The 56,449-nt window shown below is 45.6% G+C and carries 52 protein-coding genes, 21 tRNA genes, 1 rRNA gene and 1 riboswitch (1 of these 75 cut by a window edge); of the genes, 59 read left to right on the top strand and 15 right to left on the bottom strand.

The window, feature by feature from the left end:
* Window positions 1-214: 214 nt before the first annotated feature.
* Window positions 215-1,387 (bottom strand): MalY/PatB family protein, encoded by a 1,173-nt coding sequence (locus VP98_RS17190; protein ID WP_046176615.1) that lies wholly within the window; start codon window positions 1,385-1,387, stop codon window positions 215-217.
* 53 nt (window positions 1,388-1,440) lie between these two features.
* Between VP98_RS17190 and VP98_RS17195 the strand changes: the two genes are divergently transcribed.
* From VP98_RS17195 to VP98_RS17205, 3 genes are all read left to right on the top strand, one after another.
* Entirely contained in the window at window positions 1,441-1,704 is a 264-nt protein-coding gene (locus tag VP98_RS17195) for a DUF1871 family protein (RefSeq protein WP_046176616.1), read from the top strand.
* A gap of 103 nt (window positions 1,705-1,807) precedes the next feature.
* The gene (locus VP98_RS17200) at window positions 1,808-2,308 is read left to right on the top strand and encodes an Lrp/AsnC family transcriptional regulator (RefSeq protein WP_046176617.1); all 501 of its coding nucleotides are present in this window, start codon (window positions 1,808-1,810) and stop codon (window positions 2,306-2,308) included.
* Entirely contained in the window at window positions 2,308-3,489 is a 1,182-nt protein-coding gene (locus tag VP98_RS17205) for an aminotransferase (RefSeq protein WP_046176618.1), read from the top strand. The genes VP98_RS17200 and VP98_RS17205 overlap by 1 nt, the downstream gene beginning before the upstream one ends.
* 16 nt (window positions 3,490-3,505) lie before the next feature.
* Here VP98_RS17205 and VP98_RS17210 read toward each other — a convergent pair whose 3' ends face one another.
* Complete coding sequence (locus VP98_RS17210; protein WP_046176619.1) at window positions 3,506-4,843, bottom strand: sodium-dependent transporter; 1,338 nt, start codon at window positions 4,841-4,843, stop codon at window positions 3,506-3,508.
* Window positions 4,844-4,997: 154 nt separating this feature from the next.
* Between VP98_RS17210 and yugI the strand changes: the two genes are divergently transcribed.
* The 5 genes from yugI (at window position 4,998) to VP98_RS17235 (ending at window position 9,592) form a co-directional block, all read left to right on the top strand.
* Complete coding sequence (gene yugI / locus VP98_RS17215) at window positions 4,998-5,363, top strand: S1 domain-containing post-transcriptional regulator GSP13 (protein ID WP_046176620.1); 366 nt, start codon at window positions 4,998-5,000, stop codon at window positions 5,361-5,363.
* Window positions 5,364-5,458: 95 nt separating this feature from the next.
* A complete protein-coding gene (locus VP98_RS17220) occupies window positions 5,459-6,703 on the top strand; it encodes a Glu/Leu/Phe/Val family dehydrogenase (RefSeq protein WP_046176621.1) in 1,245 nt (414 codons plus the stop codon).
* Window positions 6,704-6,804: 101 nt separating this feature from the next.
* Window positions 6,805-7,962: an iron-containing alcohol dehydrogenase gene (locus VP98_RS17225; protein ID WP_156151420.1), complete on the top strand. Its 1,158-nt coding sequence runs from the start codon at window positions 6,805-6,807 to the stop codon at window positions 7,960-7,962.
* A gap of 107 nt (window positions 7,963-8,069) precedes the next feature.
* Window positions 8,070-9,425 (top strand): glucose-6-phosphate isomerase, encoded by a 1,356-nt coding sequence (locus VP98_RS17230; RefSeq protein WP_046176622.1) that lies wholly within the window; start codon window positions 8,070-8,072, stop codon window positions 9,423-9,425.
* A 94-nt stretch (window positions 9,426-9,519) separates the two neighbouring features.
* A tRNA-Ala gene (locus VP98_RS17235) sits at window positions 9,520-9,592 on the top strand.
* Window positions 9,593-9,669: 77 nt separating this feature from the next.
* Here the strand turns inward: VP98_RS17235 and VP98_RS17240 are convergent.
* Window positions 9,670-10,368, bottom strand: a complete 699-nt coding sequence (locus tag VP98_RS17240; RefSeq protein ID WP_046176623.1) for an MgtC/SapB family protein — start codon at window positions 10,366-10,368, stop codon at window positions 9,670-9,672.
* Window positions 10,369-10,616: 248 nt separating this feature from the next.
* Here VP98_RS17240 and rrf point away from each other — a divergent pair.
* From rrf to VP98_RS17370, 26 genes are all read left to right on the top strand, one after another.
* Window positions 10,617-10,732: ribosomal RNA gene (gene rrf, locus VP98_RS17245) — 5S ribosomal RNA — on the top strand.
* Window positions 10,733-10,750: 18 nt separating this feature from the next.
* Window positions 10,751-10,826 (top strand) — tRNA-Val (locus tag VP98_RS17250).
* Window positions 10,827-10,831: 5 nt separating this feature from the next.
* A tRNA-Thr gene (locus VP98_RS17255) sits at window positions 10,832-10,907 on the top strand.
* Window positions 10,908-10,913: 6 nt separating this feature from the next.
* Window positions 10,914-10,989, top strand: a tRNA-Lys gene (locus VP98_RS17260).
* Window positions 10,990-10,996: 7 nt separating this feature from the next.
* Window positions 10,997-11,078 (top strand) — tRNA-Leu (locus VP98_RS17265).
* Window positions 11,079-11,081: 3 nt separating this feature from the next.
* A tRNA-Gly gene (locus VP98_RS17270) sits at window positions 11,082-11,156 on the top strand.
* Between the two features lie 16 nt (window positions 11,157-11,172).
* A tRNA-Leu gene (locus tag VP98_RS17275) sits at window positions 11,173-11,261 on the top strand.
* Between the two features lie 18 nt (window positions 11,262-11,279).
* A tRNA-Arg gene (locus VP98_RS17280) sits at window positions 11,280-11,356 on the top strand.
* Window positions 11,357-11,389: 33 nt separating this feature from the next.
* Window positions 11,390-11,466, top strand: a tRNA-Pro gene (locus VP98_RS17285).
* A 10-nt stretch (window positions 11,467-11,476) separates the two neighbouring features.
* Window positions 11,477-11,552 (top strand) — tRNA-Ala (locus tag VP98_RS17290).
* Window positions 11,553-11,567: 15 nt separating this feature from the next.
* A tRNA-Met gene (locus VP98_RS17295) sits at window positions 11,568-11,644 on the top strand.
* A gap of 47 nt (window positions 11,645-11,691) precedes the next feature.
* Window positions 11,692-11,768, top strand: a tRNA-Ile gene (locus VP98_RS17300).
* Between the two features lie 18 nt (window positions 11,769-11,786).
* Window positions 11,787-11,879, top strand: a tRNA-Ser gene (locus VP98_RS17305).
* A gap of 14 nt (window positions 11,880-11,893) precedes the next feature.
* Window positions 11,894-11,967: transfer RNA gene (locus VP98_RS17310), tRNA-Met, on the top strand.
* Between the two features lie 5 nt (window positions 11,968-11,972).
* A tRNA-Asp gene (locus VP98_RS17315) sits at window positions 11,973-12,049 on the top strand.
* 22 nt (window positions 12,050-12,071) lie between these two features.
* A tRNA-Phe gene (locus VP98_RS17320) sits at window positions 12,072-12,147 on the top strand.
* Between the two features lie 12 nt (window positions 12,148-12,159).
* Window positions 12,160-12,233, top strand: a tRNA-Gly gene (locus tag VP98_RS17325).
* A 16-nt stretch (window positions 12,234-12,249) separates the two neighbouring features.
* Window positions 12,250-12,323, top strand: a tRNA-Ile gene (locus VP98_RS17330).
* Window positions 12,324-12,333: 10 nt separating this feature from the next.
* A tRNA-Asn gene (locus VP98_RS17335) sits at window positions 12,334-12,408 on the top strand.
* Between the two features lie 3 nt (window positions 12,409-12,411).
* A tRNA-Ser gene (locus VP98_RS17340) sits at window positions 12,412-12,502 on the top strand.
* Window positions 12,503-12,505: 3 nt separating this feature from the next.
* A tRNA-Glu gene (locus VP98_RS17345) sits at window positions 12,506-12,577 on the top strand.
* Window positions 12,578-12,817: 240 nt separating this feature from the next.
* Window positions 12,818-14,692 (top strand): 1,4-alpha-glucan branching protein GlgB, encoded by a 1,875-nt coding sequence (gene glgB / locus VP98_RS17350; protein ID WP_046176624.1) that lies wholly within the window; start codon window positions 12,818-12,820, stop codon window positions 14,690-14,692.
* 1 nt (window position 14,693) lies between these two features.
* Window positions 14,694-15,857, top strand: a complete 1,164-nt coding sequence (locus tag VP98_RS17355; protein WP_046176625.1) for a glucose-1-phosphate adenylyltransferase — start codon at window positions 14,694-14,696, stop codon at window positions 15,855-15,857.
* Window positions 15,857-16,867, top strand: coding sequence for a GlgC family sugar phosphate nucleotidyltransferase (locus VP98_RS17360; RefSeq protein ID WP_046176626.1), 1,011 nt, complete (start codon window positions 15,857-15,859; stop codon window positions 16,865-16,867). Before VP98_RS17355 ends, VP98_RS17360 begins: the two co-directional genes overlap by 1 nt.
* Window positions 16,864-18,315: a glycogen synthase GlgA gene (gene glgA / locus VP98_RS17365; RefSeq protein WP_046176627.1), complete on the top strand. Its 1,452-nt coding sequence runs from the start codon at window positions 16,864-16,866 to the stop codon at window positions 18,313-18,315. The genes VP98_RS17360 and glgA overlap by 4 nt, the downstream gene beginning before the upstream one ends.
* Complete coding sequence (locus tag VP98_RS17370; protein ID WP_046176628.1) at window positions 18,305-20,686, top strand: glycogen/starch/alpha-glucan phosphorylase; 2,382 nt, start codon at window positions 18,305-18,307, stop codon at window positions 20,684-20,686. The genes glgA and VP98_RS17370 overlap by 11 nt, the downstream gene beginning before the upstream one ends.
* A gap of 88 nt (window positions 20,687-20,774) precedes the next feature.
* Here VP98_RS17370 and VP98_RS17375 read toward each other — a convergent pair whose 3' ends face one another.
* Complete coding sequence (locus VP98_RS17375) at window positions 20,775-21,299, bottom strand: TraR/DksA C4-type zinc finger protein (protein ID WP_052712284.1); 525 nt, start codon at window positions 21,297-21,299, stop codon at window positions 20,775-20,777.
* Between the two features lie 77 nt (window positions 21,300-21,376).
* Entirely contained in the window at window positions 21,377-22,288 is a 912-nt protein-coding gene (locus VP98_RS17380; protein ID WP_082087969.1) for a 1,4-dihydroxy-2-naphthoate polyprenyltransferase, read from the bottom strand.
* Window positions 22,289-22,576: 288 nt separating this feature from the next.
* Between VP98_RS17380 and VP98_RS17385 the strand changes: the two genes are divergently transcribed.
* From VP98_RS17385 to menC, 6 genes are all read left to right on the top strand, one after another.
* Window positions 22,577-23,965: an isochorismate synthase gene (locus VP98_RS17385; RefSeq protein WP_082087973.1), complete on the top strand. Its 1,389-nt coding sequence runs from the start codon at window positions 22,577-22,579 to the stop codon at window positions 23,963-23,965.
* A complete protein-coding gene (gene menD, locus VP98_RS17390) occupies window positions 23,958-25,664 on the top strand; it encodes a 2-succinyl-5-enolpyruvyl-6-hydroxy-3-cyclohexene-1-carboxylic-acid synthase (RefSeq protein WP_046176629.1) in 1,707 nt (568 codons plus the stop codon). Before VP98_RS17385 ends, menD begins: the two co-directional genes overlap by 8 nt.
* A complete protein-coding gene (gene menH / locus VP98_RS17395) occupies window positions 25,661-26,455 on the top strand; it encodes a 2-succinyl-6-hydroxy-2,4-cyclohexadiene-1-carboxylate synthase (protein ID WP_156151421.1) in 795 nt (264 codons plus the stop codon). The genes menD and menH overlap by 4 nt, the downstream gene beginning before the upstream one ends.
* Window positions 26,445-27,263, top strand: a complete 819-nt coding sequence (menB, locus tag VP98_RS17400) for a 1,4-dihydroxy-2-naphthoyl-CoA synthase (RefSeq protein ID WP_046176631.1) — start codon at window positions 26,445-26,447, stop codon at window positions 27,261-27,263. The genes menH and menB overlap by 11 nt, the downstream gene beginning before the upstream one ends.
* A 63-nt stretch (window positions 27,264-27,326) precedes the next feature.
* Window positions 27,327-28,763 carry an o-succinylbenzoate--CoA ligase gene (locus VP98_RS17405; protein WP_046176632.1) on the top strand — a complete coding sequence of 479 codons (1,437 nt, stop codon included), beginning with the start codon at window positions 27,327-27,329 and terminating at the stop codon, window positions 28,761-28,763.
* Window positions 28,753-29,853: an o-succinylbenzoate synthase gene (gene menC / locus VP98_RS17410; protein WP_046176633.1), complete on the top strand. Its 1,101-nt coding sequence runs from the start codon at window positions 28,753-28,755 to the stop codon at window positions 29,851-29,853. Before VP98_RS17405 ends, menC begins: the two co-directional genes overlap by 11 nt.
* Here menC and yidD read toward each other — a convergent pair.
* Window positions 29,850-30,086, bottom strand: a complete 237-nt coding sequence (gene yidD, locus VP98_RS17415) for a membrane protein insertion efficiency factor YidD (RefSeq protein WP_046176634.1) — start codon at window positions 30,084-30,086, stop codon at window positions 29,850-29,852. The two genes, menC and yidD, sit on opposite strands and share 4 nt — an antisense overlap.
* Window positions 30,083-30,238 carry a YtzI protein gene (gene ytzI / locus VP98_RS18670; protein WP_231584212.1) on the bottom strand — a complete coding sequence of 52 codons (156 nt, stop codon included), beginning with the start codon at window positions 30,236-30,238 and terminating at the stop codon, window positions 30,083-30,085. The genes yidD and ytzI overlap by 4 nt, the downstream gene beginning before the upstream one ends.
* Window positions 30,239-30,344: 106 nt before the next feature.
* Here ytzI and VP98_RS17420 point away from each other — a divergent pair, with 106 nt between their 5' ends.
* Entirely contained in the window at window positions 30,345-30,785 is a 441-nt protein-coding gene (locus tag VP98_RS17420) for a Dps family protein (RefSeq protein ID WP_046176635.1), read from the top strand.
* 64 nt (window positions 30,786-30,849) lie between these two features.
* On the opposite strand, the gene VP98_RS17425 is transcribed toward VP98_RS17420, so the two are convergent.
* Window positions 30,850-31,092, bottom strand: a complete 243-nt coding sequence (locus VP98_RS17425; RefSeq protein ID WP_052712285.1) for a DUF6154 family protein — start codon at window positions 31,090-31,092, stop codon at window positions 30,850-30,852.
* A gap of 124 nt (window positions 31,093-31,216) precedes the next feature.
* On the opposite strand from VP98_RS17425, the gene VP98_RS17430 reads away from it, so the two are divergent.
* Genes VP98_RS17430 through VP98_RS17445 form a run of 4 tightly spaced genes read left to right on the top strand, consistent with a single transcriptional unit; the run spans window position 31,217 to window position 33,030 of the window.
* Entirely contained in the window at window positions 31,217-31,525 is a 309-nt protein-coding gene (locus tag VP98_RS17430; protein WP_046176637.1) for a hypothetical protein, read from the top strand.
* Window positions 31,526-31,561: 36 nt separating this feature from the next.
* Window positions 31,562-32,038: an RNA deprotection pyrophosphohydrolase gene (ytkD, locus tag VP98_RS17435; protein ID WP_082087970.1), complete on the top strand. Its 477-nt coding sequence runs from the start codon at window positions 31,562-31,564 to the stop codon at window positions 32,036-32,038.
* Window positions 32,035-32,784 carry an alpha/beta hydrolase family protein gene (locus VP98_RS17440; RefSeq protein ID WP_046176638.1) on the top strand — a complete coding sequence of 250 codons (750 nt, stop codon included), beginning with the start codon at window positions 32,035-32,037 and terminating at the stop codon, window positions 32,782-32,784. The genes ytkD and VP98_RS17440 overlap by 4 nt, the downstream gene beginning before the upstream one ends.
* Before the next feature lie 3 nt (window positions 32,785-32,787).
* Window positions 32,788-33,030: a DUF2584 domain-containing protein gene (locus tag VP98_RS17445; RefSeq protein ID WP_046176639.1), complete on the top strand. Its 243-nt coding sequence runs from the start codon at window positions 32,788-32,790 to the stop codon at window positions 33,028-33,030.
* 67 nt (window positions 33,031-33,097) lie between these two features.
* On the opposite strand, the gene pckA is transcribed toward VP98_RS17445, so the two are convergent.
* Window positions 33,098-34,684, bottom strand: coding sequence for a phosphoenolpyruvate carboxykinase (ATP) (pckA, locus tag VP98_RS17450; RefSeq protein WP_046176695.1), 1,587 nt, complete (start codon window positions 34,682-34,684; stop codon window positions 33,098-33,100).
* Between the two features lie 267 nt (window positions 34,685-34,951).
* Window positions 34,952-35,060: riboswitch (SAM riboswitch) on the top strand.
* Window positions 35,061-35,180: 120 nt separating this feature from the next.
* Here pckA and metK point away from each other — a divergent pair.
* On the top strand, window positions 35,181-36,377 hold the full coding sequence (metK, locus tag VP98_RS17455) for a methionine adenosyltransferase (protein WP_046176640.1): 1,197 nt from the start codon (window positions 35,181-35,183) through the stop codon (window positions 36,375-36,377).
* A 39-nt stretch (window positions 36,378-36,416) separates the two neighbouring features.
* On the opposite strand, the gene VP98_RS17460 is transcribed toward metK, so the two are convergent.
* Entirely contained in the window at window positions 36,417-36,929 is a 513-nt protein-coding gene (locus tag VP98_RS17460; protein ID WP_046176641.1) for a gamma carbonic anhydrase, read from the bottom strand.
* Between the two features lie 107 nt (window positions 36,930-37,036).
* Here VP98_RS17460 and VP98_RS17465 point away from each other — a divergent pair, with 107 nt between their 5' ends.
* The 3 genes from VP98_RS17465 to VP98_RS17475 are packed head-to-tail and all read left to right on the top strand — an operon-like array spanning window position 37,037 to window position 39,945.
* The gene (locus VP98_RS17465) at window positions 37,037-37,846 is read left to right on the top strand and encodes an alpha/beta hydrolase (RefSeq protein ID WP_046176642.1); all 810 of its coding nucleotides are present in this window, start codon (window positions 37,037-37,039) and stop codon (window positions 37,844-37,846) included.
* A 9-nt stretch (window positions 37,847-37,855) separates the two neighbouring features.
* Window positions 37,856-38,932, top strand: a complete 1,077-nt coding sequence (locus VP98_RS17470; RefSeq protein ID WP_046176643.1) for a tetraprenyl-beta-curcumene synthase family protein — start codon at window positions 37,856-37,858, stop codon at window positions 38,930-38,932.
* A 17-nt stretch (window positions 38,933-38,949) separates the two neighbouring features.
* Window positions 38,950-39,945, top strand: a complete 996-nt coding sequence (locus VP98_RS17475) for an LLM class flavin-dependent oxidoreductase (RefSeq protein WP_046176644.1) — start codon at window positions 38,950-38,952, stop codon at window positions 39,943-39,945.
* A gap of 134 nt (window positions 39,946-40,079) precedes the next feature.
* Here VP98_RS17475 and VP98_RS17480 read toward each other — a convergent pair whose 3' ends face one another.
* Both VP98_RS17480 and VP98_RS17485 read right to left on the bottom strand, forming a co-directional pair.
* Window positions 40,080-40,652, bottom strand: coding sequence for a tRNA (mnm(5)s(2)U34)-methyltransferase (locus VP98_RS17480; RefSeq protein WP_046176645.1), 573 nt, complete (start codon window positions 40,650-40,652; stop codon window positions 40,080-40,082).
* Window positions 40,649-41,605, bottom strand: a complete 957-nt coding sequence (locus VP98_RS17485) for a TIGR01212 family radical SAM protein (protein ID WP_046176646.1) — start codon at window positions 41,603-41,605, stop codon at window positions 40,649-40,651. The genes VP98_RS17480 and VP98_RS17485 overlap by 4 nt, the downstream gene beginning before the upstream one ends.
* 278 nt (window positions 41,606-41,883) lie before the next feature.
* Between VP98_RS17485 and leuS the strand changes: the two genes are divergently transcribed.
* Complete coding sequence (leuS, locus tag VP98_RS17490) at window positions 41,884-44,295, top strand: leucine--tRNA ligase (protein ID WP_046176647.1); 2,412 nt, start codon at window positions 41,884-41,886, stop codon at window positions 44,293-44,295.
* Window positions 44,296-44,315: 20 nt separating this feature from the next.
* Window positions 44,316-44,624 carry a rhodanese-like domain-containing protein gene (locus VP98_RS17495; protein ID WP_046176648.1) on the top strand — a complete coding sequence of 103 codons (309 nt, stop codon included), beginning with the start codon at window positions 44,316-44,318 and terminating at the stop codon, window positions 44,622-44,624.
* 204 nt (window positions 44,625-44,828) lie between these two features.
* Here VP98_RS17495 and VP98_RS17500 read toward each other — a convergent pair whose 3' ends face one another.
* The gene (locus VP98_RS17500; protein WP_046176649.1) at window positions 44,829-46,082 is read right to left on the bottom strand and encodes a BaiN/RdsA family NAD(P)/FAD-dependent oxidoreductase; all 1,254 of its coding nucleotides are present in this window, start codon (window positions 46,080-46,082) and stop codon (window positions 44,829-44,831) included.
* A 119-nt stretch (window positions 46,083-46,201) separates the two neighbouring features.
* On the opposite strand from VP98_RS17500, the gene VP98_RS17505 reads away from it, so the two are divergent.
* Both VP98_RS17505 and VP98_RS17510 read left to right on the top strand, forming a co-directional pair.
* Window positions 46,202-47,824, top strand: coding sequence for a putative polysaccharide biosynthesis protein (locus tag VP98_RS17505; RefSeq protein ID WP_046176650.1), 1,623 nt, complete (start codon window positions 46,202-46,204; stop codon window positions 47,822-47,824).
* A 12-nt stretch (window positions 47,825-47,836) separates the two neighbouring features.
* Window positions 47,837-48,547, top strand: coding sequence for a pseudouridine synthase (locus tag VP98_RS17510; protein WP_046176651.1), 711 nt, complete (start codon window positions 47,837-47,839; stop codon window positions 48,545-48,547).
* A 46-nt stretch (window positions 48,548-48,593) separates the two neighbouring features.
* Here the strand turns inward: VP98_RS17510 and VP98_RS17515 are convergent, their stop codons facing one another.
* Window positions 48,594-48,815 carry a DeoR family transcriptional regulator gene (locus VP98_RS17515; RefSeq protein WP_046176652.1) on the bottom strand — a complete coding sequence of 74 codons (222 nt, stop codon included), beginning with the start codon at window positions 48,813-48,815 and terminating at the stop codon, window positions 48,594-48,596.
* Between the two features lie 328 nt (window positions 48,816-49,143).
* Between VP98_RS17515 and pepV the strand changes: the two genes are divergently transcribed.
* Complete coding sequence (pepV, locus tag VP98_RS17520; RefSeq protein WP_046176653.1) at window positions 49,144-50,556, top strand: dipeptidase PepV; 1,413 nt, start codon at window positions 49,144-49,146, stop codon at window positions 50,554-50,556.
* Window positions 50,557-50,623: 67 nt separating this feature from the next.
* Here the strand turns inward: pepV and cysK are convergent, their stop codons facing one another.
* Window positions 50,624-51,550 (bottom strand): cysteine synthase A, encoded by a 927-nt coding sequence (cysK, locus tag VP98_RS17525; protein WP_046176654.1) that lies wholly within the window; start codon window positions 51,548-51,550, stop codon window positions 50,624-50,626.
* A gap of 144 nt (window positions 51,551-51,694) precedes the next feature.
* Between cysK and thpR the strand changes: the two genes are divergently transcribed.
* From thpR to trmB, 5 genes are all read left to right on the top strand, one after another.
* Window positions 51,695-52,264, top strand: coding sequence for an RNA 2',3'-cyclic phosphodiesterase (gene thpR / locus VP98_RS17530; RefSeq protein WP_046176655.1), 570 nt, complete (start codon window positions 51,695-51,697; stop codon window positions 52,262-52,264).
* Entirely contained in the window at window positions 52,248-53,213 is a 966-nt protein-coding gene (locus tag VP98_RS17535) for a nuclease-related domain-containing protein (RefSeq protein ID WP_046176656.1), read from the top strand. Before thpR ends, VP98_RS17535 begins: the two co-directional genes overlap by 17 nt.
* On the top strand, window positions 53,214-55,349 hold the full coding sequence (gene pulA, locus VP98_RS17540; protein WP_046176657.1) for a type I pullulanase: 2,136 nt from the start codon (window positions 53,214-53,216) through the stop codon (window positions 55,347-55,349).
* A 142-nt stretch (window positions 55,350-55,491) separates the two neighbouring features.
* Entirely contained in the window at window positions 55,492-56,319 is an 828-nt protein-coding gene (locus VP98_RS17545) for a phosphotransferase family protein (RefSeq protein WP_046176696.1), read from the top strand.
* Window positions 56,303-56,449: the start of a tRNA (guanosine(46)-N7)-methyltransferase TrmB gene (gene trmB / locus VP98_RS17550; protein ID WP_046176658.1), read on the top strand. Its footprint extends 501 nt past the window's final position; only the first 147 of its 648 coding nucleotides appear in the window; its start codon is at window positions 56,303-56,305; its stop codon lies beyond the right edge, outside the window. Before VP98_RS17545 ends, trmB begins: the two co-directional genes overlap by 17 nt.

The following is a 56,449-nucleotide window of genomic DNA, read 5'->3' on the forward strand; positions in this document are numbered from 1 at the left end:
AAACGCTTGTCTTTCCAGGAACGCCGCCGGCTGGGAAGCGGAGTGACCTTTAGGGGGTCATGAGCATTCACAGCCGGCAAGTGACGCCGAAAGCGAGCGTTTGTCAACAGCCTGGGGCCCGGATTATAAAGGATAATCCGGGCCCCTTTTTACTTGAAAAAAGGTATCACGCCATTTTGGCAGGGAAACGAGCCGCTTTTTCACTAACTCGAATTTATGAAAGGGAGTCTGCTGCTTTTTTCATCCGTTCCATTGTTTCAGCGACAGTAGAACGGGGGCAGGCGACGTTAATCCGCATAAAGCCTTCTCCGCCCGGCCCGTATTTGGCTCCGTTTCCAAGGGCAACACCGTGGTCAAGAAAAAGGTCAAGCAGTTCTTTGTCAGAAAGCCCAAGCGCCCGGCAGTCCACCCAGACAAGATAGCTTCCTTCCGGCTCCATTACCGACAGGGACGGAATGTTTTTGTCCGCGTACTCCTTCACAAGCTGTACATTTCCGTGAATATATTCAAGCGCTTCATCTAGCCATTCATGGCCGGACCGGTAGGCAGCTTCCATGCCGGCGATGCCCATTTGGTTCAAGGTAAACTGACCCTGTTTTGCAAATACCTTTTGGATTTTCGTACGAATGGTTTTATCCGGTACGATTAAAGAAGATGCCTGCAAGCCGGCTAAATTAAACGTTTTACTTGGCGCAATAAGCGTTACTGTAAAAGCGGCATAGCGTTCTGACAGGGAAGCGATGGAAATGTGCTTATGCGGCTCTCGTGTCAGATCCGCGTGAATTTCGTCCGCAACCAGAAAAACATTATGCTTCTCACATACACTGCCAAGCGCCGTTAATTCTTCTTTGGTCCAAACGCGTCCTCCTGGATTGTGAGGGGAACAAAGAACAACCATTTTTGCTCGTTCAGCTTTTATTTTTTCTTCAAGGTCGGCTAAATCCATCTTATAATGGCCATCTTGTAAAACTAATTCGTTGTAAACGAGTTTGCGCCCGTTTTTCTCGATCATATCGAAAAATGGATTGTAAACAGGCGGCTGGACAATAACGGCATCCCCGGGCTCTGTCAGTGCTTCCACGGCTGCGCCAATCGATGGAACAACGCCATGATTAAAAAGCAGCCATTCTTTATGAATCTTCCAGCTGTGGCGGTCTTTCATCCAATCTACAATCGCTTCCCGGGTTGAATCAGGAACGACTGTATAGCCATAAATCCCATGCTCTGCTGATTGCTTAATAGCATCAATTACGACCTCCGGAGCCTTGAAATCCATATCTGCCACCCACATTGGCAAAACATCTTCACGGCCAAAAACAGTTTTTAATCCATCCCATTTCACCGCATTTGTCCCGCGGCGTTCAATGACTTCATCAAATCTTGACATGCCTTTCACTCTCCTTGACAATAAACATACATTAAGTTGAAAGGTGATTACAAATGAATGAAACTGCCCAATTAAATTTTGCGCTCGCTGACGTTTTAATGTCATTCGACCCTTACCAGGCGGGAGCGGGCTTTTATGATACTGAAATGGCTGATGTGATCTATGCCGTTCACCAGCAGAAGAATGCTGAAAAACTGGCAGCGGAAATCCGCCGTATTTATGAACACTCATTTGATGCGCCAATGCCCGGCGGCAGCCCTGTTAAATTAGCAGAAAAGCTGCTGAGTATCAAAAACAATTCCTCCTGCTCTTTGTGAAAAAAAACAAAAATATGTTATCTTTTTAGTGTATAAAACAAATAGCCGTAATTTTTGTTATAATGAACCATGTAGTTTTGACATCATTGAGGAGGATTAAGTCATGAAGCTGAACGAAAAAGAAGTGGAAATTCTGGAAATTCTGCAAAAAGACGCCCGTTTTGAAGCGGCCGATATTGCCAAAATGATCGGCCTTTCCGAAACAGAGGTTACGGAGACCATTCGCCGCCTGGAAGAAGAAAAAGTAATTGTGCATTACGCCACGCTTGTAGACTGGGCGAAGATGGATAATTACACAGGTGTAACGGCGATGATCGATGTCAAGGTAACACCAAAGCGCGGTGTGGGCTTTGATGAAGTGGCAGAACGAATTTACCGCTTTAAAGAAGTCAGCTCGGTTTATTTAATGTCGGGCGTGTATGATTTATCGGTGACTGTTGAAGGAAAGTCGATGAATGAGATTGCCCGGTTCGTATCCGAAAAATTGTCAACGCTTGATTCAGTTGTTTCAACAACAACTCATTTCCAGCTGAAAAAATATAAGCATGACGGCATGATTTATACATCAAAAAATGAAGACAACCGAATTGTGGTGTCACCGTGATGAATGTGACGAAGAGCTATGTAGCAAAGTCAGTGGAGCGAATGCGCCCGTCCGGTATCCGCAAGTTTTTTGATCTGGCAGCAACAATGGAGGGTGTAGTCTCTCTTGGTGTAGGCGAACCGGACTTTGTGACAACCTGGCCGGTGCGGGAAGCGGCTATCAACTCGCTTGAACGGGGATTTACTTCTTATACAGCCAATGCCGGTTTGATTGAACTGCGCAGAGAAATTTCACGCTATATGCAGGAACGGTTTTATGTGGAATATGCACCAAAAGAGGAAATCATTGTCACCGTAGGAGCAAGCCAGGCGCTTGATATTGCCATCCGGGCCATTACAGATCCAAAGGATGAAATTATTGTGGTTGAGCCCTGCTTCGTTTCATACGCCCCGCTTGTCGAACTGGCAGGAGGGCGTGCCGTGACAATCGGCACTACCGGTAAAACAGGATTTAAACTTCAGCCGGAGCAGCTTGAGGCAGCCATTACAGAAAAAACAAAAGCGGTTCTTCTTTGCTATCCAAATAATCCAACGGGCACACAGCTCGACAGGGATGACCTTGAGCTGATTGCTGAAATCGTAAAAAAACATGATTTGCTTGTTATTGCGGACGAAATCTATGCGGAGCTTGCTTATGACCGCCCGCATACGTCAATAGCGGCGCTTGATGGAATGCGCCAGCGAACGATTTTAATTAATGGCTTTTCCAAAGGATTTGCAATGACAGGCTGGCGTCTGGGGTTTGTTTGCGCGCCGCAGGACATATCAAGCGCGATGCTGAAAATCCATCAATATGCAATGATGTGCGCTTCAACTCCTGCCCAGTATGCAGCGGTGGAAGCTCTGCAGCATGGCATGAGCGATGTAGAAAGCATGAAAAAAGATTACCGGCAGCGCCGCAACTACATGGTACAGTCATTTAAAGAAATCGGGCTTGACTGCCATTTGCCAGGCGGGGCGTTTTATGTGTTTCCATCCATTCAGTCCACGGGTCTCACCTCCGAGCAATTTGCCGAGCAGCTTTTGCTCGAAGAAAAAGTAGCTGTTGTGCCGGGATCTGTATTTGGAGAAGGCGGCGAGGGCTACATTCGCTGCTCGTATGCGTCCTCTATGGCTCAGCTGCAGGAAGCCATTAAGCGCATCAGCCGGTTTCTCGAAAAACAAAAAGGAAGAGCCATTTGAGGCTCTTCCTTTTTGTTTAAAATAACCCAAGGGATTGCAGAAGAATGAATAAGATGGCAGCTGGCGCTGCAAATTTAACGAGCATATACCAGACGTTGAATAATCCGCTGCTCATTGAAGAGCCCCGCAGCACTTCCTCCTGCACCTCCGTTTTCTTCATCCAAAAACCAGTGAAAAAAGCAATAAAAAGCGCCCCGAGCGGCATGGCAATGCTGCTTGTTAAAAAGTCGACAAAATCAAAAAAGGATTTTCCGAAGATAGTCACCTGGCTCATCACACCAAATGAAAGAGCGGATGGAATACCAGCGATAAAAATAGCCAGCCCCGACAGCCAGGCCGCTTTTTTCCGCTTTTCGCTTTTTTGTTTTGTCACAGCGGCCACCACAATTTCCAGAATGGAAAAAGCGGAGGTTAATGTTGCGAATAATAGAAGAACAAGAAAAACAAAGAAAAACAGGGAGCCAAAAGGCATTTGTGAGAAAACAGCCGGCAGTACGACAAAAACAAGGCCCGGCCCCTGTCCCGGCTCAAATCCGAGTGCAAAGACAGCGGGGAAAATAACAAGGCCTGCCAGCAGAGAAATAAAAATATTTAAACCGGCCACCGAAAAAGCAGAGCGGGTCAAATCTTCTTTCTTATCCAGATAAGATGCATACGTAACCATGACAGACACTCCGATACTCAGGGCGAAAAACGCCTGGCCCAGAGCGGTTAAGGCAGTAGCTCCGTTTAAATAGGACCAGTCAGGAGAAAGCAAAAATTTTACACCCTCCATTGCGCCGGGAAGCGTTAAGGAACGAACCACCAGCGCAATAAATAAAATAAACAGAGCCGGCATCATAAATGTGCTGGCGCGTTCAATGCCCTTTTGAACGCCGCCCTGTACAACAAAAATAGTCATGACCATAAACAGGGCCTGTGCAATGAGAACTTCAACAGGGTCAGCGATAATCTCCCCGAATAAAGCAGTGAAATCTGTGCCTCCATTCAGCATCCCAGCCGCGGTGCGCCACATATAGGACAAGACCCAGCCGCCAACCACACTGTAAAAGGATAAAATAATAAAGGCGGCTATAACACCGACAATGCCAACGGCCGGCCAAAAAGAGCCAGGCGCAAGCATTTTAAAAGAAGATACCGCGTCTTTCTGTGTGCGGCGGCCAATAAAAAATTCCGCCAGCAAAATAGGCGCGCCAATTAATACCGTAAACAAAATAAATAAAAGAAAAAAGACGCCTCCGCCATTTGTTCCCGCCATATACGGGAACTTCCAGATAGCGCCAAGCCCGATAGCGGAGCCTGCCGCTGCCAGGATGAAGCCAATCTTCGATGACCATTGTTCCTGTTTTTTCATACGTGTAAACCCCTCAATTTCTAATCTGTGTTGAAACTATTACTGTACTTCTTTTTTGTCCAAAAAACTAGTGATTAATTTCAAGTCAAACAAAAGTATGATATAATATCGCGACGCATAAAACAAGAAACCAATTAAAAACTGGAGAGATTTGATGGAATCAAAATTTGAGCCGGGACAGACTGTGACCGGGAAAATCACCGGTATTCAGCCATATGGCGCATTTGTGGCGCTTGAGCATGGGCGCCAGGGACTTGTCCATATATCGGAAATTACGCATGGATTTGTCCGCGACATTCACGATTATCTGGCAGTAGGCGATGAGATTACAGTGAAGGTCCTATCTGTAAACGAAGATGAAAGTAAAATCAGCCTGTCTATTCGGGCGACGGAAGAAGGCAGCCGGAATCAACGGCGGGGAATTCGAATTGACAATGATGGCGAGGGCTTTCACCCGCTTCAGGATAAGCTGCAGGAATGGATTGAGCAGTCGATGAAGGAAGAACGGAAAAAAGGCTGATGGAATTGCTTGCGAATGTTTCATACGGCGGCGTACAATGAAAGCGGGAGCACGGATCAATGCTGAAAAAATGAGAATAAAAGAGGCGAAGGTATATGGCTGAAAACTTAAACTTATTCACATCAACCCAGAATGTTATCAAAGAAGCGCTGACCAAACTCGGTTACTCCGAAGAAATGTACGAGCTATTGAAAGAGCCGCTCCGTATGATGACGGTGCGCATTCCGGTAAAAATGGATGATGGATCAGTTAAAATTTTCACAGGATACCGGGCACAGCATAATGATGCCCCTGGTCCAACAAAAGGCGGAGTCCGTTTTCATCCGGAGGTAAGCGAAGAAGAAGTGAAAGCGCTGTCGATGTGGATGACATTAAAAGCGGGAATTGTCGATCTGCCATACGGAGGAGGAAAAGGGGGCGTTGTATGTGACCCGCGCCAGCTGTCTATGCGGGAAATCGAAAACGTCAGCCGCGGCTATGTCCGCGCAATCAGCCAGATTGTCGGGCCGACAAAAGATATTCCAGCCCCCGATGTATATACGAATTCACAAATTATGGCCTGGATGATGGATGAATACAGCCGGATTCGTGAATTTGATTCGCCGGGATTTATTACCGGCAAGCCCCTCGCTCTTGGCGGATCCCATGGGCGTGAAAAAGCCACTGCTCAGGGTGTAACAATTTGTATCCACGAAGCGGCTAAAAAACGGGGTATTGATATTAAAGGGGCCCGGGTTATTGTCCAGGGCTTTGGGAATGCAGGAAGTTTTTTGTCAAAATTTATGCATGATGCAGGAGCGTTAGTAGTAGGCATTTCAGATGCTTATGGCGGAATTTATGATCCAGCAGGACTTGATATCGATTATTTATTAGATCGCCGGGACAGCTTTGGCACGATTACCACCCTGTTTGATAATACAATCACCAACCAGGAGCTTCTGGAAAAAGAATGTGATATTCTGGTGCCGGCGGCTATTTCAAACCAAATTACCGCTGATAATGCCAACTCTATTCAAGCTTCAATTGTTGTGGAAGCGGCAAATGGACCAACGACTCTTGAGGCGACAAAGATTTTGACGGAGCGCGGGATTTTGCTTGTTCCGGATGTGCTGGCCAGTTCAGGCGGCGTAACAGTTTCCTACTTTGAATGGGTACAGAATAACCAGGGGTATTACTGGACGGAAGAAGAAGTAAATAAAAAGCTGCATGAAAATTTAATAAAAGCATTTGATAACATTTATGAAGTTTCACAAACACGCGGCGTCAACATGCGTCTTGCTGCCTATATGGTTGGTGTACGCCGTGCAGCAGAAGCTTCTAAATTTAGAGGATGGGTATAAACCGGCTGATTCGCAGCCGGTTTTTTTTACGGTTCAAGTTCAATCAGTTGAAAAACGGGCAGTTCTTTTCGCATAATGGTATGGAAAAGGAGCTGAGCATAGTGAATCAATTTGTTTATTGGAATCCGGTAAAGTGGATTTTTGGCAAGGACACAGTAACACAATTACGGGACAATGTTGCTCCATATGGTGAAAATATTCTTCTCGTTTATGGAGGAGGCAGTATAAAGAAAAACGGTCTTTACGATCTTGTTTTGGAGCAGCTTGGCGGATTTAAGATTACGGAGCTGTCAGGTGTCGAACCAAATCCACGCCTTTCGACAGTCAAGCGCGGAGCAGAATTATGCCGGGCGAATGATGTCTCGTTTATCCTTGCAGTTGGGGGCGGGAGCGTTATTGACTGTGCAAAAGCTGTGGCCGCGGCTGCGAAGTTTGATGGCGACCCGTGGGATTTTATTACGAAAAAAGCAGCAGTAGAGGATGCATTGCCGTTTGGCACGATTTTAACGCATGCCGCCACAGCCTCTGAAATGAATTCAGGGTCTGTTATCACAAATTGGGATACAAATGAAAAACTTGGATGGGGAAGCCCGCATGTGTTCCCGAAATTCTCAATTTGTGATCCCGGCTGGACACTTACTGTACCACGCGACCAGACAACATACGGTATTGTCGACATGATGACTCACATGCTGGAGCAGTATTTCCATAATGCCGAACAAACAGATGTGCAGGACCGGCTTATTGAAGGGACGATGAAAACTCTCGTAGAAAAAGCGCCGGCACTTATGGATAATCTCCAGGATGAAAAGCTTCGTGAAACGGTTATGTTTGCCGGCACATTGGGATTGAACGGTATGCTGCAAATGGGCTACCGCGGCGATTGGGCAACACATAACATTGAGCATGCCGTATCAGCTGTTTATGACATCCCGCACGGGGGAGGGCTCGCAATTTTATTCCCGAACTGGATGAAGCACAATCTGAATGTAAAACCGGAACGCTTCAAGCAGCTGGCTGTTCGTGTTTTTGACGTGAACCCGGAAGGAAAGTCAGATAAAGAAGCCGGACTTGAAGGAATTGAAGCATTACGGGCATTCTGGACATCCATCGAAGCGCCGGCCCGTCTCGCTGATTACAACATTGATGACAGCCGAATTGAAGAAATGGCTGATAAAACGCTGTTCAATGGCCCGTTTGGGAATTTCGCCAAACTGGACCGTGAAGACGTTATTGCCATTTTACGTTCATCGCTTTAACCGGGCAGAATAAAGCCCGGTTTTTCCCTGTTTTTTTTCTTGCGAAACCGCGTACAGTCGTATAGAGTAAAATGGAAAAATACAGTTTAGACGGAGGGTTATTGAGCATGACGCACATTAAATTTGATTATTCAAATGCGCTGCCTTTCTTTGGTGAGCATGAGATCAGCTATTTACGCGATGCAGTAAAAGTGGCGCATCATTCTCTTCATGAGAAAACAGGACAGGGAAATGACTATCTTGGCTGGATTGACCTGCCTGTTGATTATGATAAAGAAGAATTTGCCCGAATTCAAAAAGCCGCGGAAAAAATCCGTAACGACTCTGACATATTGGTTGTAATTGGTATCGGCGGCTCCTATCTTGGCGCCCGTGCTGCCATTGATATGTTAAACCATAGTTTTTATAATGTGCTTTCGGCTGAAAAACGCAACAGTCCGCAAGTGTTTTTTGCCGGCAACAACATTAGCTCTACATACATGAGTGACTTAATTGAAGTCCTCGACGGAAAAAACTGGTCCATTAATGTTATTTCCAAGTCAGGTACAACAACAGAACCAGCGCTTGCGTTTCGCCTATTCCGCGATCTTCTTGAAAAGCAGTATGGAAAAGAAGAAGCGAAAAAACGTATTTATGCAACAACAGATAAAGCCCGTGGAGCTTTAAAAACAGTTGCAGATGAAGAAGGATACGAAACATTTGTTATTCCAGACGATGTCGGCGGCCGTTATTCTGTATTAACAGCGGTAGGGCTTCTTCCGATCGCAGCGGCGGGTGCAGATATTGAAGCAATGATGCAGGGTGCGCGCGATGCACGCGAGGCTTACAGCTCATCTGAATTGGAAGAAAACGAAGCCTATCAATACGCAGCAGTCCGCAATGTTTTATACAACAAAGGAAAAACAATTGAAATGCTTATCAACTATGAGCCGGGCCTTCAGTATTTCTCTGAATGGTGGAAGCAATTGTTCGGCGAGAGTGAAGGAAAGGACTTTAAAGGGATTTATCCATCATCCGCCAACTTCTCAACTGACCTTCATTCATTAGGCCAGTATGTGCAGGAAGGGCGCCGTGATTTGTTTGAGACGGTGATCAAGGTTGAGAACCCGCGCAAGTCATTAACGATTGAAAAAGCGGAAAACGATTTGGACGGCTTAAATTACCTGGCAGGCGAAACAGTTGATTTTGTTAATAACAAAGCATTTGAAGGAACGCTTCTTGCCCATACAGACGGCGGCGTGCCAAATTTAACTGTATCAATTCCGGCAATGGACGCTTATACATTTGGCTACACAGTATATTTCTTTGAAAAAGCGTGTGCGATAAGTGGATACCTTCTTGGGGTTAATCCATTTGATCAGCCGGGTGTAGAAGCATATAAAGTGAACATGTTTGCACTTTTAGGCAAGCCGGGCTTTGAAGAGAAAAAAGCTGAGCTTGAAAAAAGACTTCGCGGGGAATAATCCCCCGAAGTTTTTATTGAAAAAAGTCTTGCATTAAAACGAAAAATAAGTATAATTGAATCTAGGTGTTAAATACATAACGCTTCATAAACGCGGGGGCTTAGCTCAGCTGGGAGAGCGCTTGCATGGCATGCAAGAGGTCGTCGGTTCGATCCCGATAGTCTCCATTATTTTTCTGTAAAAAAGGACTGCTCATCAGTAAGAGAGCAGTCCTTTTTTACAGGCAAAAGAGAAGAAGGGGCATTTAAGCACCCTCCACATCTACAAATTGCACATTTGGAATTTCAGAAAGTGTATAATACACTTCGGTTGTTCTTCGATTAAAGCAAACACCGGCTTTTAACTCCAAAAGGTGTGTGCAGCTGCTCTCGTCATAAAAGATATGAATGCGCTTTACTGAAATGTTTTCCTGCTCTACAGCCCGGATAATACCCTGGATATGATGAGGTGCGGGAGTCCGAAGCTTAATATAAAGAGTTTTTTCCTGCAGGCGGCTCGGACCCGTGAATTTTAAAATAACCGGCAGTATTTCTACCGCCAGAATAATCATAACTACGCCGGCAAGTGCTGCAGAGTAAAAGCCGGCACCTACGACAACGCCAATACCTGCTGCTCCCCATATCATCGCAGCAGTTGTCAGGCCGGAAATGCTGTCATTTGCCCTGTGCAAAATAACTCCGGCGCCAAGAAAGCCGATTCCCGATACAATTTGAGCGGCAAGCCGTAAAGGGTCCATTGTGATATTTACACTGGTATCTTGATAATAAAGATAAACGGACTCTACAGAAACAATTGTTAACAAGCAGCTGATAATGGAAATGACAATGCTTGTTTTTAATCCGACCGGCTTTCTTTTTAATTCCCGTTCAAGTCCAATTACAGCACCGAGACCGCCGGCCAGTCCAAGCTTCATTAAAATATCTGTTCCCAATATCCATTCCATTAGACAAGCACCTGCTTTCAATTGAATCTTTTGTTGGTATTATATATGACGAGAAGAAAATCTAGACGGCTTTTTCAAAGTCCGGTTTAAAACAAAAAAACCCTTTAAAAATGCTTGCATGATTATAAGAAATTATGATATATTACTTTTTGTCCGTTAGAGACAAGCAAAGCTCTTTTGAAAAAACATTTCAAAAAATGATTGCTAAATATTTTTATTATGTTATAATAATGAATGTCGTAAAACAGTCAGGTGGCAATAGCGAAGAGGTCACACCCGTTCCCATCCCGAACACGGCCGTTAAGCTCTTCAGCGCCGATGGTAGTTGGGGGTTTCCCCCTGTGAGAGCAGGACGCCGCCTGGCGATTTACTTATAATAAATGGAGGATTAGCTCAGCTGGGAGAGCATCTGCCTTACAAGCAGAGGGTCGGCGGTTCGATCCCGTCATCCTCCACCATTTACGCCGGTGTAGCTCAACTGGTAGAGCAACTGACTTGTAATCAGTAGGTTGGGGGTTCAAGTCCTCTTGCCGGCACCACTTACCGAGCCATTAGCTCAGTCGGTAGAGCATCTGACTTTTAATCAGAGGGTCGAAGGTTCGAGTCCTTCATGGCTCACCATTTATATGCGGGTGTGGCGGAATTGGCAGACGCACCAGACTTAGGATCTGGCGCCGCAAGGCGTGGGGGTTCAAGTCCCTTCACCCGCATCTGCGGAAGTAGTTCAGTGGTAGAACATCACCTTGCCAAGGTGGGGGTCGCGGGTTCGAATCCCGTCTTCCGCTCCAACTTGATTCACTCCATGCCGGGGTGGCGGAACTGGCAGACGCACAGGACTTAAAATCCTGCGGTAGGTGACTACCGTACCGGTTCGATTCCGGTCCTCGGCACCATCTTACAAACGAATAGCTGCGCCCGTAGCTCAATTGGATAGAGTACTTGACTACGAATCAAGCGGTTAGAGGTTCGAGTCCTCTCGGGCGCGCCATTTACATTTATATATAAACGATCTTTCGTTTTACGGGAAGTAGCTCAGCTTGGTAGAGCACTTGGTTTGGGACCAAGGGGTCGCAGGTTCGAATCCTGTCTTCCCGACCATCTTAAAATTGGGGCCTTAGCTCAGCTGGGAGAGCGCCTGCTTTGCACGCAGGAGGTCAGCGGTTCGATCCCGCTAGGCTCCACCAATACTTTTCATTTATGGCGGTGTAGCTCAGCTGGCTAGAGCGTACGGTTCATACCCGTGAGGTCGGGGGTTCGATCCCCTCCGCCGCTACCATAATTTCAAATGCTGTTTTGAAAAAAATCATAATCTAATGTAACAAAGGACCTTTAGCTCAGTTGGTTAGAGCAGACGGCTCATAACCGTCCGGTCGCAGGTTCGAGTCCTGCAAGGTCCACCATTTGAGTCAAAACAATTTGGAGGAATACCCAAGTCCGGCTGAAGGGATCGGTCTTGAAAACCGACAGGCGGGTCAAACCGCGCAGGGGTTCGAATCCCCTTTCCTCCTCCATTATTTTTTATCGTCGCGGGGTGGAGCAGCTCGGTAGCTCGTCGGGCTCATAACCCGAAGGTCGCAGGTTCAAATCCTGCCCCCGCAATCGCTGGTCCGGTAGTTCAGCTGGTTAGAATGCCTGCCTGTCACGCAGGAGGTCGCGGGTTCGAGTCCCGTCCGGACCGCCATTTTATACAAAATGCTTTAAATGGCTCAGTAGCTCAGTTGGTAGAGCAAAGGACTGAAAATCCTTGTGTCGGCGGTTCGATTCCGTCCTGAGCCACCATATTAATACGATGCGGGTGTAGTTTAATGGTAAAACCTCAGCCTTCCAAGCTGATGTCGTGGGTTCGATTCCCATCACCCGCTCCATACATGCAAATTTTATGGGCCTGTAGCTCAGCTGGTTAGAGCGCACGCCTGATAAGCGTGAGGTCGATGGTTCGAGTCCATTCAGGCCCATTCTATGTATTCCGCAGTAGCTCAGTGGTAGAGCAATCGGCTGTTAACCGATCGGTCGCAAGTTCGAGTCTTGCCTGCGGAGCCATCTGGGGAAGTACTCAAGAGGCTGAAGAGGCGCCCCTGCTAAGGGTGTAGGTCGGGTAACCGGCGCGAGGGTTCAAATCCCTCCTTCTCCGCCAGATGGCCCCTTGGTCAAGCGGTTAAGACACCGCCCTTTCACGGCGGTAACACGGGTTCGAATCCCGTAGGGGTCATAAAAAGCGAAAGCACCAGAAAGTTAATTTTAACTTTTTGGTGCTTTTTTATTTTTATTTATTTCAAGCGCGCTTATAGTTATTTTTAAAAAAATAAGGGAAAATAATTAATAAATGTGGAAAATAAAGAAGGATAATGTGCGTTTTTAAAGAATACTAACAACATCAAGACTAATCATGGATTTATCTGCATTTTCCTCTTTTCCACTTCACCAAGAATAGATATAAAGGGTGTGGACCATGTCATCAAAAAATTTTTATCCAAGCGAGTTTGATCTCCATTTATTTCATGAAGGAAATCTCTTTAAGGCGTATAACTTATTCGGGTCTCATATTAAAAATGATAAAACATATTTTGTTTTATGGGCGCCAAATGCAAAAAAAGTACGAGTTATCGGAGATTTTAACGACTGGAACGGCTTAGAATTTGAAATGATCCAGGTTTCAGCAGAAGGTGTGTGGTTTTTGGAAGTTCCTCTCAATTTGGAAGGTTCCTTGTACAAGTATGAAATTATTGCCCAGAGCGGGAGAGTCCTTCATAAAACGGATCCTTTTGCCTTCAGGGCAGAGCTTCGTCCCAAAACAGCAAGCATTGTCACACAGCTTAATGGATATGAATGGCGTGACGAAGAATGGCTTAATTGTAAACAGTCTTCTCATATTTATGAGGAACCAATGGCTGTTTATGAAGTTCATTTAGGCACATGGAAGCGCAAGGGGAAAGGTGAAAATGACCTTTATACGTACCGTGAATTAGCGGACATGCTGATTCCTTATGTGAAAGAACAGGGATTCACACATATTGAAGTAATGCCTGTAACGGAGCATCCGTTTGACCGTTCGTGGGGCTATCAGAGCACTGGCTACTTTGCTGCAACAAGAAGATATGGGGAACCGAAGGATTTTATGTACTTTGTCGATGAATGTCACCGGGCTGGATTAGGTGTCATTATGGACTGGGTGCCAGGCCACTTTTGTAAGGATGCTCACGGCCTTCATAATTTTGATGGGAATTTCAGCTTTGAATACGAGAACAGCTGGGATCGTGAAAATTATGTCTGGGGAACAGCAAATTTTGATTTAAGTAAAACGGAAGTACATAGCTTTTTGATCTCCAATGCGCTTTTCTGGATGGATTATTATCATATTGATGGTTTCAGGGTAGATGCTGTTTCTAATATTTTTTATTGGCCCAACCGGGATGGACTGGAAGCAAATCCGAACGGTATAGCATTTTTGCAAAAGTTAAACAAAGCAGTTTTTTCATTCGATTCAAAAGCTCTTATGATCGCGGAAGATTCAAGTGACTGGCCTCAGGTAACTGCTCCTGTTTACCAGGGAGGAATCGGGTTTAATTATAAGTGGAATATGGGCTGGATGAATGACGTGCTGGAATACATGGAAACCCATTGGAATGAACGCCGGCATAAGCATAATCTTATGACATTCTCACTGATGTATGCTTATTCGGAAAATTATATTTTGCCGTTTTCACACGATGAAGTAGTTCATGGAAAAAAATCTCTTCTTGATAAAATGCCGGGTGATTACTGGCAAAAGTTTGCACAATTGCGCCTGCTGCTTATGTTCATGATGGCTCATCCAGGAAAAAAGCTGCTGTTTATGGGAACAGAGCTTGCTCCGTTTTCGGAATGGAAGGATCTTGAAGAAATTGACTGGCACTTAACGGATTATGATATGCATCGCAGCTTCAATCGTTATTTTATGGAGCTTATGGCGTTTTATAAAGCGGAACCGGCTTTATATGAGCTAGACCACAGTCCTGAAGGCTTTGAATGGATTGATGTCCATAATTATGAGCAAAGCGTTTTATCATTTATGCGTAAAGATAAAAATGGAAATGCACTCGTAATTGTGTGTAATTTTGGTGATTATGGGTACAGTGATTATAAAATAGGAGTCCCGGAAAAAGGCCAATACGAAGAAGTGTTAAACAGCGATGATACTTTGTATGGAGGTTCTAACCGAGTGAACAAAGGCACCATTGAAGCGGCTTCCAAAGCGTTTCACGGACAGCCGGCTTTTGTTGAAATAAATGTACCGCCATTCGGCGCAGTTTATTTACGCCACATAGATGAAAAAGGGAGGAACTAAGATGGCAAAACAAAAATGTGTAGCAATGCTTTTAGCAGGAGGAAAAGGAAGCCGTTTAAAAGACTTGACGGAGAGCCTTGCGAAACCAGCAGTGCCATTTGGCGGGAAATACCGTATTATTGATTTTCCGCTTTCCAATTGCGCTAATTCAGGCATTCACACAGTCGGTGTTCTCACACAGTATCAGCCGCTTGTATTAAATTCATACATTGGGATCGGAAGCGCCTGGGACCTTGACCGGAAAAACGGCGGAGTAACTGTTTTGCCCCCTTACAGCGAATCATCCGAAGTAAAATGGTATTCTGGAACGGCCAGTGCTATTTATCAAAATTTAAACTACATTAAGCAATACGACCCGGAGTATGTCCTTATTTTATCTGGCGACCATATTTATAAAATGAATTATGATACAATGCTTGACTATCATATCGAAAAGCAGGCTGACGTGACTATTTCGGTGATTGAAGTTCCCTGGGAAGAAGCCAGCCGCTTTGGCATTATGAACACAGATGAGAAATACAATGTCACCCGCTTTGATGAAAAGCCGGAAAAGCCAGAAAGCAACCTGGCTTCCATGGGAATTTATATTTTTAACTGGTCGGTTCTTAGCAAGTATTTAGAGATGGACGAAAGCAACCCGGATTCATCAAATGACTTCGGGAAAGACGTGATTCCGGCTATGCTGGCGGATCAATTAAAGCTTATTGCTTATCCATTTAAAGGGTATTGGAAAGATGTTGGTACAGTAAAAAGCTTATGGGAAGCAAATATGGATTTGCTTGATGAGGAGCAGGATTTAAATTTATTCGAGCATTCCTGGCGGATTTATTCTGTTAACCCGAATCAGCCTCCCCAAATTATCGGAACAAAAGCCAAAGTGCAGCATTCACTTGTCAATGAAGGGTGCGTGATTGACGGGGCGATTGAGCAGTCAGTCATCTTCCAGGGAGTTGAGGTGGAAGAAGATGCGGTTATTAAAGAATGTGTCGTTATGCCCAATGCTCGTATTGGACACGGTTCTTTCATTGAACGTGCAATCGTAATGAGCGGTTTGGAAATACCGGATAATACCATTATTCGCAATAATTCTGACGATATACTGCTTATAACGGAAGCTTTTTTGGCGGAGAAAATTGAACAACAGACCAGAGTGGAGGAAGCCTGATGAAAAAATCGATGCTTGGCGTTATTGATGCAACTATGCTGCCGGGAGAGATGGGCGAGCTTGCAGCATATCGTTCTCCCGCTGCCATTCCGTTTGCAGGGCGTTACCGGCTTATTGATTTTATACTATCCAATTTGGTCAATTCAGGAATTCAAAGCGTGGCTATTTTTCCGAGGTCTCCATATCGTTCGTTAATGGATCATTTAGGTTCCGGGAAAGATTGGGATTTGAACCGGAAGCGCGACGGCCTGTTTTTCTTCCCGGCTCCTGCAAAAGAAGGACAGTTCAGCCGTATGGCAGAACATCTTGATTATTTTAACCGCAGTGATCAAAAATACGCTGTTGTTTCCAATTGTACAACAGTGGCAAATATGGATTTCGGTCCTATACTTGACCGGTATTTAAATCAGAATTGCGATATTTTAGAGGTTATGCACAAAGGTGAAAGTGCTCATATTTATCTTTTGTCTTTGCCGCTTTTACTGGAGTTAATTGAACAGCGGAATGAAACAGGCTATCAATCCGTTCAGGATGTTGTGGAAGATTCAGCATCCTCCTTAACAAAATGCAATTATGAATTTGAAGGCTTTTTGAAACGGATTAAATCTGTAAACGATTATTATCAAACGAGCATGCAGTTACTTGAAAAAGATAAGTGGAGCGAATTGTTTAATGAGTTTCAGCCAATTTACACAAAAGTAAAGGATGAGCCGCCGACAAATTATTTGGCAGGTTCTTATGTAACAAATGCGATGATTGCAAACGGCTGTGTTATTGAAGGAGAAGTCAATCATAGTATTGTCTTTCGCGCTGTAACGATTGGGAAAAACTCAACCGTTAAAAACAGCATCGTGATGCAAAAAAGCAGAATTGGCCAGAACTGCACCCTGGAACATGTAATTATAGATAAAGACGTATCAGTGGAAGATGGAGCAGTCTTGCGCGGAACCCCGGAAGAGCCGCTCGTTATTAAAAAAGGATCTGTGGAAAGTGCGGTGACAAGTACGTGAAAGTTTTATTTGCTGTTTCCGAATGTGTACCATTCGTTAAATCAGGGGGGCTTGCCGATGTAGCAGGCGCCCTTCCTAAAGAATTAGCTAAATTAGGGGCGGACGTAAGGGTAATTATGCCAAAATACAGCCTTATCCCTGAAAAATTTGAAAAATTAATGAAGCAGGCAGCTGTTTATACCGTTCCAGTCGGATGGAGAAATCAATATTGTGCTGTTTTTGAGCTGAAGCAGGATGGCGTCACTTATTATTTTGTTGACAACCTTTATTACTTTAGAAGAGACAGCTTGTACGGCCACTACGATGACGGAGAGCGTTTTTCTTATTTTACAAGAGCGGTTCTTGACTCATTGCACCATCTCGATTTCTTTCCGGATATCCTGCATTGCCATGATTGGCATACAGCTATGATTCCGTTTATGCTCAAGGTTGAGCATCAGCATCGCCCTGGATATGAAAAAATTCGTGCGGTCTTTACGATTCATAATTTGATGTTCCAGGGGATTTTTCCGCCTCAGGCTGTGACCGATTTATTAAACTTACATAGCCAGCATTATCAGACAGGCCAGCTTGAATTTAATGGGAATACTAATTTTATGAAGGGCGGACTGATCGCTTCCGATGAAATCACAACTGTCAGCCCGACTTACAGAAATGAAATTTTAAATCCTTATTTCGGAGAACGGCTTGAAGGTGTACTTCAAGAGCGCCATGGTGACTTAACTGGTATTTTAAACGGAGTTGATTATTCGATTTACAATCCAGAAGCTGACGAAATGATTGAGCCGTATAATACAGAAGATATGGCTGGAAAGAAAGAAAATAAGCGGCGGCTTCAAGAGTTTTTCCATTTGCCAGTACGTGAGAATGTGCCAATTGTGGGCATAGTATCCCGCCTGACAAAACAAAAAGGGCTTGATCTGGTCCGGCATGTTTTTCATGAAATGCTTGCCGAAGACGTTCAGTTTATTTTGCTTGGCAGTGGAGAGTCCGAGTTTGAACACTTCTTCCGAGAGATGGAATGGGCCTATCCGGAAAAGGTTCGTTCTTATATCGGATTTAATGAAGGGCTGGCCCATCAGATTTATGCAGGATCTGATTTGTTTTTAATGCCGTCTCAATTTGAGCCGTGCGGCCTTGGACAGCTTATCGCAATGAAGTATGGCTCGCTGCCGCTTGTCCGCGAAACAGGCGGCCTAAATGATACTGTTCATTCTTATAATGAATTTACAGGAGAAGGCAATGGCTTTTCATTCGCCAATTTTAACGCTCATGATATGCTGCACACTTACAGACGCGCTTTGTATTTTTACCAAGAGGAACCTGAAGCATGGGCGAAAATTGTCGAGAACGCAATGAAAGCAGATTACAGCTGGTCACAGTCTGCCAAAGCATATATGAAACTATATGAAGAGGTATCCAACAGGAGGGAAAGCCATGTTTTCTGATAAAAAAACTTTTCAGGATTCATTTAAAAAGCGGCTGGAACAGTCATATAGTGTCAGTTTTCAAGATTCAACCCGGGCCCAGCAATTTGTCACGCTCAGCAGTATGGTGCGGGAACATATTAGCAGCGAATGGATTAAGACCAATGAGCGTTACCGTAAAGGCAATAAGCAAGTTTATTACTTATCGATTGAATTTTTGCTTGGCCGTCTGCTCGGGCAGAACTTAATCAATCTTGGGATATATGAAACGGTTGAGTCCTGGCTGGAAGACCTGGACATTCCACTTGAGGAATTGGAAGAAATTGAGCCGGATGCAGCGTTAGGAAATGGCGGCCTTGGCCGCCTGGCCGCCTGCTTTTTAGATTCTCTTGCTTCGTTAAATTTACCCGGGCATGGATGCGGCATTCGCTATAAACATGGCTTATTTGAACAAAAGATGATTGATGGCTTTCAAATGGAATTGCCGGAAAATTGGCTTCGCTATGGATATGTCTGGGAAGTGCGAAAAACCGATTTATCGGTAGATGTTCCGTTCTGGGGCAGTGTAGATGTGATTGAACGTGAAGATGGCGTGAAATTTCATCATGTGGATGCCCAGTATGTACGGGCAGTTCCCCATGATATGCCTGTGGTTGGCTATGGCGGTGAAACCATTAATACGCTGCGCTTATGGAGTGCAGAAATGTCGACCATGACACCGATGCACGATGTGCTGAGGTATAAGCGGGAAACAGAAGCGATTTCTGAGTTTTTGTATCCCGATGATTCCAATGATGAAGGCAAAATTTTGCGCTTAAAACAGCAGTACTTCCTTGTTTCAGCCAGTATTCGTTCGATTTTACGCCGTTTTCTAAGCAATGGCGGTGAGCTGAAGGAGCTGCATGAACATGTAGCGATTCATATTAATGATACGCATCCGGTTCTGGCTATTCCCGAATTAATGCGCCTGCTGCTGGATGAATATCAGCTTTCATGGGAAGAAGCATGGCACATTACGGAAAGAACCTTTGCTTATACAAACCATACTACACTTTCAGAAGCTCTGGAACGCTGGCCAATTCGTATTTTTCAGCCGCTTCTGCCGCGAATTTTCATGATTGTGGAAGAGATTAATGAGCGCTTCTGCAAAAGTTTATGGGACAAGTACCCGGGAGAATGGGACCGGATTGAAAAGATGGCTATCGTTGCTTATGGAGAAGTGCGGATGGCCCACCTGGCGATTGCGGGAAGCCACAGTGTCAACGGAGTTGCCTGGCTGCACACCGAAATTTTGAAAAATCGTGAAATGAACGATTTTTACCAGTTTCAGCCTCAAAAGTTTAATAATAAAACAAATGGGATTACCCATCGGCGCTGGCTGTTAAAAGCAAATCCGCAGCTGACGTCGCTCTTGACAGACACCATTGGCGATGGATTTCAAAAAGACGCATCTGAACTTTCGAAACTTGCTCCTTATGCAAACGATTCCGCTTTCCTGGAAAAATTATGGGACGTTAAAACAAAGAGAAAAGAAATTTTGGCCAGACGCATCTTTGAGCAGAATGGCATCAAAGTTGATCCTGTCTCGATCTTTGACGTACAGGTAAAACGGCTTCATGCATATAAGCGCCAGCTGTTAAATGTGCTTCATATTCTGGCTCTTTATAATAGAGTAAAAGAGGATTCTTCCTTTCAAATGGCGCCTCGAACGTTTATTTTCGGTGCAAAGGCATCACCCGGTTATTTTTACGCAAAGAGAATCATTAAGCTCATCCATTCCGTCGCAGATCTTGTCAATAATGACCCGGCGACAAAAGGGCTTATTACCGTAGTTTTTATGGAAAATTACCGTGTTTCGCTTGCGGAGGATATTATCCCGGCAGCAGACATCAGTGAACAAATTTCTACGGCGAGCAAGGAAGCGTCAGGTACAGGCAATATGAAATTTATGATGAATGGCGCTATTACGATCGGAACGCTTGACGGTGCCAACGTGGAAATTTTAGAACAGACAGGCCCCGATAATATTTTTATTTTCGGATTAAAAGCAGAAGAAGTCATGGAGTATGACAAAAAAGGCGGCTACCGTTCCATGGATTACTATCACCATGATCCGCTTATCCGCAAGACTCTTGATCAGCTGGTTGATGGAACGCTGGACGACAAGGGATTATTCGGGATTATTTATGACTCGCTGTTAGGGGAAAATGACCAGTATTTTGTATTAAAGGATTTTGAGTCGTATCGGAACGCGCAGGAGGAAGCCGGACGCATTTATACGGAGGAGCCTGAACGCTGGCGAAAAATGATGGTTCATAATATTAGCGGCTCCGGTATTTTTTCAAGTGACCGGACCATTAAAGAATATGCAAAAGACATTTGGAATATTTAATTGGAATAAAGCGTGTTTCGCTTATCGGCGCAAGTCTAAAACAAACGCTCATAAAAGAATTATATTTTTTAAAAATCCAGCGGACGGTTTACGTCGCTGGATTTTCTTCGTCTTCATCTTCATCTTTGTATAAGTTATCATAGCTTTCCTTGTCTTCGTTAAAATCAGCCGGTGTTTCCGATGTTCCATAATTGGCAGCATCACTAAAGCTGTTAATGCCGTCGTCTGGATGGGGAATGCGCTCTTCCGGAACACGGCCGGTTTCAAGTGTTTGTTCAGGAGAATATTCCACGGAATAAAGAGCAGTCGGGACTGCTTGCAGCCGTTCAAAAGGAATTTCTTTTCCGCTTTCTTTGCAAATACCGTATGTGCCTTCTTCTATCGCAGCAAGCGCTGCATCGATTTTCTCAAGCTCGTCTTCGAGATGATCGTCAATAGCCATATCCCGTTCCCGAACGTATAACTCGGTGCCGGTGTCAGCCGGGTGATTATCGTAAGAAGATAGTTCACCAACAAACTGGTTATCGTCATCATGCTCCAGCCGATTCATATACTGTTGTTTCTGGCTGAGCAATTCTTCTTTTAATTCACTTATTTGTTTCTTTGTCAGCATGAATGCCTCATCCTTTCGTCTATCTTCTATTTCTATAGCCGTTTTAGCGTAAAAAAAAACCCGATTGTAAAATCGGGTTAAAAAAGATAGCTGATGCATAGGCCAACGGCTAACAAAAAGCCATAAACGGTATTTGTCTGGGCAGTTGCTTTCATGGCAGGCATCATTTCAGCCGGGCTCGATTTGCCTTTAAAGCCACTTACCGCTTTGAGCGCTTTTGGAATGCTTAAATAAGCGAGAAATAGCCAGATGGACCCTAAATCAGTAAAAAGCAAAACGGCAACCCATACAAATGAAATGAAAAATGCGGCAGCCAGGACCGACACGGAACGCTTATGGCCGATTAAAATGGCAACTGTTTTCCGCCCGGCTTCTTTATCGCCGACACGGTCACGAATATTGTTTGCTAAATTAATGCTTCCTACAAGTAAAATAATAGGAATTGAGAACAATACAGCTGTTTTAGAAAGAAAACCAGCTTGAATAAAAAAGGAAATATAAATAATAATGCCGCCCATAAAGAAACCCGATGCTGCTTCACCAAAAGGAGTATAAGCAATAGGGAGCGGCCCGCCTGTGTACAAATAGCCGACAGCCATGCAAACAACGCCAACCAAGCCAATCCACCAGGAAGAAGCGGTACATATATAAATGCCAAGCAAAAGGGCGATACCAAAAAAAGTAAAAGCCATATTAAGTACGGTTTTCGGCTTTACACCATTTCGCACAATGGCACCGCCAATCCCGATTGATTTTTCGGTATCAAGGCCGCGTTTAAAGTCAAAATATTCATTAAACATGTTTGTTGCCGCCTGAATGAGCAGCGAGGCAATCATCATGGCCAAAAACAACGAAACACGCAAATCTGTATAAGCGAGCGCTAGCACGGTTCCAAGAAAAACCGGAACGAAAGCGGCGGTTAAAGTATGAGGACGCATCAGCTGCCACCATATTTGAAAACCCGTATCCGCTGCAGGGGTTTGATTCATCAGTCTTCTCTCCCAATCCATCATTGTGAATAATTAAACAAAAGTTCTTTATCAAGTGTAGAAAACGGAAACAGAAGTGTCAATCATTTTTCAAAATTCCCTGGAGGAGAATATTTTCGGAAAAATCGAACATTGTCTTTCAGAAATGAAAATGTGATATAAGTGGTATATAATAAGGAGTAAAGATTAAAAGCGCGGCGCAGCCGTAACGTCTTAGAGCCCCGTGAAAAAAGAGGCTAAAGAAGTTTGGCCGTATGTGGTCGGCACAATGGAGGGATTTCATTGGCTATGATAAAAGGGCATCCTCTTAAAGGAGCCTTTGTTGAATTTATAAATGATTTAAACGGTTCGACCCTGTTCAGCTATGTAGAAAAAGTTGAAAAAGGCGATCCGCTCCGTTTTTATGAAAACGGAAAAGAGTGGTACCAGGGAGAACGGTTTTATTTTAAAGACCGCGATGGAGAGCGTGTGATTGCTGGTTTAGGAAGCGTCCAGACTATTCAAAGCGGGAATTCCAGCCGTTTTAAAGATGTAGAAGCGCAGTGGGATGCTCTTATGGCCCGCTCATCTATACACAATCCCTACAATATTTATGGAACAGGCCCGGTTGCATTCGGAGGTTTTTCTTTTGATCCGCTGCGAAGCCAGGGAGAAGAATGGTCCCGGTTCGCACCTTCTTTTTTTTATGTGCCGGAGCTTATGATGACAGCATATGGCGATGAAACATATGTCACCGTAAACCTGGTTTGTGAAGACGTAGATTCGAAATTTTTATTTGACCGAATTGAAGAGCGAAAGCAGATGATTTTATCCGGCCGAAAACGGCTGTCAGAAAAAGAAGCAGTGCTGATGGAGCTTCGTGCGGGCAATACAGAGGGATGGAAGAAGTCGGTTCAGTCTGCAGTGGATACAATTAAGAAAGATGCCGAACTGAAGAAAGTCGTGCTTGCCCGGAAAGTAGCCGCTGCTTTTGATGGAACCATTTCACCTGACCGTGTTCTTCGGCGCCTGGATGAGGGGCAGCCGGACAGTTTTATTTTTTCGATCGAAGCCATGGACAGCTGCTTTTTAGGTGCTTCTCCTGAACGGCTGGTGAAAAAAAGGGCACAGACCGTATTAACAACATGCCTGGCCGGTTCAACAGCCCGCGGCGTGACAGCGTCAGAAGACGCGAAGCTGGCTGAAGCGCTGCTGAATGATGATAAAAACCGAATTGAACATGATTATGTTGTACAGATGATTCGTGAGGAAATGCAGTCGATGTGCCGCCGTGTAAGTGTGCCGGATGCACCCGCTGTAATGAAAATAAGAGATATCCAGCATTTATATACACCGGTTGTGGGCGAAGCGAACGAAGAAGACTCCATCTTGAGATTTGTGGAAACACTTCATCCGACTCCTGCTTTAGGCGGGCTGCCCGGGGAGAAAGCACTCAAGGTTATCCGCGATTTGGAAGAGATGGATCGTGGTTTTTATGCGGCACCGGTCGGCTGGATGGACTATCGGAAAAACGGTGAATTTGCCGTAGCCATTCGTTCAGGGCTGATTGTTCAAAATGAAGCCTTTTTGTATGCGGGCTGCGGTGTTGTAGCAGACTCAAATCCCGAAAAAGAACTGGAAGAAACAAATATGAAGCTGCGGCCGATGCTGCGGGCGATCGGAGGCGGCAATGAGTAATCATCAGGAAAACATGACGTACTATAATGCGCATTTTATTGACAGCCTTGTCCGCTCGGGAGTTAAACAGGCTGTGATCAGCCCGGGCTCTCGTTCAACACCGATGGCTTTGTTAATGGAAGAGCATCCGCGGCTGCAAACATTTATTCAAGTTGATGAGAGATCAGCCGGCTTTTTCGCGCTTGGCCTGGCAAAAGCTGCTCAAAACCCGGTAGCTCTTTTATGTACCTCGGGAACAGCAGCAGCGAACTATATGCCTGCTGTGGCCGAAGCAAAAATTTCGCGGGTTCCCCTTATTGTGTTGACGGCGGATCGTCCGCCGGAGCTGCGTGATGTCGGAGCGCCGCAAACGATTGACCAGCTTCATTTGTATGGCCATACAGCAAAATGGTTTGCAGAAATGGCCCTTCCGGAAGCCCAAAAAACCGTTTTGCAGTATGCCCGTACTCAGGGAGCCCGTGCTGTATTTGAATCGCTTGCGGCTCCGGCCGGTCCGGTTCATTTAAACTTTCCATACCGGGAACCGCTTCTGCCGGATTATAACGGCATCTATGAACGAATCTCCATTCCGGCTCCTGTCCGGCTTATATCTGGGAGAAAAATGCCGGACCCTGTTGTGATGGATGACATTGCCGGAACCATTAGCGTTGAAAAGGGGCTGATTGTAGCAGGAGAAATAACAAAACCGGAAGTGGCTGGCGCCATTGTGTCACTTTCTGAAAAAACGGGCTGGCCTATTGCAGCGGACCCGCTTTCTCAAATACGTGCCTATCAAAAAGCGATTGACAGCTATGATGCTTTTTTGCGGGATGACGATGTAAAAGATGCCCTGAAGCCGGAAGTGATCATCCGGTTTGGCGCCCTGCCTGTATCAAAAGCCCTTACGATGTTTATGAAGCGCCATAATGATATACCGCATATCATTATTGATGCAGAAGGAGGCTGGCGGGATCCATCACACGTTGCCACCCATATCGTCACAGTGGATGAATCGGCTTTTTGCAGTGAAATGACAGCCCGCCTGGAGCGAAAGAAAGAAAGCGGCTGGCATCAAATGTGGCAGGATGTAAATGCGGCGGCTCGTTTTGAAATGAAAAAAGCAGAAGGAACAGATGAAGGTGCCTTGTTCCGCCGCTTTTTACAGGGATTGCCAAAAAATGCTTCCGTTTTTGCAGGCAACAGTATGCCGATTCGGGATCTTGATTCCTTTTTATTCTCAGGGGAGCAAACGATCCGCCTGCACGGGAACCGGGGCGCAAATGGAATTGACGGCCTTGTCTCCACTGCACTTGGCATTGCGGCGAACGGAGAAAACGTTTTTGCCGTAATGGGCGATTTATCGTTTTTTCATGATGTGAACGGGCTCCTGGCAGCAAAAATGAACGGTTTATCGATGACCATTCTTGTTATGAATAACAATGGCGGCGGTATTTTTTCTTATTTGCCGCAGGCAGGTGAGCAAAAGCATTTTGAACGGCTGTTTGGCACGCCGTCCGGCTTAAAGTTTGATCATGCAGCAGCGTTATACGGCTGCCATTATGTCCGGGTTACAAGCGGAAGCCAGCTGGAAAAAGAACTGGCGGAGCAGCGGGAGGGTGTGACGATTTTAGAAGCTTTCACTGACCGGGCGGAGAACACGGCTGTTCACCGTAAATTATGGGAAAATGCCATAGAAGCGGCGAAAGAAGTGATTCAATGACATTTTTTTTTCGTTTAAAAGGAGAAGGGGAGCCGGTGCTTTTATTGCATGGGTTCACTGGAAGCTCCCGGACATGGAAAGGGATGGAAAAGCTTTTGCCCTTTCAGCTTGTTATGCCGGACCTCGCCGGCCATGGACAAACAGCCCGTCCTTCGTCCAGCCTTGAACAGGAAGCGGCCTGGTTAAAAGAAGAAATGAAGAAAAAAGGCTTTGCTTCCTTTCATGTTGCCGGCTACTCAATGGGAGGGCGGCTGGCTCTGGCACTGGCGCTGCTTTTTCCCGAAGCGGTGATTTCTCTTACCCTTGAGAGTGCTTCACCGGGACTTGAAAGCGAGCCGGAACGCAAGGCAAGAAGAGCCTCCGATGAACAGCTGGCCCAAAAGCTTGAAAGAGAAGGCATTGTTTCATTTGTGGAATTTTGGGGAAATATCCCGATGTTTGCTTCCCAGAAAGAGCTGCCACAGCAGGTGCGGGAAACCATTCGTTTAGAGCGTCTGGACCAGTCGGCTGCCGGTCTTGCCTCATCACTTCGCCACATGGGAACAGGACGACAGCTCTCTTACTGGGACCGGCTTTCTGAGCTCAAAATGCCTGTACTGCTTCTTACCGGGACAAAGGATCAAAAGTTTACGGATATTGCCCGCCGAATGAGCCAGTCCATTCCTTTATGCGAGTGGAGGCAGTTTAATGAAGCCGGCCATGCAATTCATGTGGAGCAGCGCGAAAAATTTGGTACAATAGTAAAGACGTTTTTGTTGAACATAAAAGGAGGGCAACAAAGTGGAAATTAATTGGGTAAAAGAACGTGAATATGAAGACATCAAATATGAAACGTATAACGGCATTGCCAAGGTAACGATCAACCGTCCAGAAGTACATAATGCATTTCGTCCAAAAACGGTTATGGAAATGATCGATGCGTTTGCGTATGCTCGTGACGATTCAAAAATCGGTGTGATTATTTTAGCGGGTGAAGGCGGAAAAGCATTTTGCTCCGGCGGCGACCAAAAAGTGCGCGGTCATGGCGGATATGTGGGAGACGACCAAATTCCCCGCTTGAATGTACTTGATCTGCAGCGTTTGATCCGCGTAATTCCAAAGCCGGTTATTGCGATGGTAGCGGGCTACGCAATTGGCGGAGGCCACGTGCTTCACGTTGTCTGTGACTTGACGATCGCGGCAGACAATGCTGTATTTGGACAAACGGGCCCGAAAGTCGGTTCGTTTGATGCAGGATACGGTTCCGGCTATCTGGCCCGCATTGTCGGCCACAAGAAAGCACGCGAAATCTGGTTCCTGTGCCGCCAGTACAACGCGCAGGAAGCTCTTGATATGGGTCTTGTCAACACCGTTGTGCCACTTGAAAAGCTTGAAGAAGAAACCGTACAGTGGGCAGAAGAAATGCTGGAGAAAAGCCCGACTGCACTTCGCTTTATTAAAGCAGCGATGAACGCAGACACGGACGGCCTTGCAGGACTTCAACAGTTCGCCGGAGATGCGACACTTCTTTACTATACAACGGATGAAGCGAAGGAAGGCCGTGACGCATTTAAAGAAAAACGCAGTCCGGACTTCGGCCAGTTCCCAAGATTTCCGTAAATCAAAAGAAAAAGAGTGTCCACTTTATGGGCGCTCTTTTTTCAATAAAAAGGATGAAACTAAATGAACATGCCAAACTGGCTGAAACAGCGTGCTTTTTTAACACCGGAACGGAAGGCGCTTGTTTTTAGTGAGCAGCAATGGACGTTTTCACAACTGTTTAAAGAAACCTGCCGCATAGCAGGAGGCCTGCATGCAGCCGGCATCAAAAAAGGAGACCGCTGCGGTGTACTGGCAGCAAACGGGCCGGAAACCGTTTTTGCCCTACATGCACTCCAGCAGATTGGTGCCGTTGCGGTTCTGCTGAACAGCCGGCTTGTGCCGGATGAAATTGCCTGGCAGCTTCAGGATGCAAAGGCAGTTTACTTGCTTTATGATGAGCCGCACAGGGAAAAAGCGCTGCTTATTTCCAGGGTGCCGTCTCTTTTGATAACAGACATAGAGGCAGGTTCAACTCCTGAGGTGCTTGACACGTTTGCTTTAGAAGAAACCTGCTCGATCATGTACACATCCGGTACAACCGGCCGCCCAAAGGGAGTAGTTCAAACATACGGAAACCACTATGCGAGCGCAACAGCTTCTGCTTTAAACCTTGGTCTCCATTCAGATGATTCCTGGCTGTGTGCGGTACCGCTTTTTCATATTTCGGGCTACTCTATCTTACTCAAAAGTGTGCTGTACGGAATGGAAGTACATCTCCTGGAAAAATTCGATCCCCTGCTTATCAACCAGCTGCTGAAAGCGGGAAAAGTCACCATGATTTCTGTTGTGACCGCTATGCTTACTGCTATGCTGAATAAAGAAAAGGGCACATACAGTTCCCGTCTGCGCTGTGTGCTCCTTGGCGGAGGCCCTGCGCCCTTATCTCTTCTTGAAGAATGCAAGGAGAGAGAAATTCCTGTGTTCCAAACATACGGCATGACCGAAACCGCTTCTCAAATTGTGACTCTTTCGCCTGAAGATGCTCTTCGAAAGATCGGTTCGGCCGGAAAGCCGTTATTTCCATGTGCCGTTAAAATTGATGGAGAGAGTGAAGGCGAGATATTGGTCAGCGGTCCAAACGTGACACCGGGCTACTTAAACCGGCCGGATGCCAATCATGATGTTTTTGAAACGGGCTGGTTTCGGACAGGAGATATTGGGCGTCTCGATGAAGAAGGATTTTTGTACGTATTGGACCGCCGTTCCGACTTAATCATTTCCGGCGGAGAAAATATTTATCCTGCGGAAATTGAATCCGTTCTCGCGGGGCATCCGGCGGTTGGGGAAGCAGGTGTTACCGGTGTGCCGGATCACAGGTGGGGAAGCGTTCCGGCTGCCTTTTACACAGCAGAGAAGCCCGTTTCGGAAGAAGAACTCCGGGAATTTTGCCGGCAAAAGCTTGCCCGCTACAAAGTGCCAGCTTACTTTATAAAAGCAGACAGCCTGCCAAGAAACGCGTCGAACAAGCTGCTTCGGCGTGAGCTGTCGAAGCGGTGGAGGGAACCGGATGAAAATTAAAAGACTGGCCATGCATGTGATCAGGATGCCGCTCAAACAGCCCTTTTACACCCATTTGCAAACCGTGGCGGACCGGGAAGCGATTATCATTGAAGTAGAAGACAGGGATGGAACGATTGGCTGGGGAGAAGCATCTGCTTTTTCCACTCCCTGGTATACAGAAGAAACGGTAAAAACAGAATGGCATATGATCAAAGACTTTTTGTTTCCGATGCTGCAGGGGAAGGAAATCCGTCATCCGGACGACGCAGGTACTCTATTTTCCGCCCTTCGAGGAAATCAAATGGCAAAAGCAGGGGTGGAATCCGCTCTCTGGGATTTATATGCAAAAAAACAAAATCAGCCGCTTTTCCAGGTGCTTGGCGGAATTCGAACCTCCATTTCCACCGGTGCAGTTGCCGCAGGAAAAAGCGTAAATGAAATGCTTGAGCGTATTCAAAGGCTCATTGAAGATGGGTATGAACGAATAAAAATAAAAATCGGCCCGAATCAAGATATTGAGCTGTTAAAAGCAGTCCGGAAAGCATACCCGCATATTCCGCTTATGGCAGACGCCAATTCAGCGTATTCACTAGCGGACATAGCTCATTTAACGCAACTGGATCAATATGGGTTAATAATGATCGAACAGCCTTTTTCAGTGGAGGATATGTGGAATCATGCAAAGCTGCAGAATGTGCTGAAGACACCCGTCTGCCTGGATGAAAGCATCCGGTCCCTTCATGATGCGGTCTGTGCTGTTGAAATGCAGGCCTGCCGGGTTATTAATCTGAAATTCAGCCGTGTTGGCGGCTTATCAGAGGCAAAACGCATTCATAATTACTGTTTTGAAAGAAAAATAGACCTCTGGGCAGGCGGAATGATCGAATTTGGTGTTTCGCGGGCACATAATGCTGCTCTTTCTTCACTTCCGGGTTTTACGATGCCGGGAGATATCGTTTCTACCAGCCATTACTGGGAAGAAGATATCATTGACCCGGGGATTTTCGTGGAAAGAGGCCGCATTCAGCTTTCGGCTGAAGCTGGAATTGGTTATCCGGTAAACCGGGCGCGGCTGGAAAGCAAACGAGAGGCTTACTACGCTGTTTAATCTGTTTTCTTTCGCGGCCACTTCTCCGGCACGTAATCAACGCCTCCCGGATGAAAGGGATGGCACTTTAAAATGCGAATAACGGCAAGCATGCCGCCTTTTAACGCTCCATGCTTTTGAACAGCTTCATAGCCATAATGGGAGCAGGTCGGATAAAAGCGGCAGCTCGGCGGTTTTAATGGTGACAATATTTTTTGGTAAAACCGAATCATTAGTAAAAACAGCTGTTTCATTTCTTATCACGCGTTTCATCTGGCGGAAGGTCTTTGGGCGGATCGATGGTGTGCTTATAGCTGTAGCCTTTGTTGATTGTTAAAATAGACAAAGCGAGCACAGCCAGAACAACCACAACCGCTAAAACAATTACAATCATCATAGTTGACATAAAATACCCCCTTATTGATAGTGTAGCACGTTTTTGTTTACTTTTGCACAAGCCGGGTATTATATGATTATTGAGATAAACCACAAACATGTTGGAGGAGATTTTTATGTCGGAACAATTAATCAGCAGTGTAAACAAACAAATCGCAAACTGGACAGTCCTTTATACCAAGCTTCATAATTACCACTGGTATGTAAAAGGGCCGCAGTTCTTTACACTTCACACAAAGTTTGAAGAGTTATATACAGAAGCGAGTGTTCATATTGACGAACTGGCAGAACGCTTGCTTGCCCTTGATGGAAAGCCAATCGCGACGCTTCAAGAGTCCCTTCAGAAAGCAAGTGTGAAAGAAGCGCAGGGAACTGAATCAGCGGAACAAATGGTTCAATCTGTGGTCGAAGACTTCACAACGGTAACTGGAGAATTAAAAGAAGCGATGGATTTGGCAGCGGAAGTTGGCGATGAAACAACAGGAGATATGCTTCTTGCCATCCACCAGAGCCTCGAAAAGCACGTATGGATGTTAAAATCATTTCTTGGAAAATAAGCAGGAGAGGTTTATTTCGGCAGCAAAAAAGCGGAGAATCAGCTTCTCCGCTTTTTTTTATGTATTAATGGAACTCGCGGTTATGGCGAACCGGAATTTGGTCCCGGTTAAATTTTTCTTTCAAGCCTTCGTATAAATAAACTCGGAACAGCCAGGCAAGCTCGTCTTTCGGCATTTCTCCAATGACTGATAATATATCCGCTTCAGACATCTCTCCAAGAACGGTCAGTGTAATCATATCAAGGTCATCTTCTGTGCCCTGTAGCCGGCCGCGATAGAGTTCAAATAGTTCATCTACGAATTTCATCACTATGCCTCCTTTTTTTCAAGAATATATATATAGTTATACATGAAAACGCTATCATATTCCATCTTTTTTTGCTGAATGAAGGAAAAGAAAAGAGAGCATCCTGTGAAAAGGAGGGATTTACATGGAAAAGCAGCCTTATTATATTCAAATTGCCAGTGGAGAAATTCAGTCGCGGCCCGATGTGTCACCGTGGAATTTTCGTATCTTCGCCAATGAGAAGGAAATCCGCTCATTGCGCGATTTGTTAAATGGAATGAATGACGCCGATTTTGGGACCTTCTGGCGGGCACACATTCCAGCTGTTCCATATCACGAAGATGCTGACAACGACCAGTATGACCGCCATATGGCCGCCGTATACGAAAAAATCTATGAACTCGGAGACGATGAAGCGCGTGAGCATATAAAAAACTGGAGAAATAACGTATAATAAAGAAAGAAAGCAAGCAAGGGTGAGGGATGCCGGTTGTTTATATTTACGGACGAAAATGGCTTCACCGTTACAATGGCATTTAAAAAAGGTGCATTTAACCAAAAGCCTTCTCACGTCCTCGTCTTATGCCGAAAAGAACAAGCATGGCTTTTAACAAAACATAAGGAGCGCGGCCTTGAATGCCCGGGTGGAAAGATTGAGCCAGATGAAACCCTGGAGGCGGCGGCCCGCCGGGAAGCAGCTGAAGAAACAGGAGCGGTGGTAGACGGCCTGCATTTCATTGGTGAGTATTATGTGCATGACCCGGAAACACCTTTTTTAAAAGCCGTTTTTTTCGCGCGGGTAACGGATATAGAAAAAAAAGAAACGTATTTTGAAACGAATGGTCCTTTTCTTGAAACAAAAGATTTGCTGGAAGCTCGTTTCGAAGACAGCTATTCATTTTTAATGAAAGATGACATGATTGCACTTGCCCTGTCTGAAGTGAAAAGGAAGGGACTGGTAGAATGAACTGTACACCGTATCCATCTCCAAATCCACATGTACGTCTTTATTTGGTTTGTTATGAATCCGCCGGTCTTTTAGTGAAAGGTTTTCTGGCAGAACCGGCGGATCACGAATGCTATGACGGGCTCCTATATCTGCGGGGAGGTATTAAAGGTATTGGCATGGTACGGCCGGCCAGGATTGCCGAATTTGCATCAGAAGGATTTATTGTATTTGCCCCATTTTACAGAGGCAACCGTGGCGGTGAGGGCAACGAAGATTTTGCGGGCGATGACCGGGAAGATGCTTTCTGTGCTTTTGATTGGCTGGAAAAACATCCGCGTATACGAAATAGCCGTGTTCATGTTTTCGGTTTTTCAAGAGGCGGAGTAATGGCCATTTTAACTGCTATACACCGCCCGGCAGCATCTATGGTTACATGGGGCGGCGTGTCGGATATGGTTCTCACGTATGAGGAACGGAAAGATATGCGCCGGATGATGAAGCGGGTGATTGGCGGTACACCGCAAAAAGTACCGGAGCAGTATGAATGGCGGACTCCGTTAGAGGAGGCCGGCTCGATCAAAGCGCCTGTATTAATTATTCACGGCCGTCTTGACCAAAATGTTTCCATTGAACATGCCCACAGGCTGAAACGAGCTGTTCCGCATGCTGAAACCATGTATCTTGACGAACACGGCCATTACATACCACCGGCAGTTAACCGGCAGATTGTCGGCTATATTGCACAATGGATGAAGGGGGATTAACAAATGGGAATGCCAATGGAGTTAAATACGATGATTGTAACAAAAGGCAATGAAGTGAGAGAGGAAGAAAATCGCTTTGTGCTGAAAAAAAGCGGCTACCGCTTATACCCGATTGATATTCCGATTGCTGTCCATAAAACAAAAGACAGCGAACAAAGCGGCACAGCATTTATTAAAAAAGTAGAATGGCAGGAAGGCACTACAACAATTACTTACACACTCGTCTCATTAAATTCAACAAATTAACGAAAAAGAGTCCGCAGGGTTTGTCCCGCGGGCTCTTTTTTTTGTTGCAAAATGAATAATGCTGATATTAAAGAAGCGGACCGCCTTTTTCTTCGATATCGACGGCAAGGCCGTCAAATTTCTTGAAGTTTTCGCGGAACTTGGCGGACAATTCTTTTGCTTTTGTCATAAATTCGTTTTCATCTGCCCAGGATTTGCGCGGAATTAAGACATCGTCCGGCACGCCAGGCACATGAAGCGGAATTTCAAGGCCGAATACTTTTGTTGTGTATGTTTCCGTGTGAGTTAGCTCGCCTTCGATCGCCGCTTGAATCATCGCGCGCGTATAAGCAAGCTTCATGCGTTCGCCTGTCCCATACTCACCGCCGGTCCAGCCTGTATTAACCAAAAACACCTGCGCATTATGCTCGTCAATTTTTTTGCCGAGCATTTCAGCATAAACAGCTGCCTGCAGCGGCAGAAACGGTGAGCCGAAGCAGGTGGAGAATGTCGCCTGGGGACTCGTAATTCCCCGCTCCGTGCCGGCAAGTTTAGAGGTATAGCCGCTTAAAAAGTGATACATTGCCTGCTCTTTCGACAGCTTACTGATTGGGGGCAGGACGCCAAAAGCATCTGCCGTCAGAAAAATAATCGTGTTCGGATGGCCGGCTACGCTTGGGTCAACAATATTATCAATGGCTTGAAGCGGATAAGCAGCGCGGGTGTTTTCTGTTAATGTGTTATCCGTATAATCCGGATTGCGTGTATCATGGTCAAGAACGACATTTTCAAGAACTGATCCAAAACGGATCGCATCGAAAATTTGCGGCTCTTTTTCTCTTGTTAATCCAATTGTTTTTGCATAGCAGCCGCCTTCAATATTAAACACACCATTAGCAGACCAGCCATGCTCATCATCTCCGATCAGCCGGCGGTGCGGATCTGCGGATAATGTTGTTTTTCCTGTACCTGAAAGGCCAAAGAATAAAGCGACATCGCCTTCATAGCCGACGTTTGCTGAGCAGTGCATTGGCAATACATTTTTTTCGGGCAGAAGGTAGTTCATAACGGAAAAAATCGATTTTTTCATTTCACCGGCATATTCTGTTCCACCAATCAAAATAACACGCTGTTCAAATGAAACAATAATAAATGTTTCGGAATGAGTGCCGTCTGTCACAGGGTCTGCCTGAAAAGAAGGAGCAGACAGGATGGTAAAGCCCGCTTCATGCGTTTGAAGCTCTTTTTCTGTGGGACGGATGAACAGCTGATGGGCAAACAAATTGTGCCATGCGTATTCATTAACAACTTGGATTGGCAGGCGGTATTTTTCGTCAGCACCGGCAAAGCCTTTAAACACAAAAAGTTCTTTTTTCTCTTTTAAATGAAGAACAACTTTCTCATACAGGCGGCTGAATGCCTCTTCAGATATCGGCTGGTTGACTGAACCCCAATCAATTTTGTTTTTAACGGATGCTTCTTCCACAATAAATTTATCTTTTGGAGAGCGGCCCGTATACTTGCCTGTTTCGGCGCGAACCGCACCGGACGCGGTTAACATGCCTTCGCCGCGTTTCAGCACCTTTTCAACAAGAACAGGTACGGAGAGCTGGGTGTGAATATTTGAGCCTTTCAGCAGCTCGACGATTTCGCTGGAAACAGTTAAAGAGTTCATCATGTACGACCATCCTTTATCCAAATTTTATAGGTTTGCTTAACATGAAAATAGTATAACACATTAAGTTGAATAGTCTATACTATTTGATGAAATTTTTTGCATAAATTTATATTTTTCGTGAAATATTTACCAATGTGTGTATTTATTAATAGGAAGAAAAATGATGAAACATGGAAATAATAAAGACGGAAATTGTTTTATTTTTAGGAGGAAAACGGTTGACACGAAGCGCGATATTTCGTAACATTGACACTTGAACGGATACTCTTATCCTGAGCCGGTGGAGGGACAGGCCCTGTGAAACCCAGCAACCTGCCGTATTTTACGGAGAAGGTGCTAAACCTGAGCAAGGATCAGCCTTGGACGATAAGAGTGAAAGGCCCGAGTAAAAACAACCTTTCCTCTCTCAATGCCGGGAGAGTTTTTTTATTTTCTGGATCACCTGAGGGAAATGAGTACCGTACACATACTGATTTTAAGGAGGAATTTTTTCATGACAAAACAGCGTCGCCTGTTTACATCAGAGTCTGTAACGGAAGGACATCCGGACAAAATCTGTGATCAAATTTCCGATGCGATTCTTGATGCTATTCTTGACAAAGATCCAAATGCCCGCGTGGCAGCGGAAACATCTGTAACAACTGGACTGGTTCTTGTTGCAGGGGAAATTACCACTTCTTCTTATGTGGATATTCCAAAAATCGTTCGTGAAACGGTAAAAGAAATCGGGTATGTCCGTGCAAAATACGGATTTGACTCAGAAACAGCGGGAGTACTAACTTCAATTGATGAACAGTCTCCTGATATCGCGGCGGGAGTTAACGTTGCCCTTGAAGCGCGCGAAGGACAAATGACGGATAAAGAGCTTGATGAAATTGGAGCAGGGGATCAGGGCTTAATGTTTGGCTTTGCCTGCAACGAAACAGAAGAGCTTATGCCGCTTCCGATCTCGCTTGCCCACAGACTGGCACGCCGTTTAACAGAAGTACGCAAAAACGAAACATTGAATTACCTTCGTCCTGACGGTAAAACTCAGGTAACAGTTGAGTATGATGAAAACGGCAAACCGGTCCGTGTTGATACAATCGTTATTTCAACACAGCATCATCCAGAGGTAACACTGGAGCAAATTCAAAAAGAAATTCGCGAGCACGTAATTAATGAAGTAGTGCCGGCTGAACTGATTGATTCAGAAACGAAATTCTTTATCAACCCGACAGGCCGTTTCGTTATCGGCGGGCCGCAAGGGGATGCAGGCTTGACAGGCCGTAAAATTATTGTAGATACGTACGGTGGATATGCACGTCATGGCGGCGGAGCATTCTCCGGTAAAGATCCTACAAAAGTAGACCGTTCCGCCGCTTATGCTGCACGCTATGTGGCAAAGAATATTGTAGCAGCCGGTCTTGCGGACAAATGTGAAGTACAGCTTGCTTATGCAATTGGTGTCGCACAGCCGGTTTCTATTTCAGTTGATACGTTTGGAACTGGCACAGTATCAGAGGAAGTTCTTGTTGACATGATCCGTCAAAACTTTGATCTTCGCCCTGCCGGCATCATCAAGATGCTGGACCTTCGCCGTCCAATTTACCGCCAGACAGCGGCTTATGGCCACTTTGGCCGCACGGATGTAGACCTTCCGTGGGAACGTACAGACAAATCAGAAGCTTTAAAAGCGGCTGCGAAATAAGAAGAAAACCATGCCCGGGCAATTCCAGGCATGGTTTTTTTATTGTTGAATAGATTTGTAATACTGGCCTTTTTCGGCGTATTCGCGCACAATCCGCTCCATGTCTTTACGATCTTCATCTGTTATGTCCCGTACCACTTTTGCGGGACGCCCGAATGCCATTTTGTTGGGAGGGATAACCTTGCCCGGCGGTACAAGGCTGCCAGCTCCGATAAACGCACCTTCCCCGATTTCAGCGTTATCTAAAATAATCGATCCCATGCCGATAAGGGCACCTTTGCGGATTTTGCAGCTGTGTAAAATCACTTGATGGCCAATTGTCACTTCATCCTCAATAACGAGCGGGTTATTTGGACTCTGGTGAAGAACAGAATTGTCCTGGATATTCACTTTACTGCCAATGATCGTCGGCGCCACGTCTCCGCGTATAACAGTGTTATACCAGATAGTGGATTGCTCGCCGATCACAACATCTCCTGTAATGGTTGCATAATCCGCAACAAAAGCGGACTCGGCAATGGCCGGCTGCTTATCTTTATAAGGATAAATCATCGTTTAGGCCCCTTTCTTTTTTGTCTGTTATACCGTTTTATTTTATCGAAGAGCAAAAGATTTGTATAATAGAAGAAACGATTGTCGTTTTTGAAGGAGAGAATAGTATGTGGAAATGGGAATGCGACGGAAAGCCAAAAGGCGTAATGGTCATTGTGCACGGTGCGTTTGAACATCACGGGCGCTATGGCTGGCTGATTGAAACATGGCGGCAAAACGGATTTCATGTTGTTATGGGTGATCTGCCGGGGCATGGAATGACTTCACGGGCACGGAGAGGCCATATTTCGTCTTTTCAAGAGTATATAGATGAATTGTCTGACTGGGTGCAGGCGGCTTATCAATTTGAGGTGCCTGTGTTTCTGCTTGGCCACAGTATGGGAGGGCTTGTTATCACCCGTTATTTGCAGGAGCAGAAGCCGGATGTTGCCGGTGTGATTTTATCATCTCCTCTTTTTAAAATGAAGCATATGCCGCCAAAACATTTAAATATGATTACTCATGGACTCAACTCGGTTACCCCTTCATTGAAATTCGATTCGGGCTTGACATCTGATATGGCGACACGAAATGAAGAAGTATGGGCTTTTGATGCTGAAGACCCGCTGTTCGTGCGGAAAGTATCGGTTCGCTGGTATCGGGAGATTGTTCAAGCGATTAAAACGGCAACAGCAGGTCCCAGTGAAATTCCAGATATCCCGCATTTACTCATGCAGGCGGGGGAAGACCGGGTTACAGATGGAAGTGCAGCTCGTTTATTTGCCAAAAAGCTTGATCTGTCCGAGCTGCAGTATAAAGAATGGCCCGGACTTTATCATGAAATTTTTAATGAACCTGAGCGGGAAGATGTGTTTCAGTACGCGTTGGATTTTGTCCGCAACCGGTTGCGGTCACTCGGTTTTATAATTGAAAAGTGAGGTAAGAGAATGACGGTCCCTACAAATTCGCTCCTATTAATGCGAAAAATATATAAAAACATTTTTCCGTCTGTAAAAGCGGAATGGAGCAAATGGAAGCCACTGGCGGAAAAAATACCAGATCCGGAGCTAAGGCAGCAGGCGCTGGATGTATATGCAAAAAAATATTTTCATTGTGAGGCAGGCGGTGTTATTTCCATACTTGCCGGCACGCAGTTTAAAGAAGCCATTTCTTTTATCGTACCGTATCAGCTAATTTGCGACTATCTCGATAATTTATGCGATCAAACTACATCATTTAACCCGGATGATTTTGCAGCACTTCACGAAGCGCTGCATGACTGCTTTTTTCCGGGGCAGCCGAAGAGCGACTATTATCGGTACCGTGAAACAAAAGACGACGGCGGTTATTTAAATGCGCTTGTGGAAGGGTGCCGCCGCGTTGTAGCCCAAATCCCGTCTTTTGCTGCTGCTAAACCCCATGTGCTTGAGTTAAGCCGTTACTACAGCGAACTGCAAATTCACAAGCATGTCCGGGAAGAAGAAAGAGAAGAGAGGCTGATCCGCTGGTTTAACAGCTATAAAGCAGAACTGCCGGAAATGTCGTGGTATGAATTTTCTGCGTGTACTGGCTCTACAGTAGGAGTGTACTGCCTTATTTCCTGTGCCATGCAGCCGGCATTTACACCAACCTACGCTAAAATGGTGCGTGACTGTTATTTCCCATACGGGCAGGGAATTCATATTTTACTAGATTACTTTATTGATCAGGAAGAAGATATCGAAGACGGTGAATTAAATTTCTGCACATACTATCAAAGTGAAACAGAAATGATGGAACGGTTTCTTTATTTTTTAAAGAAAGCGAAGGAAGGAACCGAGCGTCTTCCGCATGCCAGGTTTCATTCATTTTTAATTGAAGGCATTGTGGCTGTTTATTTATCCGAAGAAAAAGCAGCCGGCAAGAAAAGTGTACGCAGCCATTGCCGCAGGCTCGTGCATACAGCAGGGCCTGCCAGTATTTTCTTTTACTGGAATGGAAGAACCTATAAAACGTATCGGAAAATGCGGCAAGCCTATAACTAAAAAGGTGAGACAGCGAAATGAAAATTAGTATACTGGATCAATCGCCAATTTCAGAAGGACAGACAGCAGCTCAGGCTTTGCAGGAAACAATCGTATTGGCCCAGCTTGCGGAGCAGCTTGGCTATGAACGTTTTTGGGTCTCCGAACACCATGATGCTGCCACACTCGCCGGTTCCTCACCGGAAGTGCTGCTTGCGCACCTGGCGGCAAAAACGTCGAGCATCCGTCTGGGCTCAGGCGGTGTTATGCTTCCGCATTACAGTGCTTATAAAGTAGCGGAAAATTTTAAAATGCTGGCTGCACTGGCGCCGGGCAGAATTGATCTTGGTCTGGGGCGGGCACCCGGAGGAATGCCCCGCGCGTCATTTGCTTTGTCTAACGGACGAAAACGGGAGGTTGACCGGTATCCCGAACAAATTGATGATGTTCTTTCTTATTTGCACGACCAGCCGGTGCCGTATCCTTATACAGGAGTGAAAGCGACACCTGTTATCGATGTGCCTCCTGATGTTTGGATGCTCGGCTCGAGTTCTTCAAGTGCCGCTTTGGCCGCTGAAAAAGGACTTCCCTATACCTTTGCTAAATTTATCAATGGGGACGGAGGGAAAAAAGAGCTGGAGGAATACAGGCGCCTGTTTCAGCCATCTGCTTATTTGGCAGTCCCGAAAACAGCTATTGCTGTTTTTGTTGTTTGCGCGGAAACAGACGAGGAAGCATGGTTTTTAGCCGGCAGCCTTGAATTGTCTTTAATGATGTCGGGGCAGGGTATTCCGTCAAACGGAACGCCTTCACCGGAAAAAGCAGCCGCCTACTCATATGGCAGATTTGAAATGATGCACGTTGAGGAAAACCGGAAAAGGATGGTTGTGGGCAGTGCCGAAACAGTGCGGGAAAAGCTGGCGAATCTTTTAAACGATTGTCAGGCTGATGAAATTATGGCCGTCACCATTCTATATGATTTTGAGAAAAAAAAGCAGTCATTTGAGCTGCTTGGGACGCTGATAAACGGGTAGGAATTATATGAATCAATGTTTATAAAACCAAGGCTTGATCTGGTGCGCCTTAGTTACGTATTTAATCGTGAGAAAATAAGAAAAAGCCTGGCCCGCCGCTTTCATGCGGTAAAGGCCAGGCTTTTTCTCAATGTTTATCTTTTTTCAATCGCCAAAATAAAAGGCGGCGTGTTCACTTGATTAATAAAACCATACTTTATAACGTGGGCTCTCTCTTGATCAAGTGAGGCGGCAAATGCAGTGACAGCATCCCGCTCATCAGCGCCGCCCTCATGCCCGTGGTAAATAACAAGCACAATCAGGCCGCCGGGCTTCAGCAGGTGAAACAATTGGCGGATCGCTTCAATCGTAGTATCCGGTTTTGTAATAATAGATTTATCACCTTTTGGCAAATAACCAAGGTTAAAAATGCCGGCGCTCACGTGTCCATGATAATCATCTGGAATACAGCGCTGCATTTGTTCATGGCCCGCATGAAAGAGAGAAACGCGGTTTGAAAGGCCGGCTTCCTCCAGCCGGCCTGCTGTATTGGAAATGGCCCGCTCCTGAACGTCAAAAGCAAAAACATGTCCGTTATCACCGGCTAATTTCGCCAGAAAAAGAGTGTCGTGTCCATTACCCGCTGTTGCATCCACCAAATAATTTGTATGGGAAACCGTTTTTTCGATCAGCAGGCGCGCAAAAGGCAAAATCCCATCAAGAATCATGGCTGCATAACGGCTCCTTTATAAAATTTGCCCTGCCATGTGTCACGCTTCAGCATTTCGGCGTGGATAGCATTCAGCACATCCCACTTGTTCACACTCCACATCGGGCCGATCATTAATTCAATTGGTCCATCCCCCGTAATGCGGTGGACAATCATTTCAGGAGGTAGAATTTCAAGCTGGTCAACAACCAGCTTCGCATATTCATCCATTGATAAAAAGTCAAGCATGCCTTTTTCATATTGCTTCACAAGCGGTGTCCCCTTTAATAAATGAAGCAAATGGATTTTAATGCCCTGTACATCGAGGTCAGCAATTGCCTGTGCGGTTTCCATCATCATTTCCGGTGTTTCCAGCGGAAGTCCATTTATTAAGTGCGAGCAGATGCGGATATTATGCTTGCGTAATTTTTCGACACCTTCCACATATGTCTGAAAATCATGGGCACGATTAATAATGCGGGCTGTTTTTTCATGAACAGTCTGCAGGCCCAGCTCTACCCATAAATACGTGCGTTCATTCAGCTCGGCCAAATACTCCACTACATCATCCGGCAGGCAGTCGGGGCGCGTAGCAACCGAAAGGCCGACAACATCTTCCTGCTTCAGGACGGTTTCATATTTTTCACGCAGAACATCAACCGGTGCATGTGTATTTGTGTAAGCTTGAAAGTAAGCCATGTACTTGCCATGCTTCCATTTTTCATGCATTTTTGTTTTAACATCATGAAATTGTTTTTCCAGCGGCTCGGCCCGGTCGCCTGCAAAATCCCCGGAGCCGGCTGCACTGCAAAATGTACAGCCGCCAAATGCCACTGTACCATCGCGGTTCGGGCAGTCAAACCCGCCGTCCAGCGCGACTTTAAACACTTTATGCCCAAAATGCTTCCGCAAATGATAATTCCATGTATGATACCGTCTGTCGTCACTTGCGTACGGAAACGGGTTGGTCATGAGTCATTCCTCCTTTAAAACTCGTTTTAAATTTTAACATGAACGAGGGGATGGGTAAAATGCGCTTGCATATTGACTGAAGTTTTTCTAAAATGAGAGGTAAAGATTAATGAAGAAGGCCGGCGGGTTAACATTTAACACTGGGTAGAGACACACCTCTCCTGTCCCACTATACTGGGCGGGAGTTTTTTCGTTAGAGACCCGCAGGATACGGGTCAGCGAAGACGCGGCGGGGCTGGTCTTCGATCTTAGTACATAAACGGAAGGCAGGTTTCAGCATGAACTTTGATCATAAGCAGATCGAACAAAAATGGCAGAGCTATTGGGAAAAGCATAAAACCTTTAAGATGAACAATGACTCGGACAAACCGAAATTTTACGCACTGGATATGTTTCCGTATCCATCAGGGGCAGGACTTCACGTCGGCCACCCGGAAGGCTACACAGCAACGGATATCCTAAGCCGCTTTAAGCGTATGCAGGGCTTCAATGTGCTTCATCCGATGGGATGGGATGCATTCGGACTGCCAGCGGAGCAGTATGCCCTGGATACAGGGAACGACCCGGCGGAATTTACCGAGCAGAATATTAATAATTTCCGCCGCCAGATTAAATCATTGGGATTTTCTTATGATTGGGACCGGGAAATTAATACAACAGATCCGAAATATTATAAATGGACGCAATGGATTTTCCTTCAATTATACAAAAAAGGCCTTGCGTATGTAGATGAGGTGCCGGTGAACTGGTGCCCGGCTCTTGGAACGGTTTTGGCGAATGAAGAAGTAATCGACGGCAAGTCAGAACGCGGCGGCCATCCGGTTGAACGCCGTCCGATGCGCCAGTGGATGCTGAAAATAACAGCGTATGCAGACCGGCTGCTTGAAGACCTGGATGAGCTTGACTGGCCGGAAAGCATTAAAGACATGCAGCGCAATTGGATCGGACGTTCTGAAGGAGCTGAAGTAACATTCAACATTGAGGGGCACAAGGAAACATTCACAGTATTTACGACGCGTCCGGATACATTATTCGGAGCGACTTATGCTGTTCTGGCTCCTGAGCACCCATTTGTGGAGAAAATTACAACCGGGGAACAAAAAGAAGCCGTCAATGCTTATATTGATCAAGTAAAATCAAAAAGCGATCTTGAACGGACCGATCTTGCCAAAGACAAAACGGGTGTATTCACAGGTGCCTATGCGGTAAATCCAGTAAACGGTGAAAAAATGCCGATCTGGATTGCCGACTATGTATTAATCACATATGGAACAGGCGCGATTATGGCGGTTCCGGCGCACGATGAACGCGACTTTGAATTTGCGAAAAAATTTGATTTGCCTATTAAAGAAGTGGTTGCCGGCGGAAATATCGCAGAAGAAGCATACACAGGCGACGGCGCTCACGTAAATTCAGGCTTCCTTGATGGCTTAAATAAAGAAGATGGAATCACCAAAATGATTGAATGGCTGGAGCAGGAGGGAGTCGGTACAAAGAAAGTCACGTACCGGCTGCGCGACTGGCTGTTCAGCCGTCAGCGTTACTGGGGAGAACCAATTCCAGTCATCCATTGGGAAGATGGCACGACTACCGCTGTTCCGGAAGCTGAATTGCCGCTTGTATTGCCAAAAACAACAGAAATCCGCCCGTCCGGAACTGGTGAATCACCGCTGGCTGTTATTGAAGACTGGGTGAATGTGATCGATCCGGAAACAGGCAAAAAAGGCCGGCGCGAAACAAATACAATGCCGCAATGGGCAGGAAGCTGCTGGTATTACCTTCGCTTTATCGATCCGGACAACCAGGAAGCACTGGCAGACCCGGAATTATTGAAGCGCTGGCTGCCGGTTGATATATATATCGGCGGAGCCGAGCATGCTGTTCTGCACCTGCTGTATGCGCGTTTCTGGCATAAGGTATTGTATGATATCGGTGTGGTCCATACGAAGGAACCGTTCCAAAAATTGTTTAACCAGGGAATGATCCTGGGCGAAAACAATGAAAAAATGAGCAAGTCAAAAGGAAACGTTGTAAATCCAGATGAGATCGTAGAAAGTCACGGTGCCGATACGCTTCGTCTTTATGAAATGTTTATGGGCCCTCTTGAGGCTTCAATTGCCTGGAGCACAACAGGGGTAGACGGAGCACGCCGCTTCCTTGATCGTATCTGGCGCCTGCTTGTCACAGATGACGGCTCTTTAACACCGAAAATCACGGGACAGGACACATCACTTGAAAAAGTGTATCATCAAACCGTGAAAAAAGTGACGGAAGACTATGAAGGACTTCGCTTTAACACCGCGATTTCACAGATGATGGTATTTGTGAATGAAGCCAATAAAGCTGAAACCATTCCGGCCGAGTATGCGGAAGGCTTTGTGAAGCTGGCAGCGCCGCTTGCTCCGCATCTGGCGGAAGAACTCTGGGAAAAGCTTGGGCATAGCGGCACAATTACGTACGAAGCATGGCCTGCGTTTGATGAATCCAAACTCATTGATGATGAAGTGGAGATCGTGCTGCAGGTGAACGGAAAAGTGAAGGCGAAATTGATGGTTTCAAAAGATGCTACCCGGGAACAAATGGAAGAAATTGCGATGCAAAATGATAAGTTTAAAGAAGAGCTGTCAGGCAAAACAATCCGCAAGGTAATTGCAGTGCCAGGCAAGCTTGTTAATGTGGTCGCAAATTAACAGGGAAGGAATGAAGTAACATGATTCCGACAATCACAGGTGAAGAGGTACGCCAAAAGCTCGAAAGCGGAGAAAAGCTGGCATTGATTGATGTCCGTGAAGACGAAGAAGTGGCAGAAGGGATGATTCCCGAAGCGGAACATATCGTAATGGGGACGATTCCTGAAAACCTGGATCGTTTTGATAAAGAAACAAACTATATCATTATCTGCCGTTCCGGTGTTCGCTCCGAAAATGTGTCCCGCTTTTTAATTGATAATGGATTTAAAGCGACTAACATGACTGGCGGCATGCTGAACTACACTGGCGAAACAGTGCCGAAAAGCTAATAAAAAGGTGTTCCCTATGTTTACAGGGAGCACCTTTTTTTGATCGACGGCGCGTTTTATTTGATCAATGGCGCGTTTTCTGCTGAAAGCGGCGCAATATTTTCCATTTTGGCGCGATAAGCTGTTTATTGCGCCATATTGAAAGGGAAACGCGCCGTAACAGCCGGAAATTGCGCCATCCGGCTTCAGAAATGCGCCATGAAATTATCGGACGGCCGCTGCGTTTGTTCCGGCAATGTGACCGGTAATGAGCGCAGCTGTAATGTTGTAGCCGCCGGTATAGCCGTGAATATCAATAATCTCGCCGCAGAAAAAAAGCCCGTCTTTCTTTTTAGAAGCCATTGTTTTCGGTTCAATTTCTTTTACTGACACGCCGCCGCCGGTTACAAATGCTTTTTCAATCGGCAGTGTCCCGTGAACGGCTATTTTAAATGACTTCATTGAAGCGGCAAGCGCGCGGATAAGCGGCTCAGACAGCTGATTTCCTGCTGTTTCTAAATTAATGCCGCTTCGCTCAAGCAAAAAGTGCAGGTATCTTTCAGGCAATAAAGCTTTCAAGCTGTTTTTGACTGCTTTTTTCGGCTCTTCTTTGATAATCTTTCGAATAGCCACGCCCGCTTCGTGCTCATTGCCATCTGGAAATACGTCGATAGACAGGTAAACAGGAGCGCCGTTTTTCCTTAATTCTTTTACGACATACTGACTGCAGCGAAGAGCCGCCGGCCCGGATACTCCAAAGTGGGTGAACAGCATATCCATCCGGTGGGTAACAAGCGGTTTGCCCTTCTTGTTTAAAACGGAAAGACTCGCATCCCGAAGAGCCAGCCCCTGCAGGGAACGGTTTACAATAAACGGTTCTTTTGAGGTAATCGGCACCTCGGTCGGGAATAATTCGGTCACCGTGTGCCCTGCCTGCTCTGCCCACGGATAGCCGTCTCCGGTTGATCCTGTTTGCGGCACAGCCTTGCCGCCGGTCGCAAGGACAACAGCATTTGAAAGAACTTTCTCTCCTGACACAAGGCGGACGCCGCGTATATATTCATCATCCATAAGCAGTTCAGCAACAGGGGCTTCGAGCCGCATTTCAACCCGCTGTTTTTTCAATTCACCGAGCAGCGCTTCTACTACATCCTGGGCCCGGTTGGATACCGGAAACATCCGTCCGTGGTCTTCTTCTTTCAGCTTTACGCCAAGACCTTCAAAAAAACGGATAATGTCTTCGTTGCTAAAAACGGAAAAAGCGCTGTACAAAAAACGGCCATTTCCGGGAATATGCCGGATAATTTCTTCAATGGGCAGCCGGTTGGTCACATTGCAGCGCCCGCCTCCGGAAATTTGCAGTTTATTGCCGGGCTTTTTGCCTTTATCAATTAACAGTGTACGCGCACCGGCCCGGCCCGAGGCAATCGCAGCCATCAAGCCTGCCGGGCCGCCGCCCACTACAATCACGTCATACATGTTGTCACCTCATTCTTCAAGCTTTGTTCATTATAGCAGATGGTGAAAAAAATTGTCAGGCACGTGAGAAAGAGGTACACTAGCAAGTGATGCTTAATGAGAAAAAGAGGGATTTATGTATGTCATCCAATTTAATACGAGGGACGTTTATCCTCACGCTGGGTACTTTTATATCCAAGTTTCTTGGCTTGTTTTATGTGATTCCATTTTACAGTATTATCGGCGGTGAAGATGCAGCGGCGCTTTACAGCTACGGGTATGTGCCGTATACGATTTTTATCAGCATTGCCACAGCCGGAGTTCCGCTGGCGGTATCGAAATATATTGCAAAATATAATGCGATTGAAGAATATGCAGTTGGCCGAAAGCTGTTTAAATCGGGAATCGTGATTATGCTGGCAACCGGATTTGTTTCTTTCCTCATCATGTACTCGTTTGCGCCGTTTTTTGCCAGACTTTCATTAGACGGCAAGGAAACCACGTATACAATTGAACAAGTGGCCACAGTTATCCGCGCAGTGAGCTTTGCTTTGATTATTGTTCCGTTTCTGAGTGTGACGCGCGGTTTTTTCCAGGGGCACCAGTCAATGGGGCCGTCCGCGGTATCAACTGTCGTGGAACAAATCGCCCGGATTGTTTTTCTTTTAGCAGGGGCTTACATCGTTATTCACGTTATGAACGGTTCTGTTGTCACTGCTATTAGTGTAGCCACTTTTGCGGCTTTTATTGGCGCATTATTCGGCTTGATTGTGCTGTACTGGTACTTTTTTAAGCGAAAAAAACAGCTGGACAAGCTGCTGGGGCAGGATAAAGGACAGGCAGACGTTTCCTTATTCGGTATGTATTCAGAAATTGTTGTTTATGCGATTCCTTTTATTTTTGTCGGCATTGCGATTCCGCTTTACCAGGCAATTGACCAGTTAACATTCATGAAAGCCATGTCCGAGATCGGCCTCGAAAAAACAGCCGTCACCTCGTTCGGGATATTAAATTTCAGTACACAGAAGCTGGTGATTATCCCGGTTTCGCTGGCAACGGCTTTTGCCATGACACTGGTACCAATTATCACAAGCTCCTTTGTGAAAAATGAAATGGACACAGTGAAGCGGCAGCTGAATAAAACATATGAAGTGCTGCTATTTTTAACGGTTCCTGCCGCAATTGGCATGGCACTGCTGGCTGAACCGCTTTACACGGTTTTTTATGATTACAGCGCTCTTGGAACTTCTGTGCTGCGCGTCTATGCGCCGGTGGCGATCCTGTTTGCCCTGTTTTCGGTTACAGCAGCCATTTTGCAGGGGATCAATGAACAGCGTTTTACAGTGCTAAGCCTGCTTACAGGCATCCTTGTAAAATTGTCTCTCAATATTCCGCTTATTAAACTGTTTGAAACAGAGGGGGCAGTTTACGCGACTGCTCTTGGGTACGTAACATCCACTATTATTAATTTAGCGGTAATTCGTTATTACGCTGATTATTCATTCCGTCCGCTGGCAAAAAAAATGGGCTTGATTGCGGTTTTTAATGCGGTAATGGCCGTTGTTGTAATGGTGATTTATGGTATTCTATCTCTTGTGCTTTCAACGGAAAAAGATATCCCGGCTCTGCTGATCATTGTGATTTGTGCCGGCGCGGGCGCTGTGGTTTACTTTGTATTAAGCGAAAAATCCGGCCTTCTTGCCGATGTGTTTGGATCAAGGCTTGATGGCCTGAAACGAAAATTACGCTTAAAAAAAGCATAAAGGGTGTGTAGCATGCGTTTAGACAAATGGCTGGCTAATTCGGGCATAGGTTCCCGGAAAGAAGTAAAAAAGCTTTTAAAAACCGGTGCTGTAACGGTAAATGGAAAGATGGTAAAAGATGCCAAAGTCCAGGTAAATCCAGATGAGGACGAAGTGATGCTTTTTGATGAGCCGGTGGAATATCGGGAATTTATTTATCTTATGATGAATAAGCCTGCTGGAGTTATTTCTGCCACAGAAGATAGCCGGGATGAAACGGTGATTGACCTGCTCGATGAGATGCACCGTCATTTCGAACCGCATCCGGTAGGTCGGCTTGATAAAGATACAGAGGGCCTGCTGCTTTTAACCAATGACGGGCAGCTGTCGCATCATCTGCTGTCACCCAAGCATCATGTGCCGAAAACGTATTTTGCCCGCATTCTTGGAGAAGTAACGGAAGCGGATGCCGCTGCATTTAAAGAAGGAGTGGTGCTCGATGATGGCTACAAGACAAAGCCGGGGGATCTTGTTATCCTGAAGCAGGGAAAGGAATCCGAAATCGAGCTGACCATTACGGAAGGAAAGTTTCATCAAGTAAAACGAATGTTTCAATCCGTCGGCAAAGAAGTATTGTTTTTAAAGAGATTGTCAATGGGAGCAGTGACGCTGGACGAAGAATTGGAGCTCGGAGAATATCGGGAGCTGTCTGGAGAGGAATTGGATTTATTGGGGAAAAGCTGAAAAAACGGCTGTCCATAACGGGCAGCCGTTTTTTTTATACTATTCATTATGAAGTCATGCGTACTTTTTTTTCTGTCGTTGTCCATTTTCCGCGTGTTGGACTAAAAACAAGCTCATTATAAGCCAGCACATTCAAGTCACGTTGAATCGTTCGCGGGGTGATACCGAATTCATCTACAATATCCTGCGTTGTCACAGTCCCATTTTCCTTAATATAGATGTAGATGGATTTTATGCGAGTCAGCATCCGATTTGTAGTAGGCTTCAAAGAACCACTCCCTCATCTTTTTTCCCGGAGGCGCAATAACAACAGGCGACAAAAAACGATGATATGATTAAGCTGGTTCAGACATCTCCTTTACAGCCTATTTTACATAGGTATTAAGCTTGTCTGGTAATTACAGTTTACTTTATTTGTTTGGATTTTGCTACAAAAAACCGCTGAATTTACAAGAGATTTACCCGTTTTTAATAATATTATGCTTTCAAAGAGGAAAAATGTACGTATTTTTTTGACATAAAGTAAGATAAAGACTTTGTAAAGATATTGGTTAAACGATACATTCATATGTAGAATAAAAGAGGGAGGAATGTATATGCATAGCATTGATTGGCATAATGAAATCAAAAAACGTGAAAGCGGGTTTATAAAAGATCTTCAAAGTCTCATTCAAATTCCAAGCGTAAAAAATCAGGAACAAACAGAGGAAGCGCCATTTGGCAAGGAAGTTCGACAGGCACTAGACTTCATGCTTCAACTGGGGGAGAAAGATGGGTTTACTGCGAAAAATGTTGGGAATGTGGCCGGTCATCTTGAAATGGGGGAAGGCCGTGAATTGCTTGGCATTCTCTGTCATGTTGATGTTGTGCCGGCTGGAGATGGCTGGACATATGAGCCATTTGAAGGAGAAATAGAGGACGGCAGGCTTTTCGGGCGGGGTTCCATTGACGATAAAGGGCCGACAATAGCTGCTTACTATGCAATGAAAGCCGTTAAAGAATCAGGAATTTCTCTTCAAAAACGAGTGCGGATGATTATTGGAACCGATGAAGAAAGTGACTGGCAATGTATAAAACGCTATTTTGAAGAAGAAGAAATGCCTGAAGCCGGATTTGCACCAGATGCGGATTTTCCAATTATTTTCGCGGAAAAAGGGATTGCCGATCTTCAGTTAACCATTTCTGTGCCGTCTGCCCAGGAGGAAGCAGCCATTACGATTGAATCATTTCAAGCCGGCAGACGCTATAATATGGTACCTGATTATGCATATGCTTCCATGTCGGTTAATCAGCAGCTGACACTGTTCTTGCAAAATTACACGGAGTATATAAAAGACAATGATCTGGAGGGCTCTTACTATATTGACAGAGGCATGGTGTTTCTGGAAATGAGGGGAATGTCAGCGCACGCCATGGAACCGGACCACGGAAAAAACGCCGCCCTGCTGCTGGCCGCTTTTTTAGTAACAGAAGCAGTTGACCCGGCTTTTGCCGCTTATTTGCAGTTCGTTATCGAGCAGTTTGAAGGGGATACGCGGGGGGAACGTCTTGGCATTGCATTTACCGATCCGGAAATGGGCGACGTTACTGTAAATGCAGCTCTTTTCCGTTATAAAAAAGGGCAGGAAGCCCAAATTGGCTTGAATGTCCGCTATCCGGCTTCATTCTCTTTCGATCAGAAGATGGACCAGCTAAAAAAAGAACTAGGAAATATTTCATTGACTATTATGGACAACAGTGAACCGCATTACATGAAAGCGGATGATCCGTTTTTGGAAACATTAAAGCGTGTATATGAGGAAGAAACCGGAGAAAAAGGCGAACTGCTTTCAATCGGCGGCGGCACATATGCACGTGCTCTGAAAAAAGGAGTAGCATTTGGAGCATTATTTCCTGGGCGGGAAGATGTCGCCCATCAAAAAGATGAATATGTAATCCTGGATGACTTATTTCGGGCGGCTGCCATCTATGCGCGTGCCATCGTTGAACTGGCTGGAAAAAAAGAGTGAATCAAAACCCCCGCTTTTTTTAAAAGCGGGGGTTTTCGGTTTCTGTATAAAGAAAAAGCCCTTTAGTCTATTGGAAAACGTCAGTTGACAGGTAACGCTCGCCCGTATCCGGAGCGATACAAATAACGATATCGTTTTTTGTTAATGTTTTAGCCGTTTCAATTGCTGCATAACAGGTTGCACCGCCGGATGGGCCGATGAGTATGCCTTCTTCTGCAGCAAGGCGGCGTGTGATTGTATAAGCATCCTCATCTTCAACCTTGAAAATGGAGTCATATACATTTGTATTTAAAATTTCAGGAATGAAGCCGGGGCTGGTGCCGACCAATTTATGCCTGCCCGGCTTTCCGCCTGAGAGAACAGGAGAGCCCGCCGGTTCCACAACATGGACCGCCAGGTGGGGAAATTGCTTTTTTAATTCCTCGCCGGTGCCGGTTATCGTTCCGCCAGTGCCGGCGCTTGCGATAAACGCCGCGAAATTCTTGCCGATTTGAGCGGCTGCTTCAGCGATTTCTGCAGAAGTCGTTCCCCGGTGGGCATCTGGATTGGCCGGATTTTCAAACTGCATGGGAATGAAGCTGTTTGGAATGGATTCTGCCAGTTCAACTGCTTTTTTTATCGAGCCAGGCATTTTTTCGTCTCCCGGTGTCAATACCACTTCTGCACCGTACGCTTTCAAAATATTGATCCGTTCCTTTGTCATTGTATCAGGCATGACCAAAATGGCTTTATAGCCGCGGGCTGCTGCATTCATTGCAATGCCGATACCCGTATTTCCACTTGTTGGTTCAATAATAACGGAGCCAGGCTGCAGCCTGCCGGCTTTTTCTGCCTCCAGCATCATATTATAAGCAGCCCGGTCCTTTACACTTCTGCTCGGATTATAAAATTCCAGCTTTACATAAACATCCGCCCCGTCTTCCGGAGATAAATGCTGCAATTTAACCAGGGGTGTATCACCAATTAAATCTGCTATATTGTTGACGACCTTCATACATTGCCACCCTTTCTGTTTTTTCATTAAATCATATTATCCGGCCGATTCCAATGAAAATACACTGAGTGAAAATGACCGGCTTTTCTTTTATGTTTTTGGTAAACTAAAAAGAATAATGGACCGAAAGAAGGATGATTCAAAATGCAGCCACATTATTTTTTCGCTATTGTTCTTCCTGATCATATAAAAAAAATGATCGCTGATGAAATGAAGCGGCGCAATGATCCGTTCAAGCGGCTCGTTCATCAAGAAGATTACCATCTGACATTAGCTTTTGCAGGAGCGGCCAAATTATCTGTCCTTGAAGAAGCCTGCGGTCTTATTGATGAAAAACTGAGCGATATTCCCGCTTTTCCGCTGAAGCTGGTCTCTTTTGGCACGTTTGGCAAGGCATCCTCCCCCCGGATTTTTTGGGTTGGAACGGACGAGCCGGCTCCTCTTTTTCAAATGCAGAAAGAAGTGAGCAAAGCCTGCAGAAAGCTGGAAATCAATATAGACGATAAACCATTTCGGCCGCATATTACAACGGCACGAAAATGGACAGGGCAGCAGCCATTTGTGCTGCCGGAGCTGCCGGCTTGGCCTTCTTTCTTTGTAACGGAAGTGGCTTTATACGAAACAAACACCTCCACTGTGCCGAAATATAAAAAGAAATGGTCATGCCGATTAAAAAAGCCAGGAGAGGATATGAGCTATGGGGCAACTGATTAAACTGCAAAACTATATATCCAGATATGAAAATGATGTATTTCATTATCCGGCCCAGTATGTTCGATTAAAAAAACAGGAGTGGGAGAAGTTTTATGCGAACTGGGAAGGGTATCATCAAAATGCCGGCTCAATAAGTAAAGAGCCGGATGAGCAGGAAAACTGGCTGCTGGAGGAAGAACCGAAAGAAAAGCAGTCATTGTTTCGAGGACTATTTTCAAAAAAAGAAAAACAGGCGGAAACAGAACCTGATCCCGTGGCACTGGAAGAAGAGGAAAATTTGTTTTCCATCAATCATACAGAATCCCTGTATTTAAAAACAGAGGAAGATGTGAAAAAAGCGTTTCTTGATAAAATGTTTACGTTCCAGATTAAGTGGGCGAGTTCCACGCTTTTACACCAGTCACCCCTTGATCATAAATATTATGTAGATGAGCAGCTGAGGTTTTTGCTGAAGAGGCTTCCGGATACATTTCTTATTTTATACGAACCGGTTTTTCGTTTTCAAAAAGCAGTGGTTGAACTTGACGTTATCATTATTACCCCGCTGCATGTGTGGTGTCTGACGTTTTTAGAAGAGCAGGACGAAGCTGTTTTTATAGGGTCGCCGGAGCGATTTTGGGAAAAGCGTTTTGGAGAAGCGGAATCGAAAGTATTAAGCCCGGCTGTGCCGCTCGCACGAGCAGAAACAATTGTTAAAAAACTGCTTGGGCGTGACCAGATTGATATGCCGGTCCGAAAAGCGGTGGTATCCCGCAATGGCTACATTGATGATCCAGCAGCGCCCGCGGACATACACTATATTGATAAACGCGAATTTTCTCGCTGGTTTGACGAGATGAGGCATTTATCATCACCACTTAAAACGATCCAGTTAAAAGCAGCAAGAACGCTGCTTGCTCATGCGGATACAGTCAGTATACGCCGCCCAGAATGGGAGGAGGAGCTTTAAATGATTTCAACTCGTCCGTTTAACGCTTATTTAGATACGTTAACCGAAGTGGCTGTTTTACTGCCGACTCATTATTATTCAGGAAAGTCATCTGTCTTTTATATTGAAAGCGGCGGCAATGTGACAAAAATGGATATTGTAGATGTAAAAGAGTTTGATGCAATGGTCAAGTATACATGCCGGGTAAAAGAAATGCCGGAATTCGGGCGGGAGCATGTTATTTTAGATGAACGGCTGATGCGCACTGACTTACAAATCGGCGGTGTAGTGCGGACCGAAGAATTTGATCAATTATTTTATTATGAAGGGGAGCTTGGCAGCCAGTATTCCCCAGATAAAACATTTTTCCGGCTGTGGGCTCCTACCGCAACAGAAGCATTTGTAAAGTTTAAAGAAACAGCTGACAGCTCGCTCCGCTATATGACAATGACAAGAGGTCCTTCCGGGACATTCGAGGCAGAATTGGAAGAAGACGCAGAAGGATACTTTTATCACTACCAGGTGCGGATCAATAATGTCTGGCATGAAGCGGTCGATCCTTATGCCAGAATGGTGTCGGTCCACAGTGAGTGGACCCGTGTCGTGGACGATGAAAAAATGAAGGTGCCGCAGCATCACCTTCCCCCCTTTTCATCACCGCTTGATGCGATTATTTACGAGGCTTCCATTCGCGATTTATCAAGCCAGCGGGAAAGCGGAATTACGAACCGGGGAATGTACCTGGGCCTGACGGAGGAAGGGACGCAAAGTCCGGACGGCCAGCCGACGGGGCTGGATTATGTGGCTTCACTTGGTGTGACACATATAGAGCTTCTGCCATTTTTTGATTATTTTGGTGTATCGGATCTTGATTTTTCCGTTAATTACAACTGGGGCTATAATCCATTGTTTTTTAACGTCCCTGAAGGCAGCTTCAGTACAGATCCCGCCGGCCTGTATGCACGGTCAGTTGAGCTGAAACGAATGATCGAAGCCTTTCATGAAAAAGGGCTGCGGGTAATTATGGACGTTGTTTATAATCATGTATTTGTCCGTGAAACTTCTTCGTTTGAACGGCTTGTTCCAGGTTACTTTTTCCGCCAGGGGCCGGATGGCATGCCGTCTAACGGTTCTGGCTGCGGAAACGATTTTGCCACGGAGCGGAAAATGGGCCGTAAATTTATTCTTGATTCACTTCAGTACTGGCTGGATGCTTATAACATCGATGGTTTTCGTTTCGATTTAATGGGCCTCATAGACACGGAAACAATGCAGCAGGCTGAAGCATGCATTCGCCGCAAGAAGCCGGGTGCGGTTGTTTTAGGAGAAGGCTGGGATTTAAATACAGCTCTGCCCTCTGAGAAGAAATCAATTATTCGAAATGAACAAGCCTTAAAGGACGTTGCTTTCTTTAATGACCGGTTTCGCGATTCAATAAAAGGAAGCACCTTTCAGTTGTTTGAACCGGGGTTTGCATTTGGCAACAGCCAGCTTTTGGACCAGGCATTTGCAGCGTTTACCGCGAATGTTGGCTGCGCGGGCATTGAACGGCTGTTTCATTCACCGGCACAATCTGTTAATTATGTGGAGTGCCACGACAACTATACGCTGTGGGATAAACTTGAAGCATGTTTTCCGGGGGATACAGAAATAAATAAGAAAAAGCACCTGCTTGCCACAGCGTTTGTACTTCTTTCGCAGGGGATTCCTTTTCTGCATGCCGGCCAGGAATTCTGCCGGACAAAATATGGTGTTGAAAACAGCTATACAAGCTCCGATATGATTAATCAAATGGACTGGCGCCGCCGCAGTGAATTTATTGATCACGTTACGTACGTAAAAGGACTGATTGAGCTTCGGAAATCAACAGGCGCTTTCCGGATAAGAACAGAAGAAGCCATTTGCTATCATATTATGAAATGGCCATCGAACTCTGATACCCTGACGATTTGGCTGAAGGACGTTGGGGCGTACGGAGAGTGGGGCGATATAGTGGTCAGCTTTAATGCAGGCAGAACGTCTTCAAGCTTTATACTGCCGGAAGGAGAAAAATGGGCTCAAATTGTATCTGATACGCAGGCAGGAACAACGCCTATTAAAACAGGATTGGCTAATGCGGCAGTAGATCCGCACAGCTGTGCCGTTTTTGTCCGGTAGAATGTTTGAGAAAGAAACTGGTCGAAAGTGCAATTTCATGTTACAATACTTCATACAATGAGTGAACGATAAAAGCAATAAAAAAGACAGCGATTGTTTTTCGGAGCGGCTGCTGTCTTTTTTTTATGAAAAGGTGAGTTTGGTGGAACACTTTCTTGGGAGAGACTGGGAAATAATGCCTGCTGGCGGTATGACAGGAAAAGCATTTTTTGCACGGCATGCTGGAAAAGAACTGTTTTTAAAACGGAATTCTTCTCCATTTCTTGCCATGCTCTCAGCCGAAGGAATTGTCCCGAAGCTTGTTTGGACAAAGCGTCTTGAAAACGGGGATGTTATTTCCGCACAGCATTGGATGAATGGAAGAGAGCTTGGACCTGAAGAAATGGAATTAGACCGTGTGGCCCGCCTCATGGGAAAAATACATTCATCCAGGCCGCTTTTAAACATGCTTAAACGGCTTGGCAAACAGCCAGTCCTGCCGGAAGCAACACTGGACGATATCCGCAGCCAGATAAACCTGGTTTCGGCCCATCCGATTGTGGCAGAAGCGCTTCGCTTTTTAGAAACAGAATTGCCGAGTGTGCCGGATTGTCAATTCGTTGTTTGCCATACAGATGTGAATCACCACAATTGGCTTCTGTCTGATCAGGATGAATTGTTTTTAATTGACTGGGATGGAGCAATGATTGCGGATCCGGCAATGGATATCGGCACCCTGCTGTTTGGGTATGTACAACCAGAGAACTGGACTTCCTGGCTTGCCCAATATGGATTGTCATTAACACCGGATTTCTTTCACCGTATGAAATGGTATGCGGCTGCCCAGATGCTTTCATCAATCGAATGGAACCGGGAAAAAACACGTTTCCATGATATGAACCGTGGGCTTGCCTCTTTGAACCAGCTTCTGGAAGTAGAGTATAATTTATTTGGAAATGGAGAGAACAAGCAAGATGCGTTTAAGAAATAAGCCGTGGGCACAGGAAAAGATCAGTGCTTATCCGCAGTATGTTATCCCGGAACCTGAAAAAGCAAAAGGGCGCTGGAATGAGATTTTCGGCAATAATAACCCGGTCCATATTGAAGTAGGAACCGGAAAA

It is taken from the genome of Domibacillus indicus, assembly GCF_000970685.1.
Taxonomy (GTDB): domain Bacteria; phylum Bacillota; class Bacilli; order Bacillales; family Domibacillaceae; genus Domibacillus; species Domibacillus indicus.

Excerpts from the sequence above, each read along its gene's own strand:
- VP98_RS17190 (WP_046176615.1), bottom strand. The coding sequence starts at position 1,387 with ATGTCAAGATTTGATGAAGTCATTGAACGCCGCGGGACAAATGCGGTG.
- VP98_RS17195 (WP_046176616.1), top strand. The coding sequence starts at position 1,441 with ATGAATGAAACTGCCCAATTAAATTTTGCGCTCGCTGACGTTTTAATG.
- VP98_RS17200 (WP_046176617.1), top strand. The coding sequence starts at position 1,808 with ATGAAGCTGAACGAAAAAGAAGTGGAAATTCTGGAAATTCTGCAAAAA.
- VP98_RS17205 (WP_046176618.1), top strand. The coding sequence starts at position 2,308 with ATGAATGTGACGAAGAGCTATGTAGCAAAGTCAGTGGAGCGAATGCGC.
- VP98_RS17210 (WP_046176619.1), bottom strand. The coding sequence starts at position 4,843 with ATGAAAAAACAGGAACAATGGTCATCGAAGATTGGCTTCATCCTGGCA.
- yugI (WP_046176620.1), top strand. The coding sequence starts at position 4,998 with ATGGAATCAAAATTTGAGCCGGGACAGACTGTGACCGGGAAAATCACC.
- VP98_RS17220 (WP_046176621.1), top strand. The coding sequence starts at position 5,459 with ATGGCTGAAAACTTAAACTTATTCACATCAACCCAGAATGTTATCAAA.
- VP98_RS17230 (WP_046176622.1), top strand. The coding sequence starts at position 8,070 with ATGACGCACATTAAATTTGATTATTCAAATGCGCTGCCTTTCTTTGGT.
- VP98_RS17240 (WP_046176623.1), bottom strand. The coding sequence starts at position 10,368 with ATGGAATGGATATTGGGAACAGATATTTTAATGAAGCTTGGACTGGCC.
- glgB (WP_046176624.1), top strand. The coding sequence starts at position 12,818 with ATGTCATCAAAAAATTTTTATCCAAGCGAGTTTGATCTCCATTTATTT.
- VP98_RS17355 (WP_046176625.1), top strand. The coding sequence starts at position 14,694 with ATGGCAAAACAAAAATGTGTAGCAATGCTTTTAGCAGGAGGAAAAGGA.
- VP98_RS17360 (WP_046176626.1), top strand. The coding sequence starts at position 15,857 with ATGAAAAAATCGATGCTTGGCGTTATTGATGCAACTATGCTGCCGGGA.
- VP98_RS17370 (WP_046176628.1), top strand. The coding sequence starts at position 18,305 with ATGTTTTCTGATAAAAAAACTTTTCAGGATTCATTTAAAAAGCGGCTG.
- VP98_RS17375 (WP_052712284.1), bottom strand. The coding sequence starts at position 21,299 with ATGCTGACAAAGAAACAAATAAGTGAATTAAAAGAAGAATTGCTCAGC.
- VP98_RS17380 (WP_082087969.1), bottom strand. The coding sequence starts at position 22,288 with ATGAATCAAACCCCTGCAGCGGATACGGGTTTTCAAATATGGTGGCAG.
- VP98_RS17385 (WP_082087973.1), top strand. The coding sequence starts at position 22,577 with ATGATAAAAGGGCATCCTCTTAAAGGAGCCTTTGTTGAATTTATAAAT.
- menD (WP_046176629.1), top strand. The coding sequence starts at position 23,958 with ATGAGTAATCATCAGGAAAACATGACGTACTATAATGCGCATTTTATT.
- menH (WP_156151421.1), top strand. The coding sequence starts at position 25,661 with ATGACATTTTTTTTTCGTTTAAAAGGAGAAGGGGAGCCGGTGCTTTTA.
- VP98_RS17405 (WP_046176632.1), top strand. The coding sequence starts at position 27,327 with ATGAACATGCCAAACTGGCTGAAACAGCGTGCTTTTTTAACACCGGAA.
- menC (WP_046176633.1), top strand. The coding sequence starts at position 28,753 with ATGAAAATTAAAAGACTGGCCATGCATGTGATCAGGATGCCGCTCAAA.
- yidD (WP_046176634.1), bottom strand. The coding sequence starts at position 30,086 with ATGAAACAGCTGTTTTTACTAATGATTCGGTTTTACCAAAAAATATTG.
- ytzI (WP_231584212.1), bottom strand. The coding sequence starts at position 30,238 with ATGTCAACTATGATGATTGTAATTGTTTTAGCGGTTGTGGTTGTTCTG.
- VP98_RS17420 (WP_046176635.1), top strand. The coding sequence starts at position 30,345 with ATGTCGGAACAATTAATCAGCAGTGTAAACAAACAAATCGCAAACTGG.
- VP98_RS17425 (WP_052712285.1), bottom strand. The coding sequence starts at position 31,092 with ATGAAATTCGTAGATGAACTATTTGAACTCTATCGCGGCCGGCTACAG.
- VP98_RS17430 (WP_046176637.1), top strand. The coding sequence starts at position 31,217 with ATGGAAAAGCAGCCTTATTATATTCAAATTGCCAGTGGAGAAATTCAG.
- VP98_RS17440 (WP_046176638.1), top strand. The coding sequence starts at position 32,035 with ATGAACTGTACACCGTATCCATCTCCAAATCCACATGTACGTCTTTAT.
- VP98_RS17445 (WP_046176639.1), top strand. The coding sequence starts at position 32,788 with ATGGGAATGCCAATGGAGTTAAATACGATGATTGTAACAAAAGGCAAT.
- pckA (WP_046176695.1), bottom strand. The coding sequence starts at position 34,684 with ATGAACTCTTTAACTGTTTCCAGCGAAATCGTCGAGCTGCTGAAAGGC.
- metK (WP_046176640.1), top strand. The coding sequence starts at position 35,181 with ATGACAAAACAGCGTCGCCTGTTTACATCAGAGTCTGTAACGGAAGGA.
- VP98_RS17460 (WP_046176641.1), bottom strand. The coding sequence starts at position 36,929 with ATGATTTATCCTTATAAAGATAAGCAGCCGGCCATTGCCGAGTCCGCT.
- VP98_RS17465 (WP_046176642.1), top strand. The coding sequence starts at position 37,037 with ATGTGGAAATGGGAATGCGACGGAAAGCCAAAAGGCGTAATGGTCATT.
- VP98_RS17470 (WP_046176643.1), top strand. The coding sequence starts at position 37,856 with ATGACGGTCCCTACAAATTCGCTCCTATTAATGCGAAAAATATATAAA.
- VP98_RS17475 (WP_046176644.1), top strand. The coding sequence starts at position 38,950 with ATGAAAATTAGTATACTGGATCAATCGCCAATTTCAGAAGGACAGACA.
- VP98_RS17480 (WP_046176645.1), bottom strand. The coding sequence starts at position 40,652 with ATGATTCTTGATGGGATTTTGCCTTTTGCGCGCCTGCTGATCGAAAAA.
- VP98_RS17485 (WP_046176646.1), bottom strand. The coding sequence starts at position 41,605 with ATGACCAACCCGTTTCCGTACGCAAGTGACGACAGACGGTATCATACA.
- leuS (WP_046176647.1), top strand. The coding sequence starts at position 41,884 with ATGAACTTTGATCATAAGCAGATCGAACAAAAATGGCAGAGCTATTGG.
- VP98_RS17495 (WP_046176648.1), top strand. The coding sequence starts at position 44,316 with ATGATTCCGACAATCACAGGTGAAGAGGTACGCCAAAAGCTCGAAAGC.
- VP98_RS17500 (WP_046176649.1), bottom strand. The coding sequence starts at position 46,082 with ATGTATGACGTGATTGTAGTGGGCGGCGGCCCGGCAGGCTTGATGGCT.
- VP98_RS17505 (WP_046176650.1), top strand. The coding sequence starts at position 46,202 with ATGTCATCCAATTTAATACGAGGGACGTTTATCCTCACGCTGGGTACT.
- VP98_RS17510 (WP_046176651.1), top strand. The coding sequence starts at position 47,837 with ATGCGTTTAGACAAATGGCTGGCTAATTCGGGCATAGGTTCCCGGAAA.
- pepV (WP_046176653.1), top strand. The coding sequence starts at position 49,144 with ATGCATAGCATTGATTGGCATAATGAAATCAAAAAACGTGAAAGCGGG.
- cysK (WP_046176654.1), bottom strand. The coding sequence starts at position 51,550 with ATGAAGGTCGTCAACAATATAGCAGATTTAATTGGTGATACACCCCTG.
- thpR (WP_046176655.1), top strand. The coding sequence starts at position 51,695 with ATGCAGCCACATTATTTTTTCGCTATTGTTCTTCCTGATCATATAAAA.
- VP98_RS17535 (WP_046176656.1), top strand. The coding sequence starts at position 52,248 with ATGGGGCAACTGATTAAACTGCAAAACTATATATCCAGATATGAAAAT.
- pulA (WP_046176657.1), top strand. The coding sequence starts at position 53,214 with ATGATTTCAACTCGTCCGTTTAACGCTTATTTAGATACGTTAACCGAA.